At 48.4% G+C, this 57,671-nt stretch carries 54 protein-coding genes and 2 pseudogenes (2 of these 56 cut by a window edge); 34 read left to right on the forward strand and 22 right to left on the reverse strand.

Annotated features, from left to right (window positions below; translation table 11 throughout):
- From IO95_RS08835 to IO95_RS08855, 5 genes are all read left to right on the forward strand, one after another.
- On the forward strand, nucleotides 1-490 hold the 3' portion of the coding sequence (locus IO95_RS08835) for a LuxR family transcriptional regulator (protein ID WP_051791159.1). The gene continues 272 nt to the left of window position 1, outside the view; only the last 490 of its 762 coding nucleotides appear in the window; its start codon lies off the left edge, out of view; the stop codon is at nucleotides 488-490.
- Nucleotides 491-988: 498 nt separating this feature from the next.
- Nucleotides 989-1,588 (forward strand): DNA-3-methyladenine glycosylase I, encoded by a 600-nt coding sequence (locus IO95_RS08840; RefSeq protein ID WP_023492868.1) that lies wholly within the window; start codon nucleotides 989-991, stop codon nucleotides 1,586-1,588.
- Nucleotides 1,557-1,988 carry an N-acetyltransferase gene (locus IO95_RS08845; protein WP_037384854.1) on the forward strand — a complete coding sequence of 144 codons (432 nt, stop codon included), beginning with the start codon at nucleotides 1,557-1,559 and terminating at the stop codon, nucleotides 1,986-1,988. Before IO95_RS08840 ends, IO95_RS08845 begins: the two co-directional genes overlap by 32 nt.
- 490 nt (nucleotides 1,989-2,478) lie before the next feature.
- Nucleotides 2,479-3,462 carry a glyoxylate/hydroxypyruvate reductase GhrB gene (ghrB, locus tag IO95_RS08850; RefSeq protein WP_023489186.1) on the forward strand — a complete coding sequence of 328 codons (984 nt, stop codon included), beginning with the start codon at nucleotides 2,479-2,481 and terminating at the stop codon, nucleotides 3,460-3,462.
- Nucleotides 3,463-3,662: 200 nt separating this feature from the next.
- Entirely contained in the window at nucleotides 3,663-4,916 is a 1,254-nt protein-coding gene (locus tag IO95_RS08855) for a valine--pyruvate transaminase (protein ID WP_023489187.1), read from the forward strand.
- A 75-nt stretch (nucleotides 4,917-4,991) separates the two neighbouring features.
- On the opposite strand, the gene IO95_RS08860 is transcribed toward IO95_RS08855, so the two are convergent.
- The 3 genes from IO95_RS08860 to ibpA form a co-directional block, all read right to left on the reverse strand.
- Nucleotides 4,992-6,650: a putative transporter gene (locus tag IO95_RS08860; protein ID WP_023489188.1), complete on the reverse strand. Its 1,659-nt coding sequence runs from the start codon at nucleotides 6,648-6,650 to the stop codon at nucleotides 4,992-4,994.
- A 186-nt stretch (nucleotides 6,651-6,836) separates the two neighbouring features.
- Nucleotides 6,837-7,265 carry a small heat shock chaperone IbpB gene (gene ibpB, locus IO95_RS08865; protein ID WP_023489189.1) on the reverse strand — a complete coding sequence of 143 codons (429 nt, stop codon included), beginning with the start codon at nucleotides 7,263-7,265 and terminating at the stop codon, nucleotides 6,837-6,839.
- Between the two features lie 92 nt (nucleotides 7,266-7,357).
- A complete protein-coding gene (gene ibpA, locus IO95_RS08870; protein WP_023489190.1) occupies nucleotides 7,358-7,771 on the reverse strand; it encodes a small heat shock chaperone IbpA in 414 nt (137 codons plus the stop codon).
- 338 nt (nucleotides 7,772-8,109) lie between these two features.
- Here ibpA and IO95_RS08875 point away from each other — a divergent pair, with 338 nt between their 5' ends.
- The 3 genes from IO95_RS08875 to IO95_RS08885 are packed head-to-tail and all read left to right on the forward strand — an operon-like array spanning nucleotide 8,110 to nucleotide 10,396.
- Nucleotides 8,110-8,469 carry a YceK/YidQ family lipoprotein gene (locus IO95_RS08875; protein WP_023489191.1) on the forward strand — a complete coding sequence of 120 codons (360 nt, stop codon included), beginning with the start codon at nucleotides 8,110-8,112 and terminating at the stop codon, nucleotides 8,467-8,469.
- 33 nt (nucleotides 8,470-8,502) lie between these two features.
- Nucleotides 8,503-9,468 carry a threonine/serine dehydratase gene (locus IO95_RS08880; RefSeq protein ID WP_023489192.1) on the forward strand — a complete coding sequence of 322 codons (966 nt, stop codon included), beginning with the start codon at nucleotides 8,503-8,505 and terminating at the stop codon, nucleotides 9,466-9,468.
- Nucleotides 9,455-10,396: an ornithine cyclodeaminase family protein gene (locus IO95_RS08885; RefSeq protein WP_023489193.1), complete on the forward strand. Its 942-nt coding sequence runs from the start codon at nucleotides 9,455-9,457 to the stop codon at nucleotides 10,394-10,396. Before IO95_RS08880 ends, IO95_RS08885 begins: the two co-directional genes overlap by 14 nt.
- On the opposite strand, the gene yidA is transcribed toward IO95_RS08885, so the two are convergent.
- From yidA to dnaA, 5 genes are all read right to left on the reverse strand, one after another.
- The gene (yidA, locus tag IO95_RS08890; RefSeq protein WP_023489194.1) at nucleotides 10,391-11,200 is read right to left on the reverse strand and encodes a sugar-phosphatase; all 810 of its coding nucleotides are present in this window, start codon (nucleotides 11,198-11,200) and stop codon (nucleotides 10,391-10,393) included. The genes IO95_RS08885 and yidA overlap by 6 nt on opposite strands.
- A 159-nt stretch (nucleotides 11,201-11,359) precedes the next feature.
- Complete coding sequence (gene gyrB / locus IO95_RS08895; RefSeq protein ID WP_023489195.1) at nucleotides 11,360-13,774, reverse strand: DNA topoisomerase (ATP-hydrolyzing) subunit B; 2,415 nt, start codon at nucleotides 13,772-13,774, stop codon at nucleotides 11,360-11,362.
- Nucleotides 13,775-13,792: 18 nt separating this feature from the next.
- The gene (recF, locus tag IO95_RS08900; RefSeq protein ID WP_023489196.1) at nucleotides 13,793-14,878 is read right to left on the reverse strand and encodes a DNA replication/repair protein RecF; all 1,086 of its coding nucleotides are present in this window, start codon (nucleotides 14,876-14,878) and stop codon (nucleotides 13,793-13,795) included.
- A 156-nt stretch (nucleotides 14,879-15,034) separates the two neighbouring features.
- Nucleotides 15,035-16,135: a DNA polymerase III subunit beta gene (gene dnaN / locus IO95_RS08905; protein WP_023489197.1), complete on the reverse strand. Its 1,101-nt coding sequence runs from the start codon at nucleotides 16,133-16,135 to the stop codon at nucleotides 15,035-15,037.
- A gap of 5 nt (nucleotides 16,136-16,140) precedes the next feature.
- Nucleotides 16,141-17,535, reverse strand: coding sequence for a chromosomal replication initiator protein DnaA (gene dnaA / locus IO95_RS08910; protein WP_023489198.1), 1,395 nt, complete (start codon nucleotides 17,533-17,535; stop codon nucleotides 16,141-16,143).
- An 852-nt stretch (nucleotides 17,536-18,387) separates the two neighbouring features.
- Between dnaA and rpmH the strand changes: the two genes are divergently transcribed.
- The 9 genes from rpmH to IO95_RS08955 all read left to right on the forward strand — a co-directional run bounded on the left by rpmH (nucleotide 18,388) and on the right by IO95_RS08955 (nucleotide 25,033).
- Nucleotides 18,388-18,528 carry a 50S ribosomal protein L34 gene (gene rpmH, locus IO95_RS08915; protein ID WP_004093983.1) on the forward strand — a complete coding sequence of 47 codons (141 nt, stop codon included), beginning with the start codon at nucleotides 18,388-18,390 and terminating at the stop codon, nucleotides 18,526-18,528.
- An 18-nt stretch (nucleotides 18,529-18,546) separates the two neighbouring features.
- Nucleotides 18,547-18,906, forward strand: coding sequence for a ribonuclease P protein component (gene rnpA / locus IO95_RS08920; RefSeq protein WP_072011659.1), 360 nt, complete (start codon nucleotides 18,547-18,549; stop codon nucleotides 18,904-18,906).
- On the forward strand, nucleotides 18,870-19,127 hold the full coding sequence (yidD, locus tag IO95_RS24005; protein ID WP_023492504.1) for a membrane protein insertion efficiency factor YidD: 258 nt from the start codon (nucleotides 18,870-18,872) through the stop codon (nucleotides 19,125-19,127). Before rnpA ends, yidD begins: the two co-directional genes overlap by 37 nt.
- Nucleotides 19,128-19,129: 2 nt before the next feature.
- Nucleotides 19,130-20,767: a membrane protein insertase YidC gene (gene yidC / locus IO95_RS08925; protein WP_023492505.1), complete on the forward strand. Its 1,638-nt coding sequence runs from the start codon at nucleotides 19,130-19,132 to the stop codon at nucleotides 20,765-20,767.
- A gap of 139 nt (nucleotides 20,768-20,906) precedes the next feature.
- Nucleotides 20,907-22,271: a tRNA uridine-5-carboxymethylaminomethyl(34) synthesis GTPase MnmE gene (gene mnmE / locus IO95_RS08930; RefSeq protein WP_023492506.1), complete on the forward strand. Its 1,365-nt coding sequence runs from the start codon at nucleotides 20,907-20,909 to the stop codon at nucleotides 22,269-22,271.
- 406 nt (nucleotides 22,272-22,677) lie between these two features.
- On the forward strand, nucleotides 22,678-23,676 hold the full coding sequence (locus tag IO95_RS08935) for a type IV toxin-antitoxin system AbiEi family antitoxin (RefSeq protein ID WP_023492507.1): 999 nt from the start codon (nucleotides 22,678-22,680) through the stop codon (nucleotides 23,674-23,676).
- 135 nt (nucleotides 23,677-23,811) lie between these two features.
- Nucleotides 23,812-24,252 carry a hypothetical protein gene (locus tag IO95_RS24010; protein ID WP_235186755.1) on the forward strand — a complete coding sequence of 147 codons (441 nt, stop codon included), beginning with the start codon at nucleotides 23,812-23,814 and terminating at the stop codon, nucleotides 24,250-24,252.
- Nucleotides 24,253-24,467: 215 nt separating this feature from the next.
- Nucleotides 24,468-24,719 carry an antitoxin ParD gene (locus tag IO95_RS08950; protein ID WP_023491419.1) on the forward strand — a complete coding sequence of 84 codons (252 nt, stop codon included), beginning with the start codon at nucleotides 24,468-24,470 and terminating at the stop codon, nucleotides 24,717-24,719.
- Nucleotides 24,716-25,033 (forward strand): type II toxin-antitoxin system RelE/ParE family toxin, encoded by a 318-nt coding sequence (locus tag IO95_RS08955; RefSeq protein WP_023491418.1) that lies wholly within the window; start codon nucleotides 24,716-24,718, stop codon nucleotides 25,031-25,033. Before IO95_RS08950 ends, IO95_RS08955 begins: the two co-directional genes overlap by 4 nt.
- 513 nt (nucleotides 25,034-25,546) lie before the next feature.
- Here IO95_RS08955 and IO95_RS08960 read toward each other — a convergent pair.
- A complete protein-coding gene (locus IO95_RS08960) occupies nucleotides 25,547-26,095 on the reverse strand; it encodes a GNAT family N-acetyltransferase (RefSeq protein ID WP_023491416.1) in 549 nt (182 codons plus the stop codon).
- Nucleotides 26,096-26,169: 74 nt separating this feature from the next.
- Here IO95_RS08960 and IO95_RS26050 point away from each other — a divergent pair, with 74 nt between their 5' ends.
- From IO95_RS26050 to IO95_RS08970, 3 genes are all read left to right on the forward strand, one after another.
- The gene (locus tag IO95_RS26050) at nucleotides 26,170-26,382 is read left to right on the forward strand and encodes a hypothetical protein (protein ID WP_235186756.1); all 213 of its coding nucleotides are present in this window, start codon (nucleotides 26,170-26,172) and stop codon (nucleotides 26,380-26,382) included.
- 272 nt (nucleotides 26,383-26,654) lie between these two features.
- Nucleotides 26,655-27,689 (forward strand): virulence RhuM family protein, encoded by a 1,035-nt coding sequence (locus IO95_RS08965; RefSeq protein ID WP_023489080.1) that lies wholly within the window; start codon nucleotides 26,655-26,657, stop codon nucleotides 27,687-27,689.
- A 460-nt stretch (nucleotides 27,690-28,149) separates the two neighbouring features.
- Nucleotides 28,150-29,202, forward strand: a complete 1,053-nt coding sequence (locus tag IO95_RS08970) for a hypothetical protein (protein ID WP_037384997.1) — start codon at nucleotides 28,150-28,152, stop codon at nucleotides 29,200-29,202.
- Between the two features lie 79 nt (nucleotides 29,203-29,281).
- Here the strand turns inward: IO95_RS08970 and IO95_RS08975 are convergent, their stop codons facing one another.
- Complete coding sequence (locus IO95_RS08975; RefSeq protein ID WP_023489082.1) at nucleotides 29,282-30,619, reverse strand: NCS2 family permease; 1,338 nt, start codon at nucleotides 30,617-30,619, stop codon at nucleotides 29,282-29,284.
- Between the two features lie 273 nt (nucleotides 30,620-30,892).
- Here IO95_RS08975 and yieH point away from each other — a divergent pair, with 273 nt between their 5' ends.
- The gene (gene yieH / locus IO95_RS08980; RefSeq protein WP_023489083.1) at nucleotides 30,893-31,558 is read left to right on the forward strand and encodes a 6-phosphogluconate phosphatase; all 666 of its coding nucleotides are present in this window, start codon (nucleotides 30,893-30,895) and stop codon (nucleotides 31,556-31,558) included.
- Here the strand turns inward: yieH and IO95_RS08985 are convergent.
- Complete coding sequence (locus tag IO95_RS08985) at nucleotides 31,548-32,450, reverse strand: LysR substrate-binding domain-containing protein (protein ID WP_023489084.1); 903 nt, start codon at nucleotides 32,448-32,450, stop codon at nucleotides 31,548-31,550. The genes yieH and IO95_RS08985 overlap by 11 nt on opposite strands.
- A gap of 347 nt (nucleotides 32,451-32,797) precedes the next feature.
- Here IO95_RS08985 and IO95_RS08990 point away from each other — a divergent pair, with 347 nt between their 5' ends.
- Genes IO95_RS08990 through IO95_RS09005 form a run of 4 tightly spaced genes read left to right on the forward strand, consistent with a single transcriptional unit; the run spans nucleotide 32,798 to nucleotide 37,190 of the window.
- Nucleotides 32,798-34,159 carry an MFS transporter gene (locus tag IO95_RS08990; protein ID WP_023491296.1) on the forward strand — a complete coding sequence of 454 codons (1,362 nt, stop codon included), beginning with the start codon at nucleotides 32,798-32,800 and terminating at the stop codon, nucleotides 34,157-34,159.
- 28 nt (nucleotides 34,160-34,187) lie between these two features.
- Nucleotides 34,188-34,691 (forward strand): formaldehyde-activating enzyme, encoded by a 504-nt coding sequence (gene fae, locus IO95_RS08995; RefSeq protein ID WP_023491297.1) that lies wholly within the window; start codon nucleotides 34,188-34,190, stop codon nucleotides 34,689-34,691.
- A gap of 10 nt (nucleotides 34,692-34,701) precedes the next feature.
- The gene (locus tag IO95_RS09000; protein WP_023491298.1) at nucleotides 34,702-35,748 is read left to right on the forward strand and encodes an aldo/keto reductase; all 1,047 of its coding nucleotides are present in this window, start codon (nucleotides 34,702-34,704) and stop codon (nucleotides 35,746-35,748) included.
- Nucleotides 35,745-37,190, forward strand: coding sequence for an NAD-dependent succinate-semialdehyde dehydrogenase (locus IO95_RS09005; protein WP_023491300.1), 1,446 nt, complete (start codon nucleotides 35,745-35,747; stop codon nucleotides 37,188-37,190). The genes IO95_RS09000 and IO95_RS09005 overlap by 4 nt, the downstream gene beginning before the upstream one ends.
- An 80-nt stretch (nucleotides 37,191-37,270) precedes the next feature.
- On the opposite strand, the gene phoU is transcribed toward IO95_RS09005, so the two are convergent.
- From phoU to pstS, 5 genes are all read right to left on the reverse strand, one after another.
- Nucleotides 37,271-38,002: a phosphate signaling complex protein PhoU gene (gene phoU / locus IO95_RS09010; RefSeq protein WP_023491302.1), complete on the reverse strand. Its 732-nt coding sequence runs from the start codon at nucleotides 38,000-38,002 to the stop codon at nucleotides 37,271-37,273.
- 12 nt (nucleotides 38,003-38,014) lie between these two features.
- The gene (pstB, locus tag IO95_RS09015) at nucleotides 38,015-38,785 is read right to left on the reverse strand and encodes a phosphate ABC transporter ATP-binding protein PstB (RefSeq protein ID WP_369794340.1); all 771 of its coding nucleotides are present in this window, start codon (nucleotides 38,783-38,785) and stop codon (nucleotides 38,015-38,017) included.
- 53 nt (nucleotides 38,786-38,838) lie between these two features.
- Entirely contained in the window at nucleotides 38,839-39,714 is an 876-nt protein-coding gene (gene pstA / locus IO95_RS09020; protein ID WP_037385002.1) for a phosphate ABC transporter permease PstA, read from the reverse strand.
- Between the two features lie 7 nt (nucleotides 39,715-39,721).
- Nucleotides 39,722-40,678, reverse strand: coding sequence for a phosphate ABC transporter permease PstC (gene pstC / locus IO95_RS09025; protein WP_023490510.1), 957 nt, complete (start codon nucleotides 40,676-40,678; stop codon nucleotides 39,722-39,724).
- 88 nt (nucleotides 40,679-40,766) lie between these two features.
- The gene (gene pstS, locus IO95_RS09030) at nucleotides 40,767-41,807 is read right to left on the reverse strand and encodes a phosphate ABC transporter substrate-binding protein PstS (RefSeq protein WP_023490509.1); all 1,041 of its coding nucleotides are present in this window, start codon (nucleotides 41,805-41,807) and stop codon (nucleotides 40,767-40,769) included.
- A 303-nt stretch (nucleotides 41,808-42,110) separates the two neighbouring features.
- Here pstS and IO95_RS09035 point away from each other — a divergent pair.
- Nucleotides 42,111-43,208, forward strand: a pseudogene (locus IO95_RS09035) (ISAs1 family transposase).
- A gap of 188 nt (nucleotides 43,209-43,396) precedes the next feature.
- On the opposite strand, the gene dld reads toward IO95_RS09035, so the two are convergent.
- The 3 genes and pseudogenes from dld to IO95_RS09045 form a co-directional block, all read right to left on the reverse strand.
- Nucleotides 43,397-45,091 (reverse strand): D-lactate dehydrogenase, encoded by a 1,695-nt coding sequence (gene dld, locus IO95_RS09040; protein WP_037384866.1) that lies wholly within the window; start codon nucleotides 45,089-45,091, stop codon nucleotides 43,397-43,399.
- A gap of 200 nt (nucleotides 45,092-45,291) precedes the next feature.
- Nucleotides 45,292-45,465, reverse strand: a complete 174-nt coding sequence (locus tag IO95_RS25565) for a hypothetical protein (RefSeq protein WP_160165614.1) — start codon at nucleotides 45,463-45,465, stop codon at nucleotides 45,292-45,294.
- A gap of 332 nt (nucleotides 45,466-45,797) precedes the next feature.
- A pseudogene (locus IO95_RS09045) lies at nucleotides 45,798-46,628 on the reverse strand (IS982 family transposase).
- 133 nt (nucleotides 46,629-46,761) lie between these two features.
- On the opposite strand from IO95_RS09045, the gene IO95_RS09050 reads away from it, so the two are divergent.
- From IO95_RS09050 to IO95_RS09085, 8 genes are all read left to right on the forward strand, one after another.
- Entirely contained in the window at nucleotides 46,762-47,523 is a 762-nt protein-coding gene (locus IO95_RS09050) for an IS5 family transposase (RefSeq protein WP_037384869.1), read from the forward strand.
- A 240-nt stretch (nucleotides 47,524-47,763) separates the two neighbouring features.
- The gene (locus IO95_RS09055; RefSeq protein ID WP_023491148.1) at nucleotides 47,764-48,366 is read left to right on the forward strand and encodes a CDP-alcohol phosphatidyltransferase family protein; all 603 of its coding nucleotides are present in this window, start codon (nucleotides 47,764-47,766) and stop codon (nucleotides 48,364-48,366) included.
- A complete protein-coding gene (locus IO95_RS09060) occupies nucleotides 48,366-49,280 on the forward strand; it encodes a phosphatidate cytidylyltransferase (RefSeq protein WP_023491147.1) in 915 nt (304 codons plus the stop codon). Before IO95_RS09055 ends, IO95_RS09060 begins: the two co-directional genes overlap by 1 nt.
- Nucleotides 49,281-49,284: 4 nt before the next feature.
- The gene (locus IO95_RS09065) at nucleotides 49,285-49,926 is read left to right on the forward strand and encodes a 1-acyl-sn-glycerol-3-phosphate acyltransferase (protein WP_023491146.1); all 642 of its coding nucleotides are present in this window, start codon (nucleotides 49,285-49,287) and stop codon (nucleotides 49,924-49,926) included.
- Nucleotides 49,919-51,673 (forward strand): bifunctional alpha/beta hydrolase/class I SAM-dependent methyltransferase, encoded by a 1,755-nt coding sequence (locus IO95_RS09070; protein WP_037384872.1) that lies wholly within the window; start codon nucleotides 49,919-49,921, stop codon nucleotides 51,671-51,673. The genes IO95_RS09065 and IO95_RS09070 overlap by 8 nt, the downstream gene beginning before the upstream one ends.
- 2 nt (nucleotides 51,674-51,675) lie before the next feature.
- Nucleotides 51,676-52,971, forward strand: a complete 1,296-nt coding sequence (locus tag IO95_RS09075) for a phosphatase PAP2/dual specificity phosphatase family protein (RefSeq protein WP_023491144.1) — start codon at nucleotides 51,676-51,678, stop codon at nucleotides 52,969-52,971.
- Nucleotides 52,947-53,354 (forward strand): hypothetical protein, encoded by a 408-nt coding sequence (locus IO95_RS09080; protein WP_037384875.1) that lies wholly within the window; start codon nucleotides 52,947-52,949, stop codon nucleotides 53,352-53,354. Before IO95_RS09075 ends, IO95_RS09080 begins: the two co-directional genes overlap by 25 nt.
- A gap of 210 nt (nucleotides 53,355-53,564) precedes the next feature.
- The gene (locus IO95_RS09085; RefSeq protein ID WP_037384878.1) at nucleotides 53,565-54,902 is read left to right on the forward strand and encodes an FKBP-type peptidyl-prolyl cis-trans isomerase N-terminal domain-containing protein; all 1,338 of its coding nucleotides are present in this window, start codon (nucleotides 53,565-53,567) and stop codon (nucleotides 54,900-54,902) included.
- Between the two features lie 99 nt (nucleotides 54,903-55,001).
- On the opposite strand, the gene IO95_RS09090 is transcribed toward IO95_RS09085, so the two are convergent.
- From IO95_RS09090 to glmU, 3 genes are all read right to left on the reverse strand, one after another.
- The gene (locus IO95_RS09090; protein ID WP_023492580.1) at nucleotides 55,002-55,304 is read right to left on the reverse strand and encodes a monooxygenase; all 303 of its coding nucleotides are present in this window, start codon (nucleotides 55,302-55,304) and stop codon (nucleotides 55,002-55,004) included.
- A 152-nt stretch (nucleotides 55,305-55,456) separates the two neighbouring features.
- Nucleotides 55,457-57,286 (reverse strand): glutamine--fructose-6-phosphate transaminase (isomerizing), encoded by a 1,830-nt coding sequence (gene glmS / locus IO95_RS09095; RefSeq protein WP_023492579.1) that lies wholly within the window; start codon nucleotides 57,284-57,286, stop codon nucleotides 55,457-55,459.
- Nucleotides 57,287-57,538: 252 nt separating this feature from the next.
- Nucleotides 57,539-57,671: the 3' end of a bifunctional UDP-N-acetylglucosamine diphosphorylase/glucosamine-1-phosphate N-acetyltransferase GlmU gene (gene glmU / locus IO95_RS09100; protein WP_037384881.1), read on the reverse strand. Its footprint extends 1,238 nt past the window's final position; the window shows 133 of its 1,371 coding nt (coding positions 1,239-1,371); its start codon lies beyond the right edge, outside the window — the gene reads right to left on this strand; the stop codon is at nucleotides 57,539-57,541.

A 57,671-nucleotide genomic window follows, 5' to 3' on the forward strand; every position in this document is an offset into this window, starting at 1 on the left:
GGATAAAAACATCATGATTAACTCGGGAATTAAACTGCCAAAAATATTTAATATGGCGAAAAGTTATGATGTTACTCATGGTTATACCTTCGTGTTGCATGACCATCTTCATCATCTGGCGGTTTTATCTATTATCATAGATAGCCATTGTGATAATAGTGTTGAACCGCTGATTAGAGATAAGCAAGATAGTTTACAGCTATTGTTGATGAAAACGCATGAAAAACTCATTAACACTTCTCAAGAACTGAATAATGCTAACTACTTTGAGAAAATAAACCAGAGAAATTTCTTTTCCCCTCGCGAGAATGAAATTATTTATTGGGCAAGCATGGGGAAATCCTATCAGGAAATTGCACTTATCTTAGGAATTAAACTCACCACAGTAAAATTTCATATTGGAAATGCAGTTAAAAAGTTAGGCGTTAACAATGCCAAGCATGCCATAAGGCTCAGTGTTGAATTGCAGCTAATCAGGTCGGTTCGCTAATGTAGCCAAACTTTCAGATAAAATTGCTCAAAAACCATTTGACTAAAAAAAATAAAAAGGAAGAGGGTAAAATGCATAAAAATATACTCTCACCCCTTCTTTGATTGGGTGAGAGAAACTGTTGACAGGCACTCTATGATTTACAATAATGTTTAAGAATTTTCCCTGGTGTTGGCCAATTTGGCACCTGATCCTTTAATCGGGATCAGTTTTTTTTGCTTAAAATTCTTGTTATTGTTGTTACGCACTAACGATAAAGTTTTTTGTTACTGAATGATAGTTATACTAAAGTACAGTCACCCACTATACTTTTTCGGTAACAGGCCCGCATCAGGCACCGTACCAGCGTTTGTGGCACCCTATGCCGACTTCAAACTACCAGGTAGTCCTTATCTATGGTGCCTTCCCGCTAAGCCAATCATCAGAAATGGTGCACTAACGCTATATACTCGGGTCACTGCGTCAGTAAAAAACGAAATAAGAATAAGGAGTATCGGCATGGATAATCAACGTTGCGGTTGGGTTACCGCTGACCCATTATATCTTGAGTACCACGATAAAGAATGGGGCACCCCAACCACGGATGCACGCGAACTGTTCGAAATGTTGTGTCTGGAAGGGCAACAGGCTGGCCTCTCTTGGATCACGGTGCTGAAAAAACGTGAAAACTACCGCCGTGCTTTCCACAATTTTGACCCAACACGTATCGCTGCCATGAACGAACAAGATGTGGCGTTATTGCTGCAAGACAGCGGGATTATCCGCCATCGCGGCAAGATTGAAGCCATCATTGCCAATGCCAAAGCTTATCAAGCCATGGAACTAGCGGGGGAAAATTTTTCTACCTTTATCTGGCAATTTGTCGGAGGTAAACCGCAACTGAACCACTGGCAAGCCCTAAACGAAGTGCCCGCTCAAACAGAGATTTCTGTTGCCATGTCCAAGGCATTGAAAAAGCGCGGCTTCAAATTTATCGGTTCAACCATCTGCTATGCCTTTATGCAGGCCTGCGGCTTGGTAAACGACCATGTTACTGGTTGTTTTTGCCACCCGGAGAATACCAAAGATGATACGCACCGCAACGTCCGCCGACCTTGACGTGCTGATGGTGCTCTGGCTAGAAAGCACCACCCGTGCTCATCCCTTTGTGCCATCTGACTATTGGCAGCAAAGTGCTCAACTGGTACGGGATAACTATTTGCCCCGGGCTAAAACTTGGGTGTATCTGCATAACCAGCAAATTGTCGCTTTTATCAGCATATTGGATGAGCGCTTTATTGGCGCTCTGTTTGTTGACCATCACTTTCATGGCAAAGGGGTGGGGGCAGCATTAATGGCCTGCGTACAACATCATTATCGTTGGCTTAGCCTGGAAGTGTATGAGGATAACCAACGAGCTTGCGCCTTCTACTACAAACAAGGGTTCCGCGAAATGCAGCGTCTGTTTAACCAAGAAACTCAAGCCCATACGCTGATCATGAATTGGCCTGCTACTTAATTTCAATAAACTGGCATGGGTCGGTCCGTAGATTGATCGATTAGGATAGGATGAACTTGAATGAACTGAGCTGGCAGAGGTTGATCACTCCCGTAAAACAACCCGCTATTCTTCCCGTTTTGTGATTGATATCATATTTTTCTCTTCTGTCACTTTTTAATGGGATCGGTTCCATTTATGGTGGCGATACTGATAACAGTGGCAATATTTCCAGCTTAATCTCAAAAACTCACAGGCAATCTGTAAGTTACAACAGTGTTTAATCATTTTCCCTGGTGTTGGCCAATTTGGCACCTGATCCTTTAATCGGGATCAGTTTTTTTGCTCCTAAGCAATGATAGTAAAAGCTAAACTGAATGATGTTATCAGTCGCCACTCCGCTCCCCCTATATATTCATCGCCATTCAAGTCGCAACGGTACCCGGGTACCCTGGTTCACACTAATTAATTGATTTATTATAGCTATATCGTTCTCTCGTTGGAGTTTTTAATGAAGCCTTCAGTCATATTGTATCGGAGTATTCCTGCCGACCTGCATCAGCGGCTGGACAAGCACTTCACGGTACATGCTTTCGATGATTTACCCCCAGATAATACCCCTGCGTTTGAGACTGCATTACAACAAGCTGAAGGGATTATCGGTTCTGGCGGCAAAATTGATGAAGCCTTTCTGCAACGGGCACCTAAACTACGTGCTGCTTCAACGATTACAGTAGGTTACGATAACTTTGACCTCGAAGCGCTTAATGCCCACCAAGTATTATTGATGCATACCCCGAGCGTATTAACAGAAACCGTGGCCGATACCATCATGGCCTTGATGTTGGCCACGGCACGTCGCGTGGTTGAAGTCGCCGAGCGAGTGAAAGCGGGTGAGTGGCAAAATAACATTGGGCCCGAGTGGTATGGTGTTGATGTTCATCATAAAACTATTGGCATCCTCGGTATGGGGCGCATCGGGCTGGCATTGGCACAACGGGCACACTTAGGCTTTAACATGCCAGTGTTATATAACGCCCGCCGCACCCATCAACAGGCCGAACAAAATTTCAACGCCCGCCGTTGCGATCTTGATACTCTGCTGGCTGAGTCAGATTTTCTCTGCATCACACTCCCGTTAACTAGCGAAACCTTCCATATGATCGGCCATGAACAGTTGGCGAAAATGAAGAAAAGCAGCATTTTGATCAATGCAGGGCGAGGGCCGGTGGTTGATGAGCAAGCGCTTATCGAGGCCTTGCAGAACGGTACTATTCACGCTGCCGGGTTGGATGTTTTTGAGCAAGAACCGTTATCGGTGAATTCACCACTACTGCAATTGCCCAATGTGGTTGCTGTGCCCCATATCGGTTCTGCCACTCATGAAACCCGCTATGGCATGGCTGAATGTGCTGTGGATAACCTGATTGCCGCACTCACAGGCCAGGTAACAAAAAATTGCGTTAATCCCCATTTACTGATTAACCCCTATTAACGACTTGACCTCTATTCACTACAAAGGTGATAGATACCCGTGTTACTCTTTTAGCTGTAAAAATTAATTAGCGTTTTATGCTATAAAAAGTACATATCATGATACTTCACGTCGCCAGATAAAATATCTGCTTAATTGCACCTGCTTTTATCTGGCGGTATGGTGGAGCCCTACTGACCAATAACAATTCTGCGGCACCTATGACTTTTTCTCTTTTCGGCGATAAATTTACCCGTTATGCCGGTATCACCCGCTTAATGGACGACCTGAATGATGGTCTGCGCACCCCAGGCGCCATCATGCTCGGCGGTGGAAACCCTGCAAAAATTCCAGAAATGGAAAGTTACTTCAAGCAACTGTGCCAAGATATGCTCGAAAATGGCAAATTGACTGAAGCACTATGTAACTACGATGGCCCACAAGGCAAAGACCTCTTACTGTCAGCACTGGCTAATCTGCTACAGAAAGAGTTTGATTGGCCCATCGGGCCACAAAATATTGCGCTAACAAACGGCAGTCAAAGCGCATTTTTCTACTTATTCAATTTGTTCGCAGGCCGCTACGCAGAAGGGAAACGCCGCCGCGTGTTATTCCCACTGGCTCCCGAGTACATCGGTTATGCTGATGCCGGGTTGGATGAAGGGGTATTTGTCTCCGCCAAACCCAATATAGAGTTCCTGCCAGACGGCCAATTTAAATATCACATCGATTTTGAGCATTTAACGATCGGTGACGATATTGGCATGATCTGCGTTTCACGCCCGACCAACCCGACAGGTAATGTGATCACCGACGAGGAACTGAACAAACTCGATCTATTGGCACAGCAGCACGATATACCTTTGGTGATTGATAACGCTTATGGCGTACCTTTCCCGGGCATTATTTTCAGCGACGCAACGCCATTATGGAACCCCAATATCATTCTGTGCATGAGCCTGTCTAAACTCGGCCTGCCAGGTTCACGTTGTGGCATCGTTATAGCCAATGAACGGGTAATTACCGCCCTGACCAATATGAATGGCATTATCAGCCTGTCGCCAGGAAGCATCGGCCCAGCGCTGGCGGCAGAAATGATTGAGCGTGGTGATCTGTTACGTCTGTCTAATGAAGTGATCGGCCCGTTCTACAAACAGCGTGTTGAACAGACCATTGGCATTATTCGCCGTTATCTGTCACCAGAACGTTGCCTGATCCACAAACCGGAAGGGGCTATTTTTCTCTGGTTATGGTTTAAGGATCTGCCCATCACCACAGAATTACTCTACCAACGCCTGAAGAAACGTGGGGTCCTGATGGTGCCAGGCCACTATTTCTTCCCAGGACTGGAACAGGAATGGCCACATACCCACCAATGTATGCGTATGAACTATATCCCTGACCCAGCAAGCATTGAACAGGGTGTGATGATCTTGGCAGAAGAGGTTGAACGAGCACATCAAGAAGCGGGTTAAAGAACCAAGGGGCTCTGAAGAGCCCCTGAATCTACCACCTTGAAAAACATCACTACATGATCTTGAAAAACACCATTACATGGCCCAAAACAGCACGGCCAACAATTGCGGAGACATAATACGCAGGAACATTGCCAACGGATAAACCGTGGCATAAGAGAGTGCCGCTGCACCACTGGTGGGATGCAGGCCATTGGCAAAGGCCAGGGCAGGTGGATCAGTCATCGACCCTGCCAACATGCCAGATAGTGTCAGGTAGTTCATTTTGCCCATCACCCGGGCTAATATACCCACGGTGATTAAGGGAATGGCAGTGATCAACGCACCATAGCCAATCCAGGCTAACCCTTCACCATGGATCAGGGTGTTAATAAAGTTACCGCCCGACTTCAACCCCACCACCGCCAGGAACAATACAATACCCAACTCACGCAACGCCAGGTTAGCACTGGGGGGCATAAACCAGTAAAGTTTGCCGATACTGCCAATACGCCCCAGGATCAAAGCCACCACCAGTGGCCCGCCAGCCAACCCCAACCGCAACGCCGCCGGGAAGCCAGGAATAAACAACGGAATAGAACCCAGCAGCACCCCTAACCCGATGCCAATAAACACTGGCAACATTTGTACCTGTTGCAACTTCTGCTTGGCGTTACCAACAATCGCCGCCACGACCTCGATAGATTCTGGCCGCCCTACCAGGTTGAGAATATCCCCGAACTGCAGCGTGACATTACTGCCTGCCACCAGCTCAACACCAGCACGGTTAAGGCGCGAAATCACCACGTCATATTTCTGCTTAAAATTCAGATCGCGAACTTTTTTACCCAAGACCTTTTCGTTGGTCACCACGGCACGAACCACCTGCAGAGCAGTACCCTTGGTAGAAAGTGACACATCCACTTCCTCACCGATCACCAAGCGCGCGTTCTCCAACTCTTCACGCTTACCCACCAGGTGAAGAAAATCCCCTAACTCCAACATTTCTTGCGGTGATGGCACCATCAACAGGTCGCCCCGCTTCAGGCGCGAGCAGATGATGTCATCGCTGTTAAGTAATGGCACATTTTTGATGGCCAGACCTTGCAGGTTAGGGTTACGTACCGCCACATTCATGGTCTGCAGCAGTTCGCGATTGTTGCCCATGCTGTTTTCAAACTCTTTCGCTTCTTGTTCAATATTGATACGAAAGAACAGCCGGATAAGCCACATCACCAGTAGAATGCCACAGATACCAAATGGATAGGCCATGGCATACCCCATCCCCATACGATCAACCAGTGCTGGATCCGACCCTAAATCGGTCAGTATCTGTTGCCCGGCACCCAGTGCTGGCGTATTGGTCACCGCACCCGAGAACACCCCAAGAATAATCGGTAATGGTACCGCAAACAGTTTGTGGACTGCCGCTGCGACCACCCCGCCCATAAGCACCAGCAAAATGGCAAAGCCATTTAACCGGAGACCAGAGACGCGCAGGGAAGAGAAGAAACCAGGCCCAACCTGGATACCGATGGTGTAAACAAACAGGATCAGCCCAAACTCCTGAATAAAGTGCAACATATCGCCGTTGAGGTCTATCTGATAAGTCTGTGCAAAGTGCCCGACAATGATACCGCCAAACAAGACGCCACCTATCCCTAAACCCACGCCATACACTTTCCAGTTGCCAATCCATAACCCGAGAATAGCCACTAACGCCAGCATACTGACGGTCAGGGCGATATCACTCATACGTCACATCCTTAACAAAAGTTTAATAACCAATATGTGGTAAAAATCACAATTTAAAACGCAACCTAACTAGGTTAGAGGGATTCTGGCATAAACTTTGAGGGGGTAATGTGGGGTATTCCACATTAATGTGACAGGGGAGGCCATTCAGACCTCCCCACCATGATTTTCTTTTTATTCAGCCAGTTACTTGACTTCTAGCTCTGGAGTGCTACTGATGCTGATCCGTTGTGGCTGTAAGGCTTCCGATACATGGCGCACCAGCTCAATATGCAGCAGGCCATTTTCAAATTTGGCCTCGGAAACCTGCATGTGTTCCGCCAAGGTAAAAGTCAAAGTGAATTCTTTGCACTCCCATCCTTGATGCAGATATTCCACCTGTTTTTCTGGTGGCGTGGGTTTACCGCGTATCGATAAACGTGGACCTTCCACTTCAATATCCAACTCACTCTGTTTGAACCCGGCCAACGCCAGAGAAATGCGGTAGTGGTTATCGTCACTCTTCTCTATGTTGTAGGGGGGAAACCCTTGGGGTTCCTGCCCACCCATTGAGCTGGCCAGCTTGTCAAAACCGATCCATTGACGCAAAAGTGGGGATAAATCGTAGTTACGCATGGTATTAACTCCTTCCAAGAAGCGAGATAGGTATTAATTTGCCCCCGAACTATCAGCAGGCAAGGTGGTGTTTCACCCACAGTGAAACGGAATTATTTAATTTCGATCCGACGCGGTTTTAATGTTTCCGGCACGATGCGCTGCAGATCGATATACAGCAAACCGTTTTCCAGCTTAGCCCCTTTAATTTGAATATGTTCGGCCAACTGAAATTTACGTTCAAAATTACGCTCGGCAATACCTTGGTATAAATAGGTTTTTTCAACGGCCTGATTATGGCGAGCACCACGCACAATCAGCAGATTGTCCTGGGTGATAATCTCCAGTTCCGGCTCGGCAAACCCGGCCACCGCGATGGCGATACGATAATTATTCTCATCAACCAGCTCAACGTTATACGGCGGATAGCCACCATTACCTTGATTTTGCCCGGTTTGCAGAGCATTAAACAGGCGATCAAAACCAATAGCAGAACGGTATAGTGGGGAAAGATCAAAATTGCTCATAAAACTGCCTCCTAAAACACTTCAGCGAGGTGGGTAATAACGTCTTCCATTATGGACAGACTCAAATGTGGACAAGCTCAACGCCAGAGTCCCTTTTCAGCGAACTCTTAAATTGGCGTTACCAAGAAAATGGGGCTGGGTTCACTTATTTCAACTCACCGGGTTAAAAAAATCGTCAAACATAAAGACGATAATTTGCCCATCACATACAATAAAGTGAGATAACCGCCACAGAGCTAAATTTTATATCTTTCAATCTATTCGTGAGCTGGTAAAAATTGATTTAACTTAATCATAAATCAGCAAATTTCGGCAGAAATCCACCTCAGGATGAGTCAATGAAATCAGTAAAGAGACTAACCACCAGCGGCCTGTGCTTACTCATCAGTGGCTGCTCCAGCGTGATGAGCCACACCGGTGGCGATCAGGGTTACTATCCTGGCACCCGTGCCAGCATAGATACGATGAAAAAAGAGGACACCAGTTGGGCCATGATGCCCCTGTTAGCCATCGATCTACCCTTCTCGGCAGTGATGGATACCATTTTGCTACCTTATGATTACCTCCGTTCGGATGATGATAAAACCACCCTGTCCCCCAAAGCACGTATCGAACGTGACGAGGCAAAAAATCTGTCTGAGAGCGGTAATCTAGGGCAGGGGATGCCAACGCCACCCCCCCCGAAGACCCAGAAATAGTTCCATGCCATTTAAAATCCTAAAGAGAACAGTATGAGCCTATTTGATGACATTGTTTCCGCCCATCAACAATTGCGCCCACAAGTCCGCGTCACCCCGTTGGAACACAGCGTGCTGCTTTCACAGCAATTAGGCTGCGAGCTCTATCTCAAGTGCGATCATTTACAACATACCGGCTCATTTAAGTTTCGTGGCGCCAGCAACAAACTACGGTTACTGAGTGAACAACAACGTCAACAAGGCGTGATTACCGCATCAACCGGTAACCATGGTCAAGCCGTTGCACTCGCGGGTAAATTAATGGGCGTCAATGTCACCGTCTATGCACCTGAAAGTGCCGCTACCATCAAGCTCGATACCATCCGTGCCTTAGGTGGCAAGGTGGAATTGGTCCCGGGTGACCCATTGAATGCCGAGTTGGCTGCGGAAAAGGCCGCACGCCAACAGCATAAAACCTATATTTCCCCTTATAACGATGCCGACGTAATTGCAGGCCAAGGCACCTGTGGGATGGAAATCATCGAACAGCAGCCAGAACTGGATGCGGTATTTGTTGCGGTGGGTGGCGGCGGCTATATTGCGGGAATGGGTACCGTTCTAAAAAAATTGTCGCCAAAAACACAACTTATTGCCTGCTGGCCAGAAAATGCCACCAGCATGTACAGCGCACTGGAGGCGGGGCATATCTACCCAGTGGAAGAACAAGAGACTCTCTCTGACGGTACTGCGGGGGGAGTGGAACCGGGTGCTATCACCTTCCCCCTGTGCCAACAGGTCATTGACCGTAAAGTATTGGTCAGCGAAGAGGAAATCAAACAGGCAATGCGCCTGGTTGCCAGTAGCGACCGTTGGATTATCGAAGGTGCTGCCGGCGTGGCCTTAGCCGCAGCCTGCAAATTGGCACCCGAGTTGCTAGGCAAAAAAGTGGCCGTGGTGTTATGTGGTAAAAATATTGTGCTGGAAAAATATTTGCAGGCAGTCAGCCATGAAAGTCATTAATAAAACACAAATTCTTGCTGCTTTTGATGCCGACAGCATCACCCAACTGCTAAAAACCGGTTTTATCGCCTACTCTGCGCGCCAGGTACAGATGCCACCAGTGCAACACTTTCGGTTTGAAGCTGCGGCAGGTGACTGTTGTATTAAATCCGCATGGCTGGAAAGGGAAGAATACTTTGTGGTGAAAGTGTCTTCTGGGTTTTACCACAATCCACAACAAGGGCTGCCTAGCAACCAAGGCTTAATGATGGCCTTTTCTGCGCAAACTGGCAAACCACAGGTGCTACTGTTGGATGAAGGCTGGCTGACAGCATTACGTACTGCCCTGGCTGGGCGCATCGCTGCGGAATTATGCGCACCGCAAAACGTGCAGGCCATTGGTATCGTGGGCACAGGAATGCAGGCATGGCTACAATTGCAACACCTTAAAACGGTCACCGACTGTCGCCAAGTGTGGCTTTGGGGTCGCAGCCCACATCACCTTGCTGACTATTGTCAACGGGCTGAAGCGGAAGGTTTTCAGGTAAATACCACCCAAAATGCCGCTGAACTGGCGGCACATTGCAATCTGATTGTGACCACCACGCCAAGCCGTGAACCCCTGCTGCAAGCAGAGGATATCCGCCCAGGAACACATATCACCGCCGTAGGGTCAGACGCTGAGGGAAAACAGGAGTTAGCAACGGCGTTGGTCGCCAAAGCTGACACCATCCTGGTGGATGCACTCAGTCAATGCAGTCAGTATGGTGAAATTGCTCGTGCCTATCAGCAAAATTTACTGGCGTCAGTAGCTGTGGTTGAGTTCGGAGAAATACTGGCTCGTGGCGAGCGGGTTAGAAAGAATGAACAACAGATCACCTTGGCCGACCTCACCGGGTTAGCCATTCAGGATGCTCAGATTGTGAAAGGAATTCTGGCAAAACTATAATACGAACTTCTCAATAGCGCGTGCCACGCCGTCTTCGGTGTTGGTACTCGTTACAAACTGGGCAATCTCTTTCAGTTCCGCGATCGCATTGCCCATCGCTACGCCAACACCAGCATATTCAATCATCGCAATATCGTTACCCTGATCCCCCAGCGCCATCACGTTTTGCTGTTTGATACCCAGATGATCCGCCAGCATTTTCACCCCAGCGCCTTTATCAACCCGCTGGTGCAAGATTTCCAGGTAAAAGGGGGCGCTTTTCATAATGGTGTAACGCTCGCCGGCTTCCGCTGGCAAATGAGCGATGGCATGCTCTAACAATTCAGGCTCATCAATCATCATCACTTTCGGGAAACGTAGGGTACGATCCATCTCCTCTACGCTACGGTATTTCAACGGAATACCGGTAATTCCCGCTTCACGAATGGTATATTTGCCAATGTTTTTATTCGGGGTATACAGGGTATCGAAATCAAATGCGTGATAATGCACCCCAAGCTGCCGCGCTAACTGCTCAAAATAGAGATAATCGTCAAAACTGAGGGTTTCTTGCAGAATGCAGGTTCCATCGGCGGCTTTAAGCACCAATGCACCGTTATAGGTAATACAGAAATCATCAGCGCCTTGCATATCCAACTGACATAGATAATCCTGCACCCCCACATAGGGCCGCCCTGTAGCCAGCACCACCTTCACCCCTTGAGCGCGCGCCGCACTAATCGCTTGCTTCACCGCTGGCGTGATCTGGTGTTGAGGGTTGAGTAACGTGCCATCCATATCAATTGCTATCAGTTCAATCGCCATACGAATTTCTCTTGGTAAGTTTCCTTGGTAGGTATCAGGTTGGTGCAAGGTGTTGGTAGACGATAACCTAGCCTGGCTAGAATTCAGCGAGACTAAAACGCAGCGATAAAAAATCCGCGCGGGAGCACCGGCGCGGATTTTCTGTTGCTGATTAACGCATTAAATATCGATGTTCGCCGCTTTCAGGGCGTTCTCTTCGATAAAGGCACGGCGTGGTTCAACTGCATCGCCCATCAGGGTGGTGAACAGTTGATCTGCGGCAATAGCATCTTTCACCGTCACTCGCAGCATACGGCGTTGTTCTGGGTCCATGGTGGTTTCCCACAATTGGTCTGGGTTCATTTCACCCAAGCCCTTATAACGCTGCACCGACAGACCACGGCGAGATTCTTTCACCAGCCATTCCAACGCTTGCTCGAAACCATTTACCGGCTGACGACGTTCGCCACGTTCAATAAATGCATCCTCTTCCAGCAAACCACGCAGTTTTTCACCCAATGTACAGATCTTGCGATATTCACCACCGTGGATGAAATCGAAGTCCAGAGGATAATCAGTATCGACGCCGTGAGTACGAACGCGCAGCACTGGCTCCAACATCTGACGTTCTGGGTTGTCAACCATGACAAAATCATAGCTGCTGCCATGCTGTTCGTTATCGTTGAGCAATTTCACCAGTGACTCGATCCAGGTTTTCACTTTAGCTTGGTCACTCAGATCATCTTCGCTCAAGGTAGGTTGATAGATTAGGTTGTTGAGTAAGGCACGCGGATAACGACGCTCCATTCGGCCAATCAGCTTTTGTACGCTGTAATGCTCAGCCACCAGTTTCTCCAACGGTTCCCCGGCCAATGGCGGTGCGACCTCATTGGTATGCAAGGTTGCCCCATCAAGCGCAATGGAAATCAGGTACTGGTCCATGGCCTCGTCGTCTTTAATATACTGTTCCTGCTTGCCTTTCTTCACCTTGTATAGCGGCGGTTGTGCAATAAACACATGACCACGCTCGATGATTTCCGGCATCTGGCGATAAAAGAAAGTCAGTAACAATGTACGGATATGCGAACCATCGACGTCAGCATCGGTCATGATGATGATGCTGTGATAACGAAGTTTATCTGGGTTGTATTCGTCGCGGCCAATGCCACAGCCCAGCGCAGTGATCAAGGTAGCCACTTCCTGCGAAGAGAGCATCTTGTCAAAACGCGCTTTCTCAACGTTAAGGATTTTACCTTTCAGTGGCAAAATCGCCTGGTTTTTGCGGTTACGCCCCTGTTTTGCCGAGCCCCCCGCAGAGTCCCCTTCCACCAGGTACAGTTCAGACAACGCCGGATCGCGCTCTTGGCAGTCCGCCAATTTGCCTGGCAAGCCAGCCAAATCCAGTGCACCTTTACGGCGTGTCATTTCACGCGCTTTACGTGCTGCTTCACGCGCTCGGGCCGCATCAATGATTTTACCAACAACGATTTTGGCGTCTGATGGGTTTTCCATCAGGTAATCCACCAGCTTCTCGTTCATCAGTGACTCAACTGCCGTTTTCACTTCCGAAGAGACCAGTTTATCTTTGGTCTGTGAAGAGAACTTCGGATCCGGCACTTTCACCGAAACGACGGCAATCAAACCTTCACGGGCATCATCACCGGTGGCACTGATCTTGGATTTTTTACTGTAGCCTTCTTTATCCATATAGCTGTTAAGGGTACGCGTCATCGCGGCACGAAAACCGACCAGGTGAGTCCCCCCATCACGCTGTGGGATGTTGTTGGTAAAACAGTAGATATTTTCCTGGAAACCATCGTTCCACTGTAGTGCCACTTCCACACCGATTTCATCTTTTACCGTTGAGAAGTAGAACACCGTTGGATGGATTGGCGTTTTGTTCTTGTTCAGATACTCAACGAACGCCTTGATCCCGCCCTCATAGTGGAAGTGGTCTTCTTTGTCGTTACGTTTATCTTTCAGACGAATAGAAACACCCGAGTTAAGGAACGACAGTTCCCGCAGGCGCTTGGCCAGAATATCGTATTCAAATTCGATGTTATTGGTAAAAGTCTGGTAACTCGGCCAAAAACGTACTGTGGTGCCGGTTTGGGTGGTCTCACCCACCACTTTCAGTGGCCCTTGTGGCTCACCGTGTTTATAGGTTTGCTCGTGCACTTTGCCTTCACGGCGGATCACCAGCTCAAGTTTCTCTGACAAGGCGTTAACGACGGAAACCCCCACGCCATGCAAGCCACCGGAAACTTTATAGGAGTTATCGTCAAACTTACCGCCGGCATGAAGAACAGTCATGATGACCTGTGCCGCAGAAACCCCTTCTTCTTCGTGAATACCGGTGGGAATACCGCGGCCATCATCCTGCACCGACACCGAGTTGTCAGCATGGATGGTCACCTGAATGTCATTACAGTGGCCAGCGAGGGCTTCGTCGATAGCGTTATCCACAACCTCAAACACCATGTGGTGCAGACCGGTGCCGTCATCAGTATCGCCGATATACATGCCTGGACGCTTACGCACAGCATCCAGCCCTTTTAATACCTTGATACTTGAAGAGTCATAAGAATTCGACATCAACGTTTCTCGCTTATTTTAATCCTGTGGTTGAACTTCTATTTTACCCTGTTCCACACGGAACATCCTGCCCTTTTCACCGATCATGTCAGTAACTTGTTCAGCACTTACCGCGCTGACAAAAACCTGAGCCTGAGTGGCTTTCAGACGTTCAGCCAGCAACCGGCGACGGCCAGTGTCCAGCTCGGAGGCAAAATCATCAATCAGATACAGGCAACGCCGCCCGCTCTGCCGGGTGAGAAACTCACCCTGCGCCAAGCGCAATGCACACATCAGCAATTTAAGCTGACCGCGTGATAATAAATCTTCTACCGGTGTGCCTTCGGCACGAATACGGAAATCTGCTTTATGTGGCCCAACCGAGGTATAGGTTAATGCCCTGTCGCGCTCAAACTGCCGCTCCAACAGCTCTCCATAGTCACTCTCTTTATCCCAACCGCGCTGAAAAGAGAAATTTAACGCAAATTCAGGCAAAAATTGTGCACAGGTCGCAGTAATATCGGCGGCAATGGCCTCACTGTATGCCGCCCGCCACTCGCTGATGCGTTCAGCCAGTGGAACCAACTGCTGATCCCAGGCGCGCAATTGCGCATAACGACTGACTTGGCGCAAGCCAGCATTACGTTGCTTCAGTAACCGTTTCAGGTTGCTCCAGGCGGTGAAAAAACCGGGTACATCATGGAAGCATCCCCAATCCACAAACGCGCGCCGATATTTTGGCCCGCCATTGAGCAGAGTAAAACCTTCGGGAGTAATCAACTGCATGGGCAATAGTTGGGCGAGTTCCGCCACTTTATGACCATCGCTGCCATCAATACGTACTTTGCTGTCACCTTGCCGGCTTCGGCTTAGTCCTACTGATAACTCACGTTCCGCCCCTTCAATCCGGCCATGCAGTACAAATTCCGGCTGATCATGACGGATCACTCGGCCAGCCTGCAAGCTGCGAAAAGCACGCCCATGACCAAGGGTATAAACCGCCTCTAATACGCTGGTTTTACCACTGCCATTGGCCCCAACCAGGAAGTTAAACCCAGGTGCGGGAGCCAGATCCGCCGCTTCAATATTGCGGAAATCTTTAATCAGTAAACGCGTTAACGCCATGCGGCAGTTATCTTAATCATCGAACAACCCTGGGCGTTATCGTCGCAAGCCATTTGCGTGCCGTAAAACCCCCAGCAACCGATGCGTACACAGAGTACGTCAGGATTGCGAGTACGGCCCAATCACAAAGGAGCAAGTAAGATAGCCCGATAATTTCTACAAACGCATTGGCATAACAACATAGGCCGCCGCCTGACTGGCCGCGTCCTCAATCTGCACGCTGGAGACCGAATCAGTCAGCAGTAGACGCACATCCTCGCACTTGAGCGAGTTTAATACATCCAGCACGTAGCTGACGTTAAACCCAATTTCCATCTCGCTGCCATCATAGCTGACATCAAGGATCTCTTCTGCCTCTTCCTGCTCCGGATTATTGGCAGTGATCTTGAGTTGATTTTGACTGACGTACAGGCGGACACCGCGAAACTTCTCATTCGACAAAATGGCCGCACGGGCAAAGGCCTGCTTAAGCAAGTCACACCCGGCTTCTAAGGTCTTGTCAGGGTTCTTCGGCAATACACGACGATAATCAGGGAAACGGCCATCAACCAACTTGGAGGTAAAGATAAAATCCCCCACATGGGCGCGAATATTATTGCTGCCGATCTGTACACGGAGTGGCGTATCACCAGCATCCAGCAGACGCACCAGCTCCATCACCCCTTTACGTGGCACAATCACCGAATGTGTCGGTAAGGATTGACCAATCGGCATGGCGCATACCGCCAGACGGTGACCATCAGTCGCCACAGTGCGGAGCTCTTCCCCTTCGGTCTCAAACAACATGCCGTTGAGGTAATAGCGCACATCCTGATGCGCCATCGAGAACTGGGTCGCATCGATCAGGCGCTTTAAGGTCGCCTGCGGTAGCGTGAACTCCACTTCACTCTGCCAATCATCCAGATTCGGAAAGTCTACCGCCGGTAGCGTGGATAATGAAAAACGACTACGGCCAGAACGCACCAACATGCGCTCACTTTCAAGCGTGACGGTAATCTCGGCACCTTCCGGTAAACCCCGGCAGATATCAAAAAATTTACGTGCAGGGACGGTGGTCGCCCCCACTTCATAGGGCTGGGAGAGAGAGACGCGTGCCACCATCTCCATTTCCAGATCGGTTCCCGTCAACAATAGAGAACCTTCCGTTACCTGCAATAACAGGTTACCCAGAATTGGCAACGTTGGGCGGCCACCCAGTGGGCTACTCACCTGTTGCAGCGGTTTTAGCAGATGCTCACGTTCAACGATAAATTTCATATGCGCTATGACGACAATGTTCTGATTAAATTGGAAAAATCTTCTTTGATGTCGTGACTTTCTTCACGCAGCTGCTCAATTTTCCGGCAGGCGTGCAACACCGTGGTATGGTCGCGGCCACCAAACGCATCGCCGATTTCTGGCAAGCTGTGGTTGGTGAGTTCCTTTGACAATGCCATCGCCATCTGGCGCGGGCGAGCAACGGAACGGGAACGCCGCTTCGACAGCAGATCCGCTACTTTTATTTTATAATACTCTGCCACCGTCTTTTGAATATTATCGATAGTGACCAGCTTTTCCTGCAACGCCAGTAGATCGCGCAACGCTTCACGCACGAAATCAATGGTAATGGCGCGGCCAGTAAAATTAGCATTGGCAATCACCCGGTTCAACGCCCCTTCCAGTTCACGCACGTTGGAACGTAGACGTTTAGCGATAAAGAACGCCACTTCACCCGGCAAACGAATATTGTTTTCATCTGCCTTTTTCATCAGGATCGCCACGCGGGTTTCCAGCTCTGGTGGTTCAATTGCCACCGTCAGGCCCCAACCAAAGCGAGACTTCAAACGATCTTCCACCCCGTTAATCTCTTTAGGATAACGGTCAGAAGTGAGGATGATCTGTTGGTTGCCTTCCAACAACGCGTTAAAAGTATGGAAAAACTCTTCCTGCGAACGCTCTTTATTGGCAAAAAACTGAATGTCATCGATCAGCAACGCATCCACCGAACGGTAGTAGCGCTTGAATTCTTCAATCGCGTTATTCTGCAACGCCTTAACCATATCCTGCACAAAACGTTCCGAGTGCATATAAACCACTTTGGCATTGGCTTTACGCGCCATGATGCCATTGCCCACCGCATGCAACAGGTGAGTTTTACCCAAGCCGGTTCCACCATACAGGAAGAGTGGGTTATAAGCCCCACCAGGGTTATCTGCCACTTGCCGAGCCGCAGCGCGCGCCAGTTGGTTCGACTTACCTTCAACGAAGTTATCGAAAGTATGTTTGGGGTTAACATTGGAACGGTAAGAAAGCTCGGGTGGCGGTGCGGCATTATCCCAACTGTGACGAGAAGGTGCCGCAGTACGGGCCACTGGGGCTGCCGGTGCATTGTTGACGCTGGCCGTAGCCGCCTGACTTATCGTTCGTGTCAGAGGTTTACTGCCCACCTCAAAACGCAATAGTGGCACATCAGTCCCACAAAAATCATTAAGCAGCCCATTGATATTGTTTAAGTACTTATCGCGCACCCAATCCAGCACAAAACGATTGGGCGCATACAGCGCCAGAGTATTGTCACTCAGTTCCGCCTGTAATGGGCGTATCCACATACTAAATTCTGTGGCTGGTAACTCATCCTGCAATCGGGCAAGGCACTGCTGCCAAAGCGAAAGTGACACGGCGGACTCCACTCGAACAAGATCAAAAATAAAAAGAAAAGGATCAGGTTACTTTTTTATCACTCATGATGATGCCCACAGGCCTTCATCGGCTGAAAACCGCTAGAAGCATGTGGAACACCTTGGTAGCATAACCTGATGATCCCTGTTTAGGATCGGGATCCGAATGACGGATCATAGCGCAATCCGAGCAAGAGATCCTCTCCTTCATCACAGATTAGATCCATTTTATCCACAGCCAAGAGCGTGTGGTGATATTTTAACCAACAGAAAGCAACCGCTGCAATCACGGTAGTCGATCGCCTTCTTTTTCACACCATAAGCCCGTTGTACTGGGTTATCCACCAGGATCCTGGCGAAAAATGCCGAGGATCGCACGGAGATCCTTGTGATTTACCCTTGAGTCCGTATAATCTTCGCCCACGTGTGATACTTGGTTCTGATTGGTCGGGTTATTTACCAGACAGGATCCTGCGGTGATTATGGGCCAAGACCGTGCTTTACTTGGCTAACAACCAAGTAGACTACCCCCATCAATTTCAAATGACAGGCAGCAAAACTGCGGCCTGAAAGATGAAAGGGGCGCGATGTGAATTGACTCAGGGCTGTACAATTATTACAATCCCGCCTCTTTATATTGCGATTGAGGCGTCGGTCATCTTCACGCCGAGTAGTCAAACGCATTTGACTTATACTCTACATAATTCGAGTGGGATGTAGGCAGCAAGGTCGAGAGTCGCCAGAAGCATAGAAAATGATGCGACTGAGGCTAGTGGACACAAGCCAACACCCCGGTCACTTGAAGTATGATGACTATATTAGTAATTCATTTAAGTTTAGGTAGAAATCGCTATGAAACGCACTTTCCAACCGTCCGTACTGAAGCGTAACCGTAGCCACGGTTTCCGTGCTCGTATGGCCACTAAAAATGGTCGTCAAGTTCTGGCCCGCCGTCGTGCAAAAGGCCGTACTCGTCTGACTGTTTCTAAGTAATAAAAGCTAACCCCCTGAGTGGTTAAGCTCGCTTTTCCCAGGGAGTTACGTTTGTTAACTCCCACTCATTTCACTTTCGTCTTCCAGCAGCCACAAAGAGCTGGCACGCCGCAAATCACCATCCTCGGCCGCCAAAACCTGCTGGGGCATCCCCGCATCGGTCTTACTGTCGCCAAAAAACACGTCAAGCGTGCGCATGAACGTAACCGGATCAAACGCCTGACACGCGAAAGTTTCCGTTTACGCCAGCACCAATTACCAGCGATGGATTTTGTCGTGGTTGCCAAAAAGGGGATAGCTGAGTTGGATAACCGTGCACTGACGGAAGTTTTGGAAAAATTATGGCGTCGCCATTGTCGCTTGGCTCCCGCATCTTGATTGGGGTGGTACGGGGTTATCAACTCGTATTGAGCCCACTGCTTGGGCCACGCTGTCGCTTCCAGCCGACATGTTCTCATTACGCAATTGAGGCATTAAGCAGGTTTGGGATGTTAAAAGGCAGTTGGTTGACATTGAAACGCGTATTAAAATGCCATCCTTTGAACCCAGGTGGCGATGATCCCGTACCACCGAAAACCAACGATAACAGAGAACACTAACGATGGATTCGCAACGCAATCTTCTTCTCATCGCTTTTCTGTTCGTGTCTTTTCTGATTTGGGATGCTTGGCAAAAGGATAACAGTCCGCAGCCAGCACCCCAGACCACGCAACAGACAACGAACCCTACAAGCGGTGATACCGCAAGCCAGGCTGTGCCAGCCAGTGGCCAAGGTAAATTGATTACCGTTAATACAGATGTGCTGTCGTTGACCATCAATACTCGTGGTGGTGACATTGAGCAGGCTAAACTGCTGGCCTACCCAGAGTCCCTGGGGTCAGTGACGCCATTCGAATTGCTGGAAACTACGCCAGGATTTGTTTATCAGGCGCAAAGTGGCCTGACCGGCAGAGACGGGCCAGATAATCCTGCCAACGGTGAGCGTCCTCTCTTCACAGCCGCACAAGATACTTTCACCTTAGCTGATGGTCAGGATGAGCTGCGGATCCCACTGACCTTTACCGGTAAAGACGGCTCGTTGTTCACCAAAACCTTTGTGCTCAAGCGTAACCATTATGCCATTGGTGTGGATTACTCCATTGTTAACAAAAGTGCGTCTCCACTTGAATTGACGCTATTTGGTCAACTGAAGCAAACCACACAGTTGCCGCAACACCGCGATACTGGCAGCAGTAATTTTGCACTGCACACCTTCCGTGGCGCGGCTTACTCTTCCAGTGACAACAAATACCAAAAGTATGCGTTTGATAAAGAAGAGAACCTGAATATCACCACCCAGGGTGGTTGGGTTGCCATGTTGCAGCAATATTTTGCTACAGCCTGGATACCTCAGACGGAAGGTCAAAATACCTTCTATACCGCCAAACCAGGCGATAATCTGTCTACCATCGGCTTCAAAGCAACGCCGGTTGTGGTAGCGCCAGGTGCTGAGAAACAACTGAATGCCACCTTATGGGTAGGCCCGGAACTGCAAGATAAAATGGCCACGCTGGCACCCCATCTGGATTTGACGGTGGATTACGGCTGGTTGTGGTTTTTGTCTCAACCACTGTTCAAATTGCTGAAGTTCATCAACGGATTTATCGGCAACTGGGGTTTCTCAATCATCATCATCACCTTTATCGTACGTGGCATCATGTACCCGCTAACCAAAGCGCAGTACACATCGATGGCCAAAATGCGCATGCTGCAGCCAAAACTGCAGGCAATGCGTGAGCGTATTGGTGATGACAAGCAGCGTATGAGCCAAGAGATGATGGCGCTGTACAAAGCGGAAAAAGTAAACCCTCTGGGGGGTTGCTTGCCGCTGCTCATCCAGATGCCAATCTTCCTGGCGCTGTACTACATGCTGATGAGCTCGGTTGAACTGCGCCATGCGCCGTTTATCTTGTGGATTCATGACTTATCAGCACAGGATCCGTACTACATCCTGCCGTTGCTGATGGGTGTGACGATGTTCTTCATCCAGAAGATGTCGCCTACTACTGTGACTGACCCAATGCAGCAGAAAATCATGACCTTTATGCCGGTGATCTTCACAGTGTTCTTCCTGTGGTTCCCGTCTGGTCTGGTGCTGTACTATACCGTCAGTAACTTGGTGACCATCATCCAGCAGCAGTTGATTTATCGCGGGCTGGAAAAACGTGGCCTGCATAGCCGCGATAACAAAAAGGCATAATACAGCTTTATCCCTGAGTTCATCCAAGCTGTAGCCAGTAACACCGCTGCAGCTTTATTGACGAAGGGCATAACAAGCCAATGTAAGGCGGTCATCTAGGCCGCCTTTTTACATGCATATTATTGAGAGATAACCGGCAATGAACAACTCTGATACCATCACGGCCATTGCCACACCACCTGGGCGTGGCGGTGTAGGCATTCTGCGCATCTCAGGCCATGACGCCAAAGAGGTGGCTCTGGCGCTGCTTGGCAAACTGCCCAAACCACGTCATGCCGATTATCTGCCATTCCGCGATGCCGATGGCAGTACCCTGGATCAGGGTATTGCGCTGTGGTTCCCGGCCCCCAATTCCTTTACCGGTGAAGATGTCCTGGAACTTCAGGGGCACGGTGGGCCGGTTATTCTCGATTTGTTGCTAAAACGTGTGCTGGCGTTACCCCGTGTACGCATTGCCCGCCCGGGTGAATTCTCAGAGCGCGCGTTCCTCAATGACAAACTGGATCTGGCCCAGGCCGAGGCCATTGCCGACTTGATCGATGCCAGCTCAGAGCAAGCGGCACGCTCGGCGATGAACTCGTTACAAGGGGCGTTTTCTAGCCGTATCCACCAACTGGTGGAAGCACTCACTCACCTGCGTATCTACGTAGAAGCGGCAATCGACTTTCCTGATGAGGAAATTGACTTTCTTTCAGATGGCAAAATCGAAGCGCAGCTTAATCGTGTTATCGCCGACCTGGATAACGTGCGGGCAGAAGCACGCCAGGGCAGCTTATTGCGTGAAGGGATGAAAGTCGTGATTGCCGGGCGGCCCAATGCCGGGAAATCCAGCCTGTTGAATGCGTTAGCAGGGCGTGAAGCCGCCATTGTGACCGATATTGCCGGTACCACCCGTGATGTACTGCGTGAACATATTCATATCGACGGTATGCCACTACATATTATCGATACTGCAGGCCTGCGGGATGCCATGGACGAAGTGGAGCGTATTGGTATCGAACGTGCGTGGAATGAGATCGAGCAAGCAGACCGCGTGCTGTTTATGGTGGATGGCACCACCACCAGCGCGACCGAGCCTAGCGAGATTTGGCCTGAGTTTATGGCACGCCTGCCAACCCGCTTGCCGATCACCGTGGTGCGCAACAAAGCGGATATTACGGGTGAAGAACTGGGCATGAGTGAAGTGAATGGTCACTCACTTATACGTCTTTCCGCCCGTACCGGTGAAGGGCTCGAGCTGTTACGTAACCACCTCAAGCAGAGCATGGGCTTTACCAACAATACCGAAGGTGGCTTCCTGGCCCGCCGCCGCCATTTGCAGGCATTGGAACAAGCAGACGAACATCTCGCTCAGGGGAAAGAACAGTTAGTGAGTGCTTACGCGGGGGAGTTACTTGCCGAAGAACTGCGCCTGGCACAACGAGCATTAAGCGAAATCACCGGTGAATTTACCTCTGATGACCTGCTCGGGCGTATCTTTTCCAGCTTTTGCATTGGTAAGTGATTACTTATCCATACTGCTCCATAAATGTTCACTAACCCGCATTAACTGCCTGTTAATGCGGGTTTTTACTGCCTACTCACTTCCTAAATGGCCCCAACAACGGGAAAAGCGTTCGCCAAACGCTGGCAAAGTAAGCATGCCGGAATGGGCCTAATTTACGGGCTGATTACAGATTCTCAATGCTTATCAGAAAACATAGGGTTTAGAACATCTGCAACTACACCCCATCAGTGCATACCAGGGGATTCAGCAGTTGAGCGGCAGATGAAGTAGAAAACACCGTACGAATGGTTGATCGAGTAACATCCCTGACTTGTGTTTTTTTTAAACTTGCGTTGCTTCCCTCCCCGATTGTTCATAATATTATCTTGTTCATGATTCATGAACAAGATAAAGGTCTGAACAAATGAAAGAAGAACAGCTTCTGTCTGATGCTGTAGAAAACCTGCCAAAAGGCTTCCTATTGCAGTATGAAATTGGCAACAAACATGACATACATGACGGCTGGGGCAGGCTGATAGGGCTAGGAGGAGAGATGGCGAATTTTTCCCTGGAAGTAAAGCATATCCATCGCAAAGAGTCGCTGATCGCTATCCGTAAAATGTCCCCTCTCTTATCTGAGGGTTTTCCTATATTACTGGTGTGCAACCGGCTGACGTCCGCACTGGTGGAATATTGCGTGGATAACCAGATTAATTTTATCGATACCGCCGGGAATGCCCGTATCCAGGTTCCGGGGTTATATCTGTTTATTGATGGTCGATATGAAAAGAAACCTGTAGCTGTCAGTAGTCATTTTGCTGAAGGAGTAATGAAGCTGCTTTTTGTGCTGTTATCCTGCCCGGAAAGCCTCAACGATACTTACCGCAGCTTGGCGCAGAAAGCGGGTATCTCTTTGGGAATGGTCAGCAAAGCTTTCAATTTCCTTGAGGCGCGTCGCTATTTCCGCAAATCACAGCAGGGGCGCCGCTTAATGAATGAAGGCGAATTACAGGTTTTGTGGCTAAAAGACTATGCCACCGCCCTGCGCCCGAAGCTGGATTTTCTTTCCCTACCTACGCCTGCTTCATGGGATAAGATAACACTTGCGGCCGATGAATACTGGAGCGGCGAGATTGCAGCCGCAGAACTGAGCGGTGGATACCTGCTACCAGAAAACGGCGTGATTTTTACGCCTCACCCATTGTTACAAAGACGAAAGGAACTAGGACTAAAACCTGTTCCTGGTGGGAAACTGCAACTGATTTCCTGTTTCTGGGGGAACTTTACCCTGAACCATCAAGCAGAAGCGATGTTGTGTGTGGCCGAACTACTGGCAAGCGGCGATGATAGAAACCGGGAAGCAGCAAGGATAATCAATGACAAATATCTTCACCTTAGTGAATCCGATCTTTTCAGCTACTGAAGCCCTGTTCACCCAGATAAAGCGAATTTGCGCAGCTCAGGAGATCCCGTTTTTTATTGCGGGAGCGACGGCGCGTGAAATTCTGCTCCATCATGTTCACGGCAGGAGCATTGGCCGCTGAAACGTGAAATCATTATGTCAGTGGATGGATTTAGTGAGGCATTTTCTCATACTGTAACCGTGCAACTGACGAATGGAGAAAAGCTGCCGTTTTGCTCCCTGCCGGGGTTAGCGCTGTTAAAACTTTTTGCCTGGCGCGATCGCGGGCATGGTAGTGCTAAAGACGCAACCGATCTCTATAAAATTATTCGTGAATATAGCGCTATAGAAGATGAGCGTATCTATTCCTCCGCCGTTGAAGGTGAAAACTTGGACTGGAATCCGGTACGTATGGGAGCTGTTCTGCTGGGCAAAGATATCGCGGCGATTAGTGAGCACTCATCTTTGGCAGAGTTGATAAGTCTCGATAGAGAACGTCTGACTGACGCTATCGCGCGACAATCTGATGTGGACGATATGGCTGAGATTGAGCTGATCATGAATGACTTCTGGAACAGTATAATAAGCCATGGCTAAAACTGGCTGTTAGTACGCATTACTGTCCACCCCCTAAAACATCCATACACATCCACCATTTTTATGTCCATTGTTCGTGGGTAAGATCAAACAGACTGATCTAACATACTGAGCTGATTTTATTGATGCGCAGATTGTGGAAGGACGTAAGGTGATTAGCCACAAACCCACATATGTGCTAATGTGGGTTTGTGTATTTTAAAGGAGATGATCCTATGAGCCGCCTGACAATAGACATAACAGACCAACAGCACCAAAGCCTGAAGGCGCTGGCAGCCCTACAAGGTAAAACCATCAAGCAATACGCTCTCGAACGTTTGTTCCCCGGCGATACAGATGCTGATCAGGCATGGAAGGAACTGAAAAACCTGCTAGGAAACCGCATCAACGACGGGCTAGCGGGGAAGGTGTCCACCAAAGACATCGGCGAAATTCTTGATGAAGAACTTGACGGGGATCATACTTGAAAACCTACCTCCTCACGGTAGAGGCGGAAGCAGATCTACGCGGCATCATCCGCTACACACGTAAGCAGTGGGGTACCACGCAGGTACGCAACTATATCGCTAGGCTGGAACATGGCATTGCCAACCTAGCAGCCGGGCGCGGCGCTTTCAAAGATATGAGTGAACTCTTTCCTGAGTTACGGATGGCACATTGTGAACATCACTATGTCTTCTGCCTGCCACGCGGCAGTGCGCCCGCATTGGTCGTAGCGATTTTTCATGAACGCATGGACCTCATGACTCGACAGGCAGAGAGGTTCAGCAAAGAAAGTTAACGATTGCTAGCCCGATGAATAGGTATGATTCACCGGAGTTCTGATCACTATCCCGATAAAAAACAGTTTTTCTCCTAATGCTGCCGAAAAATAAATTGGGGATTAAGGTTGGGTGTCACTCGCCTTTAAACTCAAAGGGATTACATAATAACGGCTGCCGCATTTCCGCTAGAAGCCGAAGGTCAATCTCCATGATTCTGCCTTTCGGAAAGTGTCAGAATGAGCAAAAATATCTGCTAAAGGAATTAACAATGTCTCATTCATCATCAAGAGCAAAAGTTTTGGATACAACAAGCCCCTTGGCACACCGAGCTTCCCACGCACGAAGTTGTGCTAACCATGTGGCGAACAAGTTGGGGATTACCCGCCGTCAGCTTTTGATAAAAGTCGAGAAGGATTCCGGGGCAAGTTTGGTATCACCACTCACTGAACAAGAACTGATGAAAGCGTTCCACTATATGGAGAACCTTTAGTTTTAGGCCACTATGAACGAAAAGCGGCCATCATATCCTGTTAACTTGAGTGATAGGCATTCCACTCATCACGAGTAATCTCCCACAACTGTGAGTCCAGAAGCCCGCTGACAAACTGTCTCTTTTCCGTTTTGATTAGTCGCATGCCGCTACTGGCTGAAATGTGCAGAGAACGTGTATTCTCAGTCGCTTTCGGAGCACGCAATACTGGCCTGTTCAACGTATTAAACCAGTAATCTGTCGCCGCCATACTGGCTTCGCGCATTAATCCCTGCCCCTGATACTCAGGTGCCAACCAGAAACCACGATTATTATTTTCCGCATCGTCTAGGCAGATAACGCCGATTAAATTGTCAGGATTATCCTGATGCCGTATGGTCCAAACCCAGGCGAGTCCTTTTGCCATAGCTGGCAGCGCGACGTTATTAACGTAATGGGCTGCACCATCGTCAGGATAGGGCCAGGGAACCGATGACACCATATAGCGGACAATTTCCCAGCGTGGATAGAGCTCCTGAATCTGAGGTGCATCTTCGGCAACTAATGGCTTTAACAGCAAACGTTCTGTTTTTAACGTGGGTATCTGCATGTGCTCTTTCCCTTACTGATTAACGTGTCCTTTGCTACTTTTTACTCGTTCAATAGTTACTGTAATTCATTGGGATGTACATAAAACATTCAGGTAATCGGGTAGTTAACCAGATAGTTAGCGTCATATCAAAGGCCAAAACCGCTAGTGAAATCAGCGGTCATGCCATTGCAGACCATTTTGCCGACGTCGGGAAAATGGTCGAGCTAGGTTCAGGCAGCCAACGAGAAATCGACGATGTGATGCTTACTCGTTACGCCTGCTATCTGGTCGCACACAACAGATGACCCGCGAGCAGCAAATATCTATCGAGCATGTAACCAATAACGATGCTGTACGCCAAACACTATTAAGCCGAGGTATACGACCAGAACATTTACCACCTTCAGAAGATGTGAAAAAGGTCGAACGACAATTAGCATCCGCGGACAAAAAGTCACTGAAAAACCCGGACACACTCAGTGATGGGGATACAAACAATGAATAACTTGAACTAGCTCATACTCTTCGAGATAGTAGCAATCAGGTGCCGCGAACACCCCAACTAAGAGGTGATTCAATGACAGATAACACCCCACAAGCTCCGCATGGCGAATTTGTCCTGTTTACAATTGCTGACGGCCAAACACGCGTCGAGTGCCGATTTGAATCTGATACATTGTGGCTTTCTCAGGCTGCAATGGCTGAGCTTTATGATAAAGATGTTCGCACAATTAATGAACATCTAATCAATATCTACAACGAGGGTGAGCTTGTACAAAACGCAACTATCCGGAAATTCCGGATAGTTCGATTGGAAGGAACTCGTCAAGTTTCTCGCGAAATCGATCACTACAATCTCGATGCAATTTTGGCTGTTGGCTACAGGGTTCGTTCTCAACGAGGTACGCAGTTCCGCCAATGGGCAACGCAAGTCCTGAAAGAATACCTAATAAAGGGATTCGCTATGGATGACGAGCGCCTGAAAAATCCCCCCGTTGGTCATTCTGCGGTACCAGATTACTTTGATGAAATGCTGGAACGCATTCGCGATATCCGAGCGAGTGAGCGTCGTGTTTATCTGCGAGTCAAAGAAATCTTTACTATGGCTGCCGATTACGAGCCATCCAACCAAGAGACCAACCGCTTCTTCCAGATCATCCAGAACAAGTTGCATTATGCCTGTACGCATATGACGGCCGCTGAGCTTATCGCGAGCCGTGTGGATGCCAATAAGCCGGACATAGGCTTAACCAGCTATAAAGGCGATGAAGTGCGTAAGACCGATGTCACCATCGCGAAAAACTATCTGCGTGAAGACGAAATCAAAGAGCTTAATCGCATCGTCAACATGTGGCTCGACTTTGCCGAGGACCAAGCACTACGCCGCAAACAAGTGTTCTTGCAAGATTGGGCCGATAAGCTGGATCAGTTTTTAAATTTTAATGATCGGGACGTATTAAGCGGAGCGGGAAAAATCTCCAAAAAGGATGCTGATGACAAGGCGAAATTGGAGTTTGACCGCTTTGCAGAACAACGTCGCCGTTTAAAAGAAGCCGAAGGCGCACTTGCCAATATCGCGGCCCTCAAGGCAATCGTTAAAAAAGACAAATAACACTGCCTAGGTTGAACAAGCCATGGAACCGACATCAATATCGGTTCCATCGTTCTCGGTTTTGACATTTATCCTGCCAATACCTTCAATCTTACCAACCAATTATGCCGCTATGGGTGTTCGCACCCGATCACATTTTTACTCATTCGCTTGGTTATTATTACAATGATATGTTTTTATAAAACAATAAATTAACCAAGCTGTCGATATTTTGCACTGTTTTTTGGGCAAATTTTACAAAACAAATTTACTATTGGTATGGCACAATCTTGACGTAGGAGTTATCGATATCCGTCATTATTCAAGCCGCAAGTGAGTGTCGGTTGCATAACTCGACCCTTTAGGGGATCTCGCTCGATGGCTGACAACCTCAGCCTGAATAAAGGGGAGTATCAACCCAATGTGCCGATTTTTAATCACTATTAGAATTAATGTTCTTAATAAACAAAGCAATAATATTATGCATGCTGTTATTTTTACTCTATTGCTATTTTTTATCACCAGTCCATTACTTGCCAGCGAAATGCGCTATCCCCCCGGGGAAGAACCGCTGAACCTGCCAGCCAATAGCTCACTGATGATGCCATTGCCGCGATCTGTCCATAGCCTGGAGGACAAAAAAGCAGAAACGATGCCATTGTATCTGTCACTGATACACGAAGATAAACGCAATGTCTGGGTTCCTTTTCAATTGGCCGCTACCTCTGCACAAAAAGGCCAAACAGAACTGGCGGAACACTATTTGCAACTCAGTGCCAAACGGGGATTGTGGTATTACTATAATCTGCTGGAAAACAACGCATTCAATAGCCTTCAGCAAAGTGAGACTTATCGTTCCATCCTCGCTGAGGCCAAAACACGCTATCAGCTATATGCTTCGCCGTTTGAGGGTAAAGCACAGTATTCTGTCCCGAATGGCTCACCTCCTGCCACCGGTTGGCCAACCGTTATCTACCTGCACCCTTATGGCAGAGCCGCTAATATCACCCCTAAAGATCGATTGCTTTTTGCTGAAGCAGGTGTTGCCTATATTGAGTTAAACGGTACTCAAATGCTTGCCGAGAATAGCTTCCGCTGGTCTATCGATAGCGAAGAGAGCACCCATAGCGCGATTCAACGTACCCTGCAGGAGCTCACCCCTAAACTGAAGCTTAACCCTCATCAGGTCTACCTTACCGCTCGCGGCCAAGGCGCGCTGCACGCGGGTAATCTGATGGCAAAATACCCGCAATTTTACGCCGGCGCTTTACTGATTACACCACAAGGGAAAATCCCGCCAGCATCATATTCATTAGCAGAGAATAAACGCATTATGATCGCCTATTATGGCCATCAAAACTTTAATGGCAAAGCTCTGGCTCTGCATTTTACCAACCTGTTCAGTAATCAGAATCTGACCAAGACGGCAAGTTTTAACCTGAGAGAAGATACACAAGGAAACTGGCCGCTACACTTCCAGCAACCATTGCGTTGGGTGATGGGCAAAAGCGCCGATGCATCACCGGGAGCCTGATAGAAAAACGGGGATACTTACTGCTGCAATGATTGACGACTTGAACCAGCGGTGCTCAAGCACCGCTTATTCTTTTTGATCAATGCCCATCAACAAACACGATTTTGAGCACAAACAACAGCGCCACGACAATCACACAAGGGCTGATTTCACGCCAACGACCAGTACCCAGCTTCATCACACAATAAGAGATAAAGCCCAGCGCAATCCCTTCAGTAATCGAGAAGCTAAAAGGCATCATAGCGGCGGTAACAAAGGCAGGAACCGCTTCAGTCATATCTTCCCATTTTACGCGTGCCAAGCTGGAGGTCATCAGAACCCCAACATAGATCAAAGCACCCGCAGCAGCATAAGCCGGCACCATCGAAGCTAATGGCGACAGGAAAATCACCAACAGGAACAACAGCCCGACTATCACGGCGGTCAGACCGGTGCGACCACCGATAGCGACACCAGAAGAACTTTCAATATAAGCCGTGACTGAAGAAGTACCAATAAATGCCCCTGCTACGGAGCTGATACTATCAACATACAGCGCCTGCTTCATACGTGGGAATTTACCGTTTTCATCGGTTAGCCCCGCCTTGTCGGTCACCCCAATCAGGGTACCGGATGAGTCAAACAGGTTAACCAGCATAAAGGCAAAAATCACCCCAGCCAAGCCAAGATCCAGTGCCCCGGTAATATTCACCTGACCGACAACGGTAGTGATATCTGGCGGCATAGAGAATATGCCAGCATACTGTACATCACCCAATAGCCAACCGATCAAGGTGGTGACCACGATGGAAACCAGCACCGCGGCATGAATATTACGCGAGGCCAGAACGGCGATGATAAAAAACCCCAGCGCACCCAGCAGAACACTGTGAGAAGTCAGGTTCCCTACCGCCACCAGCGTATCAGGATTAGCGACCACGATACCGGCATTTTTCAACCCCATCATGGCAATGAACAAGCCAATACCACTGGTGATCCCCACGCGCAGGCTAAGTGGGATATTGGCTACCATCCAGTAACGGATACGGAATACCGTCAGTAAAAAGAAACCGACAGCCCCCCAAAAAATAGCGCCCATCGCAACCTGCCATGAAATGCCCATCGCACCCACCACCACAAACGCGAAGAAAGCATTCAAGCCCATTGCTGGTGCCAAAGCTACCGGCAAGTTAGCCAATAGACCCATAAAAATGCTGCCAAAAGCAGCGATCAGGCAGGTAGTGACAAATACCGCTCGAGTATCCATACCCGCCGCCCCCAAGATCTGCGGGTTGACGAACACGATATAGACCATGGTTAAAAAAGTGGTGATTCCGGCAATCGTTTCCGTGCGTACCGTGGTTCCATGCTGCTTGAGTTTAAAAACGCGCTCAAGCAAGCCTTGATTAGCATCAAGGCTGATGTCTTGTTTGCTCATTATCAGTATTCCGAACAGGGGGATGAAGTGTCGGTTGCTATCCTATAACAAAAAATAGGGTTTTTGATCTCACCCATCGCTTTTTTTCGCCATCTGTACGGCTAAAAAATTCAACAGATTGTATTTATTCATATTCATCAGCCATAACCGTTAGCGGTAAATGACACTGGGCGGCAACCGCTAAAACATTCCCCTTCAGCTTGCATGATGACGGAGATAAATAATCCAGTTAAAGTGACAGCCATCATCAGTTAGCCGAAGGCAGATATTCCAATGAGTCAGGTTGAATGTGTTTTATTTGATTGTGATGGCACGCTAGTAGACAGTGAAGTGTTGTGCAGTAAGGCTTATGTGCATATGTTTGCCCATTATGATATTGAGGTTTCGCTAGAAGAAATATTTAAAAAATACAAAGGGGTAAAACTCAACGAAATCATCGAAAAAATCAGTGCCGAACAGGGCGTGACTCTGCCGCAAACACAATTAGAACCGATCTATCGCCAAGAGGTTGCACGCCTGTTCGATGCCGAGCTGCAACCCATTGCCGGTGCGCAAGCATTATTGGCACAAATGAAAGCCCCTATATGTACTGTATCCAACGGGCCCGTCAGCAAAATGCAACATTCGCTGGGGCTGACCCAGATGCTTTCCTATTTCGATGACCGATTATTCAGCGGTTACGATATCCAACGCTGGAAACCCGATCCGGCCATCGTTTTCCATGCTGCCCAGCAAATGCAGGTGGCGGTTGAGCGCTGCATTCTGGTGGACGATTCTGCCGCGGGTGCACAGGCGGGTATTGCTGCAGGGATCCCGGTGTTCTACTTCTGTGCCGATCCACACAATAAACCCATCGACCATCCTCTGGTGACCATGTTTGACCATCTGTCACAGTTACCCCTTCTGTGGCAACAACGTGGTTGGCAACTTACCCATTAACGACCAATGCTCTAGCCGGTTCTGCCCGGCTAATTTCCGACCATAGCCAATCGCGAAAATAACCCACCCGTGGTAATTCCCGCTTACCAGGAGGGATCTCCAACCAATAGCCATGGGTACTCTTAACTGCCAATGGTGAAAACAACATCAGCAAGCCACCATGCAGTTCATTATGGATCATCATTTTATCCAATACGGCATAGCCAGCCCCGGTGATACAGGCGTTGATGACCTGATCCTGTGTACTAAACTCCAATCCCCCACGATCTTGTACTTCACTGCGACCCGCTGCATCCAACCAGCGTTGCCAAGTGTCCATCCGGCTATCACCATCAAGAATATGTAATTGCGGCTGACTATTGAGCGGCGGAAACACGCCATTGATCATCAATAATGGGCTTCCCACCAGCACTAACTGTTCATGGCATAACCATTCCCCATTAATGCTGTCGGTCAATCGACCAAAGCGCACTGCACAATCAAAATCACAATATTTTTGTCGAGCCTCACTGATTAACGCAATTTGTAACTGGGTGTTGTGTTGACGCAACTCGACTAGCCGTGGAGCCAACCAACGGGTAGCAAAAGTAGGCGCGACTTGTAACCTTAAGTGCTGCAATGGATTGTGTAATCGCACATGACATATCCCTTCTTCCAGAATATCCAGCGCTTGCCGCACTACGGGCAATAACAACATGGCATCCTGCGTGAGTGACAAACCGTAATGACTACGTACAAACAGTAACTTACCGAGAAACTCTTCAAACTGTTTCATTTGTCGGCTGGCTGCACTCTGAGTAATGAATAGTGCTTCAGCCGCCTTACTGAAACTTAATGTCCGACAAGTTTCCTCAAAAACACGCAACATGCTGAGTGATGGGAGCTTTCTCACAATCCATTTACCTCGCCAACAGACATCGCTTTGTTAATTACATGTTATTAATTTGATGCATGTTTTTATCCCTTGCAGCGTTTATTTCCATAAAACCAGAGGTGAGTCACATGCATTCTCTGCTGAGGGGTATGACTAAAACGCACTCGCCTATCGCTTCCTTTATGCTCACATTAGCAACCAAATAAAAACAAAAAAATAACATCAAGGCATTTCACATTGCCAATTGATGACTCGCTCCTCTCATCTTTGGCACTCATAAAGGTCAATGCATGGGAGTAGGAAAAATCAATTAGCAATACCGACCAACGGTATACCCGTACCGTTCCCAACAGGAGGACAGGTAAATGCAAACTTTAACCCAACAATCCATCCGTATGGATGATGTGCCGTTAAATCGGTTCCATATCAAAATCGCCGGGCTAACCTTTGGTGCACATTTTACGGATGGCTATGTACTCGGTGTTATCGGCTTCGCCTTGGCACAAATCAAACCACAAATGGGCCTCACCCCTTTTTGGGAGGGGTTGCTTGGTAGTTCTGCACTGATTGGGCTATTTATCGGCAGTTTGGTCCTCGGCTGGATCTCTGATTATATTGGCCGCCAGAAAATCTTCAGTTTCAGCTTTGTGGTTATCACGCTGGCCTCTGCCCTGCAGTTCTTCGCCACCACACCGGAACAACTGTTTCTGTTACGAGTGATGGTAGGCATTGGGTTAGGAGGGGATTTTTCAGTAGGACACACCATGCTGGCCGAGTTCGCCCCCCGTAAGCATCGAGGTGTATTACTCGGTTCATTCAGTGTGATCTGGACCTTTGGCTATGTTGCCGCGGGCTTTGCTGGCCATTTTCTAACGGCATTAGGGCCCGATGCCTGGCGCTGGTTGCTCTCCTCTTCTGCCATACCCGCCCTGCTAATTCTGTTAATGCGTATCGGTACACCGGAGTCACCGCGCTGGTTGATGGGGAAAGGACAACGGGAACAAGCCATGGCGATAGTACATAAATACTTCGGCCCCCATGTCCTGTTGATTGATGAAGCCCCCGTGATATCAAAACAACGCTTTTTGTCACTATTTGGGCCTAAATACCGTCGCCGTACCGCGTTCAACAGCCTGTTCTTTGTTTGTCTGGTGATCCCTTACTTTGCCATCTATACCTTCTTGCCCTCTATTTTGCAGGTGATGGGGCTAGACAATAACTTCTCCACTGACCTGCTGCTTAACGGCTTGTTGATCGTCGGAGCCTTGCTGGGAATTGTTCTGACGGTGATTTGCTCACGCCGTGGTTTCCTGATTGGTTCGTTTATCTTCCTCGCAGCCTGCCTGGTGATGCTAAGTATTCTTCCTGGTAGCCAAACAACCTGGCTGATCGCCATTTTTGCCGCCTTTACATTAGTCATGTCAGCAGTCAGTAATCTGGTAGGCGTTTTCCCCGCTGAAAGCTTCCCTACCGAAGTCCGCTCCATGGGCGTGGGGTTTTCAACCTCCATGAGTCGATTAGGCTCCGCCATTGGCACAGGCCTGTTGCCTCTGTCTATCGTGCATTTCGGCATGCCGACGACTACCGCCATTCTGGCCTTTATCTTGATGATTGGCGCCGTTGTTTCCATTGCCTGGGCACCAGAAACCAAGGGACTGACCCTGGTGGATGCCGCCCAGGGCTCGCAACCTCAAACAGAGAACACGTTAGCCACAGTGGCTAAATAACATTATGTTAAAAACAGGAGATCTTTAAGTGGAAATGTATATCGGAGAAGGGTTTGCAGGTAACGGCGTAAATGCCTCGCATATCAATATCATGATCGGACCGCGTAATGGTGTCGTCGGCCAGGCTTTCTCTTCCAGCTTGGCATCCCCCAGCCAGGGTCACTGCCCATTTATGGTGGTAATTAAACCTAACGTACCGGCTAAACCCATGACGCTGTATGTCAATAAAGCGGAAATTAGCGGTGAATTACACGGCAATTCAACTTGGGGAGCCTCACAAGCCGCTATCGCTAAGGCGGTGACTGAAGCACTACTGTCAGGAACCCTACCCGCAGAGGCTGAAGATGAATGGTGTATTGTCACCGCTAACTGGGTCAACCCCAGTTGCAACAATATTGACGAGGTCTATCACAACAACTACCTCGCCTGTACCCAAGCTATTCAGGCGGCAATGGAAAAACTGCCGACCCGCCACCAATTGACTGAAGCCCTGCCACAGTTGGGCAATCCGTTCTACACCCCAAAAGCCTGAGGAGGGAAGCATGCAGTACATTAATCTGGGTCAATGTGGTTTGAAAGTTTCTCGTTTGTGCTTGGGTACCATGAATATGGGCAGTAAACAGTGGAAACCGTGGATTTTCGATGAGGCACAAAGTGAACCGCTGATCCGCCATGCTTTGGAAAACGGGATTAACTTTATTGATCTAGCGGATTTTTACTCCAGTGGTGCGGGTGAAGAAGTGGTGGGCCGGGTGATCAAGCGCATTGCCAATCGTGATGAACTGGTGCTGACCACCAAAGTAGGCTACCCGATTGGCGCGGGGTTCAACAACCAGGGACATTCACGTAAACATATCATGGCCAGTATCGATGCCAGTTTGCAGCGTTTGGGCACCGATTACGTCGATATCTATATGTTGCATTACTTCGATGTGAATACCCCCATTGAAGAAACCTGGGCAGCGATGAATGATATCGTCCATTCTGGCAAGGCTCGCTATGTTGGGGTATCGACCATGTATACCTGGCAGTTAGCCAAAATCCTATGGTATTGCGAGCGTAATGGCTATACCAAACCCATTAATATGCAACTGCAACTCAACTGTGCTTACCGTGAGGAAGAGCGTGAAATGATACCGTTTTGCCGTGATCAGGGGTTGGGTATTTCAGTCTTCAGCCCATTGGCTCGCGGGCTATTAAGTTGCGATTTCAACTCTGTGCGCAACAAGACCGATTTTTTTACCCAAGAAATGTATGCTGATGCGACTTCGCTTAACATAGCGCAGTCGGTTAGCCGGGTGGCTGAGCAACGAGGTATACCACCAGCACAGGTCGCTCAAGCCTGGGTACTTAACCACCCAGGTGTAGATTGTATGTTAGTTGGTGCCGACTCGATACAACAGATCAACAGTGCCATTGCCGCACTAGATACCCAGCTCAATGACGAAGAACAGCATGAGCTGGAGCGTAATTACACCCCTTGCGATGTCATTAATGACTACACCGCGGGCAAGCGTATTCTGCGTGACAGCCGCCCAGCACGCGGTTTTTTTGCAGTGGATAACCTAGAAACAAGGAATATTGCATGACAGCTTATGCCTCCTTACTGCGTACCGGTTGGTATTGCAATGGCCAGTGGCAAACGACCCCACAAACGTATCCCGTCGATAATCCCGCCAGTGGTGAAAAAATTGCTGATGTTGCCCTGGCTGGCCGTGCAGAAACTGAAGCTGCCATTGCCGCAGCAGCGGCGGCGCTACCGGCCTGGCGTGCTCAAACCGCCAAAGCACGGTCAGAAATTTTGCGACGCTGGTTCCAGTTGATCATGCAGCATCAACAAGCACTGGCTGAGTTGATGGTGACCGAACAAGGTAAAGTCCTCAGCGAAGCCATCGGCGAAGTGGCTTACGCCGCCAGCTTTATTGAATGGTTTTCCGAAGAGGCTAAACGTGCCTATGGCAAAACCATCCCGGCAACCAAAAATGGCAATCAGATCCTCACCTTTAAAGAGCCGGTGGGTGTTATTGCGGCCATTACGCCATGGAACTTTCCATTAGCCATGCTGACACGCAAATTGGGCCCGGCACTGGCGGCTGGTTGTACTGCGGTGATTAAGCCAGCCAATGAAACTCCGCTCAGCGCTTTCGCGTTGATTGTATTAGCCCAACAAGCCGGGGTTCCAGCCGGGGTGATTAATGCGGTTTCCGGCGATACCGTCGCCATTGGTGAAACACTGATGGCGAGCCCGCTAGTGCGTAAAATTTCTTTCACTGGTTCAACGCCGGTGGGTAAGTTATTAATGCGCCAAGCAGCAGATACAGTGAAAAAGCTGTCTCTGGAACTGGGCGGTAATGCACCTTTTATCGTGTTTGATGATGCCGATCTTGATGTAGCCATTGCCGGCGCAATGGCCGCCAAATTCCGCAACAGCGGGCAGACTTGCATATGTGTTAACCGTTTCTACATTCAGGACGGTATTTATGACCGCTTTGTCCAGAAACTGACGGATGCCGCAAAAGCGTTAAAGGTTGCTTCAGGTATGACGCCAGGAGCACAACAAGGGCCGCTAATCCATATCAAAGCAGTAGAAAAAGTGGAGGCACACCTACAGGACGCCCTGAAGTTAGGTGCGAAGCTGATGTGCGGCGGTAAGCGCGCCGACTTAGGGGGATCATTCTTCCAACCTACGGTGTTGGCTAACGCCACAGAGCAGATGCGGTTAGCGCAGGAAGAGACCTTTGGCCCGCTGGCTGCCTGTTTCCGCTTTACCGATGAGGATGAAGTCATCACCCGAGCTAACGCAACCCCCTTTGGGTTAGCGGCTTATCTGTATACCCGTGATTTGGCGCGCGCCTTGCGTGTTACCAAAGCATTGGAAAGCGGCATGGTAGGTATTAATGAAGGGATTATTTCTACTGAGGTCGCCCCTTTTGGTGGGGTGAAAGAGTCAGGCCTGGGGCGCGAAGGGGCGGATATCGGCCTGGATGAATATCAGGAAACCAAATACGTCAATATCGGCCAACTGCTGTAAATTCGATAAACTGTTGTGAATTCGATAAACAAAAGAAAGGCGCTGTTTCCAGCGCCATTAACAGTAATTTTTTAATAAAATTACTCTTTTTTCTCGCCTTTACTTTCTGCCAGTAATTTGTCCAGTGCATCCCCACCGATATGGCGGAAATCCTGGCCCTTGACGAAATAGAAGATAAATTCACAAATGTTCTGGCAACGATCACCGATACGTTCGATAGAACGGGCACAGAATAACGCCGTCAATACACTGGGAATGGTACGCGAATCTTCCATCATGTAGGTCATCAACTGGCGCACGATACCCTCATACTCCTGATCGACCTTCTTGTCTTCACGGTAAATACGGATCGCTTCATCCAGATCCATACGCGCAAAGGCATCCAGCACATCATGCAGCATCTGAACGGTATGGCGCCCCAAAGACTCCAGGCTGACCAACAGCGGTTGATGCTGGTGAGAAAATTTCTCCAGTGCCGTACGGCAGATTTTATCTGCAACGTCACCGATACGTTCCAGTTCAGAAATGGTCTTGATAATCGCCATCACCAAGCGTAAATCGCTGGCGGTTGGCTGGCGCTTGGCAATGATACGCACACAGGCTTCATCAATGGCTACTTCCATCATATTGACCTTGGCATCACCCTCGATCACCCGTTTAGCCAGCTCACCATCCTGGTTATGCATCGCCGTGATAGCATCACTCAGTTGCTGTTCAACCAGCCCACCCATCGTCAACACCTGGGTGCGGATATACTCAAGCTCTGCGTTGAACTGGCCAGAAATATGTTTGTTTAAATTCAGATTGTCCATGATGCACCCTTATCAACCATAACGGCCAGTAATGTAATCTTCAGTCTGCTTTTTCTGCGGTGCAGTAAACAAGGTGTCAGTATCACTGAACTCGATCAACTCCCCCAGATACATAAATGCGGTGGAGTCAGAACAACGTGCCGCCTGCTGCATATTATGGGTCACAATAACCACGGTATACTCAGACTTCAGTTCACTGATTAACTCTTCAATTTTACCAGTTGAAATAGGGTCAAGTGCCGAACACGGCTCATCCAGCAATAACACTTCTGGCCGAATGGCAATACCACGCGCAATACACAAACGCTGCTGTTGACCACCAGACAAGCTATAACCGCTCTGGTGCAACTTATCCTTGGTTTCATTCCACAGTGCCGCCTTGGTCAGCGCCCACTGAACACGCTCATCCATATCTGCACGGGACAGCTTTTCAAACAGACGTACACCGAAAGCAATATTGTCATAAATCGACATCGGGAACGGTGTTGGCTTTTGAAACACCATGCCCACCTTGGCACGCAGTAAGGCGATATCCTGGTTATCCGTCAGAATATTTTGCCCATCCAATATAATATCGCCTTCGGCATGTTGCTCTGGATATAGCTGATACATCTTGTTGAAAGTACGTAACAACGTTGATTTACCGCAACCCGATGGGCCGATAAAGGCCGTTACCTTATTCTCGGCAATATCCAGGGTGATGTTTTTCAGCGCATGGAATTTGCCATAGTAAAAGTTCAGATCGCGTACCTGAATTTTGCTGCTGGGAGCGTCAGTAACCATACTCATCAAGACTTCTCTCTTTTCACCGCGCCGAACCAACGGCGCTTAAATTTTTATGAATGCTTTTTCTTGGCAAAAATCACACGCGCCAGGATATTCAGTAACAGTACGCACAGGGTGATCAACAATACGCCTGCCCAAGCCAATTGCTGCCATTCGGCAAACGGGCTCATGGCAAACTTGAAGATGGTCACTGGCAGGTTGGCAATCGGCTGCATCAGGTCGGTATTCCAGAACTGATTTGACAGCGAGGTAAACAGCAATGGCGCTGTTTCACCTGCAATACGTGCTATAGCCAGTAATACACCGGTAATGATACCGGAGATAGAAGCTTTCAAGGTAATGGCAGAAATAATACGCCATTTGGGTGTTCCCAGTGCATGAGCGGCCTCACGCAACGTATCGGGCACCAGTCTGAGCATGTTCTCGGTGGTGCGGATCACAATCGGGATCTGCAGCAAAGCCAAGGCAATAATCCCCGCCCATCCAGAGAAGTGCTCCATTTTAGCCACCACCACGGTGTAAACAAACAACCCCACCACGATTGACGGCGCAGACAGCAAAATATCGTTAATAAAGCGGATCACCTCAGCCAACCAGGATTTACGGCCATATTCCGCCAGATAAACGCCTGCCATGATGCCCAACGGTGTACCGAAGACGGTCGCCCACAGAATCAGCAAACCACTACCGGCAATGGCGTTAGCCAAACCGCCGCCGGCCGTATTGGGTGGTGGCGTCATTTCGGTGAATAACGCCAGCGACATACCATCGATGCCCTTGGTAATGGTAGAAAACAGAATCCACACCAACCAGAACAGACCAAAGGCCATCGTCGCCAGTGACAAGAACAGTGCAATGCGGTTTTTCTGGCGGCGCCAAGCCTGCATTTTACGGCGGCTTTCCGCCAGCTCTACAGAATCCAACATGGTCACTTTAACGCCCCTCATTTTTAGCCAAGCGCATAACCATCAGTTTTGACAGCGCAAGGACGATAAAAGTGATAACAAACAGGATCAGCCCCAGTTGCATTAATGCTGAGGTGTGCAGCCCCGACTCCGCTTCAGCGAATTCATTGGCCAATGCTGAGGTAATACTGTTGCCAGGCATAAACAGTGAGAAACTGTCGAGTTGGTAGGTGTTACCGATAATGAAGGTGACTGCCATGGTTTCCCCCAAAGCTCGCCCCAGACCCAGCATAATACCGCCAATCACCCCATTTTTAGTAAACGGTAAGACAATACGCGAAATCACTTCCCAGGTAGTACAACCAATACCGTAGGCGGACTCTTTCATCATTACCGGGGTTTGTTCGAATACATCACGCATAACTGCGGCAATGTAAGGAATAATCATAATAGCCAGGATCACCCCGGCAGCCAGAATACCGATACCGAAAGCCGGGCCAGAAAATAATTCACCAACAATCGGAATACCAGAAAGGACATTGCCCACCGGAGTCTGGAAATATTGGGCGAACAGTGGAGCAAACACGAACAGACCCCACATACCGTAAACAATACTTGGGATCGCCGCTAACAGTTCAATGGCGATACCTAACGGGCGCTTAAGCCAATTAGGGGCGAGTTCCGTCAGGAACAGCGCAATACCAAAACTGACCGGGACCGCAATGATCAAGGCAATCAGAGAGGTGACTAACGTCCCGTAAATAGGGACTAAGGCACCGAACTGCTCAGCGGGTGCATCCCACTCTTTGGTCCACAGAAAAGCGAAACCAAACGCCTGCATACTTGGCCAGGAGGCAATAATCAGCGAAACAATAATGCCGCCCAGCAGCAATAAGGTAATCAGCGCGGCCAGTCTAACCAGCGCGCTGAAGATAATGTCACCGTTTTTACTCGGTGCTTTAATGGTCGGTTTAGGCCCAGCCATAGATTACTCTTCTGTTATAAAGCTTAAAGGGCTCAGCTTACTGAGCCCCGACACATCAGGCAAGGTGTATACCACACCTCTTGTGTTTTTAGAATAATGCTTTACCAGAACTGTCTTTGATATTGGTCTTCCAAGCTGCACGGACTTGCTCAACTACCTCATCTGGCAGTATAGCGTAGTCCAGTTCAAGAGCCTGTTTAGCACCCTGGTTATAGGCCCAATCAAAGAACTTCAGTACTTCTGTACCTTGCTCTGGTTTCTTCTGCTCTTTGTGCATCAGAATAAAGGTAGTGGAAGTAATTGGCCAAGCATTATTACCTTTTTGGTTGGTCAAGTCCTGAGCGAAGGTTTTACTCCAGTCGGCACCTTTGGCTGCAGCGCTAAAGCTCTCTTTGGTTGGGCTCACTGGCTCACCATCAGCAGAGACTAATTTAGTGTAGGCCAGATTATTCTGTTTGGCATAAGCGTATTCTACATAACCGATAGAACCAGGTAAACGTTGGACAAATGCAGCAATACCGTCATTGCCCTTACCACCTAAACCGGTTGGCCACTTAACCGTTGAACCGGTACCCACTTTCTCTTTCCACTGAGGATTAACCTTAGACAGATAGCTGGTGAAGACGAAAGAAGTACCAGAACCGTCTGCACGGCGTACCACGGCAATATTCTGATCTGGCAACTTAACGCCTGGGTTCAGTTTAGTGATCGCTGGGTCATTCCATTTTGTGATATTACCCAAGTAGATATCACCCAGGGTTTGACCATCGAGAGTCAGTTCACCGGATTTGATGCCTGGGATGTTGACAGCCAGTACCACACCGCCAATCACGGTTGGGAACTGAAACAGGCCATCGGCAGCCAGCTTATCGTCAGACAGAGGAGCATCGGAAGCACCAAAGTCAACGGTGTTAGCAATAATTTGCTTCACACCACCAGAGGAACCAATCCCCTGATAGTTAACTTTATTGCCAGTCTCTTTCTGATAAGAATCTGCCCACTTGGCATAAACCGGAGCGGGAAATGTCGCACCTGCACCGGTCAAGCTCGCAGCAGCGAATGCAGATACAGAGACCAAGGAGATAGTCGCTGCGACAATGCTGGCGACAGTGGTACGCATCAGTTTCATGATCCCTCCTAATGGGATATTTAAAAATCGACTTCGGGCTGTTTGAGTCAAATAAAGTATTGCTGATTGAAGGAAAATAGGACAGTTTCATGACAGTAAAATGTATAAAATATTACAGTTATATGACAATGATTGGATTTTTTGTTTTTTGTTTTATTATCAATATATTAAAAAACATCATGCAAAATATCAGCTGAGTAAAACCCTACCGATCCTCCAGGGCGGGATCGCACTTTGTTAATGAAGCTTGAACGGGCAGATCGTCTGTGATCTAATCACGTCTCCATATAGGAGGCACGCTCGATGACGTTGATTGAACACCTTACCCTTGTTGAAGAAACCCGCTCTGACATCAATCGTAAACATGACCTTGTTGACGTCATGTTTCTTGTCATCAGCGCCATCATGAGTGGTGCCGAAGGCTGGCGGGACATAGAGACCTATGGCAATTCAAAGGCCGATTGGCTCCGTCAGTATCGACCTTTTGCCAACGGCATCCCGCGCCGTCACACCATTGCCCGCATTTTGCGCTGCATTGTCATCGATACCCTGCTTGAAGCGTTGCTTTGCTGGGTCAATGAACAGCGCACCCATCAGGGCAAACCCATCATTGCCTTTGACGGCAAGGTGTTGCGCGGTTCCTACCGCGGAAATGCCGCCGAAGCTCTGCAACTGGTCACAGCCTACGATACCGAAAATGGTTTGGTTTTAAGCCAGAAAACAACCCCAAATAAGAAAGGGGAACTCGAAACGGTCAAAGAAATGCTGGAAATTCTTGAGCTTAAAGGCGCCGTTGTGACGCTTGATGCCTTGCATTGTCAGCGTGAGACGCTGGAGAAAATCAGCGAGAAGAAGGCACATGTGGTGGTTCAGGTAAAGAAGAACCAACCGAAGCTGTATCAAGCCGTTCAATCGCAATTTCAGGCACTCTTTGACGCACAGAAAGAGAAGATAATCGTCGAGCACAAAGAGAATGGTCATGGCCGCCAAGAAGAGCGCTATGTCTTTCAATTAAAATCAAAATTACCGCCCGAGCTGGCGGAGAAATGGCCGACAATCCGCAGCATCATCGCCGTTGAGCGTCACCGCAGCGCCAACGGAAAAGGAACGGTAGAGACCGCCTACTATGTCAGCTCGTTATCCCCCAAACACAAGCTGCTCGGGCACTATATTCGTCAACACTGGCGGATCGAGAACAGCCAGCATTACATTCTTGATGTGGTGTTCAATGAAGATGCCTCCAGAATAGCGATGGAGGATGCGGTCGAGAATATGGCGCTATTCCGGCGGTTTGTTCTGAATATCATAAAGTAGAGCAATTGTGGTGCGCCGAGTCAGAGAAACAAGCTAAAAAAGGCAGGTTGGGATGACAATTATCGGGCTCAGTTATTCTTTGGTTAAATAACAAGCAAAGTATGCTCCCGCCCTGACCGATCCTCACTCAAGTTCTGTACACGTCGATATTCAAGCTGCAGTCATGTCGTCTGGCCACCAGGAATATTCCCAGTAGAGCAGTTCATCCTTGAACTGCTTAAAAATCAATTCATTGCTACTTAACCCTTTTCCTGTAATGGAACAGTATCTTGTTTTTATCCCCAATATTTCTGTTTACTGGTTTTACCAATACCAGGGTTAAAACTGTTGGTCGGATCGGCTTCTTGGTAAAATACTTGCAAATCGGCTTTGGCCTGATACATATGCCCGACATTGTGCTCGGCAGGATACTCCGCACCTCTTTGGTCAATGAGCGCCAACATTTCTTCTTTTAATGCCTTGCTGTCTACTCCTTTTTTCACCAGGTAATCATTATGAAAAACGTGACACATAAAGTGGCCGCAATATAGTTTCTTAAGGAGCTTGTTGTCGATCTCTGGTGGCAAGGTTTCAAACCATTCGGAATCGTTGCGACGTAACGCGATATCCAGCGCCAAAATCTCCTGTACCTGATCGGCATGCACCGCCTGGTAGCGCACGGCAGCCCCCGCTGCAGCAAAGCGATGCAAAAATGCTTTTTTGCCTTCTTCTTCGGTGCAAACAAAGAAGTCACCGTCAGCCTGGGTAAAGTAATGCTGTAGATAATTCTGTGCTTCTGCTACCCCTGGGCCTGACATTTTGAGCATAAGATGATGTTCGAAGCGTTCGCGGTACTCTTTTAGGCTTATTGGCAAATGGTTGGGGGATAAACCACTTATTTTCTGCATCATGCGGTCGACAAGATTACGGGGCAGAAATGGCACTTTATTCAGATAGGTATCCATACGCCCTTTCAGGGTAAAGAAACGAGGCATCTGTTCGGTGCCAAACTTATCTATCATCATAAATGTATCTTTGCCATAACGCTCAGCAACATCAAAAATGTCGCGGTGCATATACTCACCCGCTACTGGCAGGTTTTCAAATTTACTGAGTATATGGCGCCGCAATTCGGTGAACACCGCCGTATTGTTGGTGCCGATATAGAACACCTGTTCAATACCCTCTTTGGCGAAAGTATCTAAGCGCACAGCAAATACCGCCAGTTTGCCAGCACAACCAGAGGCGCCATATAAACGGCGTTTGTCTGCATTAAAACGAGAAGGCGTATCTGCATCAACATCACGTACCCGACTAACATATTCATTGTCTGACGCTCTTAGCGTGCCATACTCTATATCTTCTGGTTGGTAATTCTGTTGTTCTAATCGAGTAAGGATTTCTTCCGGCGTATTGCCTAGTTTAATCCCTAACTCATTGACTAACTGCAGTTGACCATCAGCGCCTAACTTGGCGTACAACGCCATTTCAGTATAGGCTGGGCCACGTTTTACTAACGAACCTCCTGAACTGTTACAGATACCACCCACCACCGAAGCACCGATGCATGAAGATCCGATCACAGAATGAGGTTCGCGATCGTAAGGCTTGAGTTTTTTTTCCAACCCGGCAAGTGTACTTCCAGGGAAGCAGACAACCTGCTTACCATGATCCAATAGATGCAGATGGTCGAGCCGCAGCGTATTAATAACCACCACTTCACGATCATAATCATCGCCAAACGGTGTTGAGCCGCCAGTCAGGCCGGTATTTGCTGCCTGCATAATCACAACTGTATCGGCAGCAACACATAATTGTAAAATCTGCCAGAGTTGCAACAAACCGCTGGGAAATACCACTGCCAGAGCTTTGCCCTCGCCGGTGCGGAATCCTCTGCGATAACGAGCGGTACTGTTTTCACTGGTGAGCAGTTGAGAACTACCGACAATATTTTTTAGCTGATTGATAAACTCCTGATTTGTGTATGACATCATGTCACTCCTCTTCCTGTTCATAGAAATTTAAGTGTTTGTTGCATTAATGTAAGCAAGCCAGTCTAAGTTACGTTGTCTGACAACAAACAACAAATGGTAAAAATTATTAATGAGTCGTAGCGTCATGCAAATTACTCAGTGGTGAGGTGTTCGGCGTTGGAGCATTAATTTTGGTTTGATGATAAATATACCCAAAATCATGCGAATTGATTGTAGGCGGTAAGCGATATCATCCCCAGCATAATGCCATCGAAACCATCAAGGTTGTTACCGACAGTAAACAGGGAAATCTCCATACCGATGGCAACATCCAGCGTGGTTTTATACCCGTCGCCAATGAAGCTGCAGCGGTGTTGACTACACTCGTTCACCCGAATCACTTACCCATGTAAGATCATCGGGATTCTCTCGTTTGCCTCCTACCTGCAACTTCATTGAACTTGGATATAGACACATCAATTCCCACACAGAGTGGATTTGGCAGACTCATTATTACCCCATTGCTTATACGAAATGAGGTCGGACAGGACAACTGTTCAGGGTTCAAATGCGTTGCTCAATTGATCAGCTATCAGTCGGGGAACGGGCTTTAAACCCAAGGAGCAAACAAACACATAAACTGTGCCAAAACTAGGGGCTGTTGATCTTTCGTGGTGGATTATTAGGCGGCATGAAGGACTGGTATAATTAACCTGAGATCTGGTTAAGCCGTCATCAGCACCATCATTTCGGGATGGCTCAACTTGATTGATGGCTTATCTTCTTTGAAACAGTACGCGACCAGTCCGCATACCATATTCAGCATAAAACCATGCAAACTCCTGTGTCGTGTATGCTCTATTTGTGAGATGTTTTTTAGTTGGTCATTGATAGTCTCAATGATAAAGCGCTTTGATAACATTGCCTTATCCCACGCGGATTGCGCTTTCGCTTTCATATTGTTACGTACACCCGTGATAAAATTTACACCTTCAGAAGCTAATTCTGCCGCCAAAGCCTGGCTAATATAGCCCTTGTCTCCATACAATTGGCCCGTTAAGCCTTCCGCCAATTCCTTCACAGGGACCCGGTCGTCAACGTTGGCTGTGGTCAGCTTGGCGGCCACCATTTCACCTAAGTAGTTGACAATAATGTGTAATTTGAAACCGTAAAACCAACCCATCGTCCCTTTTCCCCGTTTGGCTACTCCATCGAAGACCTTATTGCGTGGGATACGAATGTTGTGACAAACCTTGATGCTGGTCGAGTCGATAAATTCAATCCCCGTCGGTTGTCCTTTAATCGATGTAAAATAGCTACATAAGGGCACCATGACCGATGACATGACGCCTAAAAAGCGGGTGTAACTGAGGAGTTCCGGAAAATCCTGACGGTGGTACATTCAAATGATCCCCAGATAAAAACTCTTGAAATTCCTGTGGTTTGACATATGAAAAGCAATAAGGATGGTCATTATCTCGCTGGGACTCATGCGGGAAGAACGCCGCCGTTTGCGACTACCGTTCTCCAGGCACTGCTGTTCCCATAATGGGATGAAGACCCTGCAAAAATCATCGACATCACAGAAGAGTTCTACTAGGGGCTGTTGATCTTTCGTGGTGGATTATTAGGCGGCATGAAGGACTGGTATAATTACTTTCGCCAAAAACTAACCACGACAGCCCAACATGCCAAGAACGATATTAACAGATGAATACTGGTCAAAGCTAATCCGCTTAATGCTGAGAACGGGTCGCGTCTATGACAAGCCAGAACATAGAAATACTTTAGAAGGGATTTTGTATCAAATGCGGGTTGGCTGCCCTTGGCGTGATGTTCCAGCCGCTTTTGGACATTGGAGTGCCATCTACCGGCGGTTTAACTTGTGGTCAAAGAAAGGCATTCTTATGCAACTCTTTGTCGAGCTTAGGCAATTGGCTGATTTAGAATGGGAATTTATAGAAGGTAGCATTGTTAAAGCCCATCAACATGCGACAGGCGCTTGCTCTGAGGGCAAAGAGTCTATAGGAAAAAGCCGTGGTGGCAACACGACGAAAATCCATATGGCTGTTGATAGTTGTGGCTTACCGATAGATTTCATTGTCACGGGCGGTGAAGTTCATGACAGTAAAGCTACTCCGGAATTACTTGATAGGTTGCCAGATGCAGAGCATGTTATTGCAGATCGGGGGTATGACAGTGAGAAAATCCGTGAGCAGGTTCGGCAGAAAAGGGGAATACCGACCATACCCCGCAAACGGAACTCAAAGATTGGGAATGGCGATATTGACTGGTGTTTGTACAAATATCGCCACCTTGTAGAGAATGCCTTTGCCAGGTTAAAGCATTACCGCTCAGTAGCCACAAGATACGATAAGTTAGCCCGAAATTACGCAAGTACAGTAGCTTTGGCTTGTTGCCTCATGTGGCTGCCAATGTGGGTTGGCTGAATGATGAACAGCAAAGATCAACAAGCCCTAATTAACTTCATATTTCCCCTGTTTTAAGATAAAAAGAGTATAGATAACCATGTGATAGATAACTATGTGACTGGTGCGTTCAAGTCCGCCTGAAGCAGACTTGAACGCTGTTTTCAGTTGCCCTGATACGGGCACAAGCCTCCTGAATGAGGCGTGTAACTATAGCCAACACCCAAGTAGTATGAAGGGTATCAATACCAGGGAATGATAATGACACTCTATAGGATTAAGCCTGCCTTTCAGGCCTTGTTACGTCCAATAATGTATTGTCTGGAAAAACATCATGTAACAGCCAACCAGGTCACACTGGCCGCGATGGTGCTCTCATTTCTGGTTGGCGGAATACTGATGCTATTTCCGCAACCTGGTCTGTTTTATCTGCTTCCGATTGTGTTATTTATCCGTATGGCGCTCAATGCACTGGATGGCATGTTAGCCCGGGAGTGCAACCAGAAAAGCCGCCTCGGGGCGATACTGAATGAAATAGGTGATGTCCTTTCTGATGTTGCCTTATATCTGCCTTTTATCTTTCTCGCAAACAGTAACGCACCGCTGGTACTGGTGATGTTATTCATCATGGTGTTAACCGAATTTTGTGGAATTCTGGTACAAACCATTAACGGGACACGTAACTATGCTGGGCCACTGGGTAAAAGTGACCGGGCGTTGATGTTTGGTTCCTGGGGTTTGGTGCTGGCTATCTGGCCGCAACTGGTTAGCTGGAACAATCTGGTGTGGGGCATAGCAACGTTATTACTGGTCTGGACGGTCATCAATCGCTGCCGTAGCGCCTTGGTAGAGGAGCCGCAATAATGTTGCTGGAAAAATCCCTGGCCGTTATTTTTGCCCTGTTACTGATCGCTACCCTCATTAATGGGCTGTTGGTCTGGTTGCGCCCAGAGAAAAACTGGCGTGAATTAACGCTGCGCATCCGTACCTGGTGGGTCATTATCATCTTGTTTTCCCTGGCGATGATCAGCCCCCACTGGCTGGCATTGACTTTTTTCGCGCTGGTCAGTTTTATAGCGTTGAAGGAATATTTGACCCTGATTCCCTCCCGATATTCTGACCGGATGCCCATATTGTGGATGTTTATCGCCATTCCCATCAACTATTGGCTGATTGGCGCTAACTGGTATGGCATGTTCATTGTGTTTATTCCGGTCTATGTCTTTTTATTCCTTCCCGCTCGCATGGTGATTTCTGGCGATACGCATAGCTTTCTAAGCAGTGTGTCGCAGTTACACTGGGGCCTGATGACTACGGTCTTTGCCTTCAGTCATGTGGCCTTTTTGCTGGTTCTCCCTGCCAATGGCCAGCAAACAGGGGCCCTTTTGGTGCTATTTCTGGTCGGTCTGACAGAATTTAACGACATTACACAGTATCTGTGGGGCAAATCTCTGGGGCGGATTAAAGTCACGCCGAAAGTCAGCCCAAATAAAACCCTGGCTGGCTTGCTCGGTGGCATCGCCAGCACCACGTTGGCGGCGGTATTGCTTGGCCCGCTACTCACCCCATTAAGCTGGAATATGGCGCTGCTGGCCGGGTTGATTATTGGTGTGACGGGGTTCTGCGGTGATATTGTGATGTCAGCAATCAAACGCGATATCGGTGTAAAAGATAGCGGAACACTGCTCCCTGGCCATGGCGGTATTCTTGACCGCTTGGACTCCCTGATCTTCACCGCCCCGGTTTTCTTCCACTTTATTCGTTACTTCTATTACTGACATTATGGTGAAAAAACTTCTCAAAACACTATTTTCACTCTGTATCGTCTGGCCGGTAATTTGGTTATGGCTTGGGCTACGAGTAAAACACCCACAACGACTGCCCAAACAAGGGCCGGCGATTATCGTGGCAAATCATAACAGCCATATGGATGCGTTTACGCTGTTATCACTGTTCTCAATTCATCAACAACACAATGTCCACCCGGTGGCCGCTGCAGACTATTTTCTGCGTAACCGCTGGTTGGCGTGGTTTACGCTTAATATTCTCAATATTATCCCGGTCTCGCGCCAAGGAGGGGAAACCAATCCACTGGCACTTTGTGAACAAGCATTACGCGACAATAAGATTCTGATCTTGTTTCCTGAAGGTAGCCGTGGTGAACCAGGAAAATTGGCACCACTAAAATCAGGGCTGTGGCATCTTAGCCAAAGTCTGCCGGAGGTACCGATTATCCCCATCTGGCTGAAAGGGACAGAACAGGTTATGGCAAAAGGCAACCGCATTCCTTTGCCGTTGTTTATTGATGTCAATGTAGGTGAGCCACTGTACTCTCACCCGGATAAGAGCCAGTTTAAGGAAGCGCTATTACAGCGTTTATTACAACTCCGGCAGGAGACTCAAGGAAATGAATCCCATGATTAATACCCGTACGCCAGACGAAAAGTGTTTTCTGACCAGCGACCAGACTGAACTGTTTTATCGCCACTGGCCAGCGCAGGAAAACGGCGAAATAAATAAAATCATCGTTTTGTTCCATCGCGGCCATGAGCACTCTGGGCGTATGCAACACATTGTTGATGAATTAGCTATGCCGGATAGCGCATTCTATGCTTGGGATGCACGGGGACATGGGCGTTCGCCAGGTCAACGCGGTTACAGCCCATCGCTGACCCGCTCAGTACAGGATATGGATGAATTTGTTCGCTTTGTTGCTACCGAAAATAATGTGCCCCTGGAGAATATTACCGTGGTAGCACAAAGCGTTGGGGCGGTACTGGCTGCGACCTGGGTACACGACTATGCGCCAGCCATTCGCGGCTTGGTGCTGGCATCACCCGCGTTTAAGGTTAAGTTGTATGTACCGTTTGCACGTAGCGGGCTGGCACTTTTGCACCGTTTGCGCGGGTTGTTTTTCGTCAACTCTTACGTCAAAGGCAAATACCTGACACACGACCCCGAGCGGGTAGCCAGCTTTGATCATGATCCTTTAGTTACCCGGCCAATCGCCGTCAATATATTGCTTGATCTCTACCGTACTGCGGAACGCGTAGTACGCGACGCCGCTGCAATTACCCTACCAGTACAGTTACTGATTTCCGGCAATGACCATGTTGTCCACCGCAAGCCGCAATTGGATTTCTACCAGGGGTTACGCAGCCAATTAAAAGAATTGCACATCCTCCCTGGTTTTTATCATGACACGCTCGGTGAGCGGGATCGCCACATCGCATTCGACAAAATGCGCAGTTTTATCGACACCCTGTACGCCTTGCCACCGCAACGCTTCGATTACAGTAATGAAGACCGCTGGAGCCCAAGTGCTGATACTTGGCGAATGCTCAGTGGCGGCCCGGTTCCCTATTCTCTCGATGATGTGGCTTATCGCGCAATGCGTTATGGCATGAAAATGCTGGGTACCCAGTCAACTGGCGTGAAGTTAGGGTTTGAGACTGGTTTTGATTCCGGTAGCACCCTGGATTATGTCTATCGTAACCAACCACAAGGAAGTAACTGGCTAGGTCGGCAAATCGATAAGAACTACCTCAATAGCATTGGTTGGCAAGGGATCCGTCAGCGTAAACTTCATCTGCAGCAACTTATCCAACAAGCAGTAGCGCAGTTGGCCACACAAGGGACGCCAGTGCGTGTAGTGGATGTTGCCGCCGGGCATGGTCGCTATGTGTTGGATGCGTTGGCGAGTGAACCCCTCGTCAGTCATATTCTCCTGCGTGATTACAGTGAACTGAATGTCGAGAAAGGACAGGAAATGATCGCTTCACGCGGCATGGAAGATAAGGCCCATTTTGAACGTGGTGACGCTTTTAACCGCGATGAACTGGCTGCATTAACGCCACGCCCAACGCTGGGTATCGTTTCTGGGCTTTACGAGCTATTTCCTGAAAATACACTGGTACGTAATTCGTTAGCTGGGTTGGCAGAGGCCATTGAACCCGGGGGGATATTGATCTACACCGGGCAACCGTGGCATCCGCAGTTAAAAACCATCGCCTGGTCCCTCACCAGCCATAAAGATGGTAAGGCGTGGGTAATGCGTGTACGTACCCAAGGGGAAATGGATGCCTTGGTGCAAGAAGCCGGTTTTGATAAATGTGCCCAGTTAATTGATCAGTGGGGGATTTTTACTGTTTCACTGGCGGTGCGTCGCTAAGCATGAGCAGTTCTGTAACTCGCCGTACTATTATTATTCACGGGATAGGCTGGCTGCTGTTGCTGGCCCCCCTTTTTTTCCTCACCTATGGTCAGGTAAACCAGTTTACCGCTGGCAGGGGTGATGTGGGCAGCCTGGTGTTTGACTGGGAGAAGCATATTCCCTTTATTCCGCTGACCATAATTCCCTATTGGAGCCTTGATATATTCTACGGGTTGTCGCTATTTATCTGTACAACACTCAGTGAACAGCGACGCTTGGTCTACCGGTTAGCATTAGCCCCTCTGGTGGCCTGTATCGGTTTTTTACTCTTTCCGCTGAAATTTTCCTTCACCAGACCGCCAATTTCTGGTGCTGCCGGTTGGTTGTTCGAACAATTGGAGCAATTTGATTTACCCTATAATCAATCACCTTCTCTGCATATTATTTTTTGCTGGTTACTCTGGCGCCACTTCAGCCGCCACCTTGGCGGCCACGGGCACCGGATTTTTACCGCATGGTTTCTGCTTATCGCACTCTCCGTTGTGACGACTTGGCAGCACCATTTCATCGACGTTATCACTGGGTTGATCGCGGGTATGGTGATTGACTGGCTGGTACCAGAACAGGGGCAATGGCGTTGGCAGCGCCCAGATAGCCGCCGCTGGAAATTAACCAGACGCTATTTGTTCGGTTCACTCATAGCCATAGCAGCAAGTTTTTATCTGCCGTGGCTGTGGTGGCCAGCCATAGCGTTGATGATTGTCACGCTGGGATATGCCGGGTTTGGCGTCACCGTGTTGCAAAAAAATGAACAAGGAAAACTCACCCCTGCCGCCTACTGGTTACTGATGCCCTGGCGGTTGGGGATGTTTATTTCTCTACGCTATTACACCCGCCGTTTGCCTGCGGTTAGCCCGCTCACGGATGAGGTGTTCCTGGGCTCTTACCCCCGTAACCAGCCATTACAACGGGCAGTGTTGGATGTTACCAGTGAGTTTCCCCGAGCGCGCAACATAACCGGAGTCGCCTATTATTGTGTACCGATGTTGGATTTGGTCAACCCGCAAGCGAGCCAACTCCGTGAGGCGGTTCTCATGCTGGAACAGTTGCAGCGTACACAAGGTAGCGTGCTTATCCATTGTGCATTAGGCTTGTCACGCAGTGCTTTAGTGGCAGCCGCCTGGCTACTCTATAAACAACCGTCACTCACGGTAATGGAAGCCGTCGCCTATATTCGGCAGAAGCGGCCGCAGGTAGTCTTAAACGCTCAACATCTGGAGCTGTTAGAACAATGGCGAATGAACATCAGGAAATAACAGCAACCGAACAACTAACCACCGTGTTGCTTGAACGAACTCTGCTGAGCTGGCGTTTTTTGCTGTTGATGGTGGTACCACCATTACTATGGGTTATTTTTGCTGCATCACCCGGATTGATGCGGGCAGGGGTGTCGTTGCTGAGTGGTGTATGTATTTATGGCTGCTGGCGCCTATGGTTGGATGTCGGTTATTTAACACAGTTCAACGAGGCGCAGAATCAACAAGCCGGGAAAGCGCTGGCATTGATTTGGCAACGGCAACGGTTAACCCAACTGACATTCCCGCAACGTCAACATGGTGCGTTATGCCAACTCAAGCGCACCATGTTAATCACGGCGTTATTGTGGGTTCTCTGGTTGTTCGCTTTGATTCTCTACTGAACGTTGGCTAAGTAGTGAACCCTGTAAGCATTGCTGGGTGAATCTATTAACCATAGGCAACAACAGACAACTACAGGCCTTAAATAATCGGCTGTTGCCTAACGTTTCTCTGTGATAACAAAGATTAATTTTTACCCGGTGCTTTTATAAAAAATTTTCACCCGCTATTCTGTTAATCATTACTCATTTAGACAAGCCAAAGGTATTCCTATGTCTTTTCGTCTCACGACCCAAAAGGTGCTGTTTGCGAGTTCGCTGATTATGTCAGGTTATGTACTCACCGCCAACGCAGAAGATCCGGCAACCACAGTACAAACACCTCCCTCAGTACCATCAGCAACGCTGCCAGCATCGACAGACGGAGCTCCCTCTGCACAAACAACAAACAACACTAAAGCAGCAGAGGCAGAACCCGCAGCCACCCCCACGTCAACAGGCCCAAGCCTAACTGAACAGCCTAAAATGTCGAATGAAAAAGAGACAGATGAAAAAGAGACAAAACAAGAGGTAAAAGAGAACCTGGCGACTTCAACTAATGTGAATGCGGCGACACCAGAAAGTACGACCACGCCAGAAAATATCACTACGCCGAAAAATATAACTTCACCAGAAAATATAACTACGCCACAACAAAAAGAGACAGTGGCTGTTCCAACCGAAACAACAGCAACCGAAACAACGACAGCAGAAACAACAGAAGACACCAAAACACCCGATGTAGCGCCTGCGGCAAAGCCATCACCCGCCTTTCCATCCATAACTGAGCAACCAAAAGAGTTGGATAAAAAAGAGATACAAGCGGGTGAAGCCGCTGCAACTAGCGCGAGTTCGGCAACAGCAGAAAGTACATCCGTGTCTGAGAATATTGCGACAGCAGAAAAAAAAGAGGCCGTGACGACTACGCCAACAGTAGCAAAAGAATTTAAATTAGATAGCGAAGAGCAAAAACGTGCTTATGCCAGTGGTATCGCATTAGGGCACTATATTGAAGCGCAAATTGCTCAACAAAAAGAACTCCATATAACGCTTGATAAAAATATAATGTTAGCGGGTGTCGCTGATGCCTTCAACAATCAGGAAAAAATGAGTGAGAAAGAAGTACGCGACACGTTACTCATTCTTGACGAGCAGATAAACGTCTTAGCAGAAGATAAAAATAATAAAAGAATTGCTGCAGATAAAACCTGGATGGAGCAATTTGCACAGCGTGAAGGGGTCAAGAAAAACAAACAAGGGTTGCTTTACTTGATAATCAATAAAGGGAGCGGTCCAGCACTGCAAAGTACCGATGTTGTTGAGTTAAGTTTTAAAGGTACCTTGATTGATGGCACTGTGGTTGATGGCCCTAAAGTTGATAACTCGTACCAAGTATTTAAAGTAGATAATATACCGCCACTGCTGCGTGATAGCGTGAAACTTATTCGTAAAGGGGGAGAGATTCAGGTCGCGATCCCACCTTCAGCGATAAAAGTTCCGGATGGATCTAAAAAACCTGAGTTTGTGGTTATCTACACTATTTCTGTTATTGATGTAAATAAACCGCAATAGCGATTTATCCCCCAGCAGTTATTCGAACTGCTGGGGTTAGTGATTACCAGATTCTGCGCGATCCCTACGTTTTAATCTTCAAGTTCACGCAACTGTTATTCAAATTGGAGCACGATCGATCTGCGTCAAAGCTTGGTTAATGGCAAATATCTTTCCATTAACCTGGGGAATACCAAAATTGCGAAGCCGCTCGCTATGCATCGCCAGATAGGCCTCAGCACTGGAAATATTGGCGAACAAGTAGATGCCACCCGCTTCTTGGGTGGCCTGGTTTTCAGTCCAGATCTTCCAAATCAACCCCGGTTCTTCGGCAATAGAGTGGGCTAACCCCTCCATCGCTTGCGCCATTTCCTGCCCCCAAGGGCCATGGTAGGGAAAATCAACTTGCAGTATGTAGCTCATAAAAAACTCCTTTTTCATTGCATTATCAGTGAAGAATAATGCGTTCTGATAAACATCACTTGAGCTTAATCATAAAAAAATCCGGTTTGCCTTTGGGGCATAACCGGATTTATTCAGTTCACAACTTTATGGTCATCCTGCAACTAAAATGATTACTCAACAGTAACCGATTTCGCCAGGTTGCGCGGCTGATCCACATCTGTACCTTTAATCAATGCCACATGATAGGACAACAGTTGTAGCGGAACCGTGTAGAAGATTGGCGCGACAATTTCTTCAACATGAGGCAATGGGATAATGGTCATGCCTTCACTACTGACAAAACCGGCATCCTGATCGGCGAACACATAAAGCTGACCGCCACGCGCACGGACCTCTTCAATGTTGGATTTGAGTTTTTCCAGCAATTCATTGTTTGGCGCCACCACAATCACAGGCATATCCGCATCGATCAACGCTAATGGACCGTGCTTCAGTTCACCGGCAGCATAGGCTTCCGCATGAATATAGGAGATCTCTTTCAGCTTAAGCGCACCCTCCATGGCGATCGGGTATTGATCACCACGGCCTAAAAACAGGGCGTGATTTTTGTCAGAGAAACCTTCTGCCAATGCCTCAATTTTTTTGTCCAGCGACAGCATCTGTTCTATACGCGCAGGCAACGCTTGCAAACCATGCACAATCTCATGCTCTACGCTCTCTGGCATCCCCTTCAGATGGCCAATACGCGCCACCAGCATCAACAACACCGCAAGCTGGGTGGTAAAGGCTTTGGTGGATGCCACACCGATTTCAACGCCTGCTTTCGTCATCAGCGCCAGATCGGATTCACGAACCAGAGAAGAACCTGCCACATTACACACCGCCAAAGAACCCAGATATCCCAGTTCTTTAGACAGGCGTAGAGCCGCCAATGTATCAGCGGTTTCACCGGATTGGGACAGGGTAATCAGTAAGCTACCTGGGCGCACCGCAGATTTGCGGTAGCGGAATTCGGAGGCGATCTCTACATCGCAAGAGACACCGGCCAGCGACTCGAACCAATAACGCGCTACCATACCCGAATGATAAGAAGTGCCACAGGCAATAATCTGTACATGCTGTACTTTTGCCAGCAATTCATCACTCTTTGGCCCTAATTCACTCAGATTGATCTGCCCATGGCTAAAACGCCCTTCCAGGGTGTTTTTCAATGCCATTGGCTGCTCAAAAATCTCTTTCTGCATGTAATGACGATATATGCCTTTGTCACCGGCATCGTATTGCACCTGAGATTCAATCTCCGGGCGCTTAATTTCATCACCTTGTTTATCAAAAATAGTGACAGTACGGCGAGTCACAGCCACTACATCTCCCTCTTCCAGGAAGATAAAACGGCGGGTTACCGGTAGCAATGCCAGTTGGTCGGAAGCAATAAAGTTCTCGCCAACACCAAGGCCAATGACCAATGGGCTACCAGAACGGGCAGCAATCAACTCGCTGGGGTCACGGCTATCCATCACCACCATGCCATAAGCACCACGCAACTGTGGGATCACCCGCTGAACCACTTCACATAGTGTCCCACCCAGTTTCTGCTCCCAATGAACCAAGTGAGTAATCACTTCAGTATCGGTTTCAGAGCTGAAATGGTAACCACGCTCAATCAATAATTCACGCAACGGTTCGTGGTTTTCAATAATGCCGTTATGCACTACGGTGATGTAATCTGATACATGAGGATGCGCATTCGCTTCTGATGGTTCACCGTGGGTAGCCCAACGGGTGTGAGCAATACCGGTTCCCCCATGCAGAGGATGTTGGTTTGCTGCTTCCGCCAGTTTTTGTACTTTGCCGACACGACGCAAACGGCTGACATGACCTTCGCTATCCACTACCGCCAAGCCAGCAGAGTCATATCCACGGTATTCCAAACGACGTAAACCTTCTAACAGAATTTCTGCTATATCGCGCTGCGCTACTGCACCTACAATTCCACACATATTTTGTATTCCTGATTAAGTGCCTTTCAGGGCACTTGCGATGCCTTGACCTGATTTTGCCGGTTTTTTACCGTGCGCCCCGAGCCTGTAGATGGTGGGGTTATTATGTTTTGTACTGACCTCTGTAGAAGAGCCCAATACAAAACACACTGGTTAATCGGTACTGATTTATCCACTCAGTCACACTCGCCTGAATGCTAACAATATAAGGTTGGCATTCAGGCGCGAGGTAGCCAGAAAAATAATGGTAAATTACTTTTTCTTCACCGGGCGTTGCCACCCTTGAATATGCACCTGTTTGACACGGCTGAGGACCAGTTCATCATCGGCGATATCACGAGTAACCGTAGTACCTGCAGCAATAGTGGCTCTTTTACCCACACAA

Source organism: Serratia sp. DD3 (assembly GCF_000496755.2).

Excerpts from the sequence above, each read along its gene's own strand:
- pstB (WP_369794340.1), bottom strand. The coding sequence starts at position 38,785 with ATGGTTACTGACGCTCCCAGCAGCAAAATTCAGGTACGCGATCTGAAC.
- IO95_RS09050 (WP_037384869.1), top strand. The coding sequence starts at position 46,762 with ATGCCAAGAACGATATTAACAGATGAATACTGGTCAAAGCTAATCCGC.
- IO95_RS09005 (WP_023491300.1), top strand. The coding sequence starts at position 35,745 with ATGACAGCTTATGCCTCCTTACTGCGTACCGGTTGGTATTGCAATGGC.
- yidD (WP_023492504.1), top strand. The coding sequence starts at position 18,870 with ATGGCGTCGCCATTGTCGCTTGGCTCCCGCATCTTGATTGGGGTGGTA.
- IO95_RS09060 (WP_023491147.1), top strand. The coding sequence starts at position 48,366 with ATGTTGCTGGAAAAATCCCTGGCCGTTATTTTTGCCCTGTTACTGATC.
- mnmE (WP_023492506.1), top strand. The coding sequence starts at position 20,907 with ATGAACAACTCTGATACCATCACGGCCATTGCCACACCACCTGGGCGT.
- ibpB (WP_023489189.1), bottom strand. The coding sequence starts at position 7,265 with ATGCGTAACTACGATTTATCCCCACTTTTGCGTCAATGGATCGGTTTT.
- gyrB (WP_023489195.1), bottom strand. The coding sequence starts at position 13,774 with ATGTCGAATTCTTATGACTCTTCAAGTATCAAGGTATTAAAAGGGCTG.
- IO95_RS08840 (WP_023492868.1), top strand. The coding sequence starts at position 989 with ATGGATAATCAACGTTGCGGTTGGGTTACCGCTGACCCATTATATCTT.
- IO95_RS08880 (WP_023489192.1), top strand. The coding sequence starts at position 8,503 with ATGAGCCTATTTGATGACATTGTTTCCGCCCATCAACAATTGCGCCCA.
- pstA (WP_037385002.1), bottom strand. The coding sequence starts at position 39,714 with ATGTTGGATTCTGTAGAGCTGGCGGAAAGCCGCCGTAAAATGCAGGCT.
- ghrB (WP_023489186.1), top strand. The coding sequence starts at position 2,479 with ATGAAGCCTTCAGTCATATTGTATCGGAGTATTCCTGCCGACCTGCAT.
- rpmH (WP_004093983.1), top strand. The coding sequence starts at position 18,388 with ATGAAACGCACTTTCCAACCGTCCGTACTGAAGCGTAACCGTAGCCAC.
- IO95_RS08965 (WP_023489080.1), top strand. The coding sequence starts at position 26,655 with ATGACAGATAACACCCCACAAGCTCCGCATGGCGAATTTGTCCTGTTT.
- IO95_RS09080 (WP_037384875.1), top strand. The coding sequence starts at position 52,947 with ATGGCGAATGAACATCAGGAAATAACAGCAACCGAACAACTAACCACC.
- IO95_RS24010 (WP_235186755.1), top strand. The coding sequence starts at position 23,812 with ATGTCAGTGGATGGATTTAGTGAGGCATTTTCTCATACTGTAACCGTG.
- IO95_RS08990 (WP_023491296.1), top strand. The coding sequence starts at position 32,798 with ATGCAAACTTTAACCCAACAATCCATCCGTATGGATGATGTGCCGTTA.
- IO95_RS08935 (WP_023492507.1), top strand. The coding sequence starts at position 22,678 with ATGAAAGAAGAACAGCTTCTGTCTGATGCTGTAGAAAACCTGCCAAAA.
- IO95_RS09055 (WP_023491148.1), top strand. The coding sequence starts at position 47,764 with ATGACACTCTATAGGATTAAGCCTGCCTTTCAGGCCTTGTTACGTCCA.
- IO95_RS09070 (WP_037384872.1), top strand. The coding sequence starts at position 49,919 with ATGATTAATACCCGTACGCCAGACGAAAAGTGTTTTCTGACCAGCGAC.
- IO95_RS08875 (WP_023489191.1), top strand. The coding sequence starts at position 8,110 with ATGAAATCAGTAAAGAGACTAACCACCAGCGGCCTGTGCTTACTCATC.
- IO95_RS09000 (WP_023491298.1), top strand. The coding sequence starts at position 34,702 with ATGCAGTACATTAATCTGGGTCAATGTGGTTTGAAAGTTTCTCGTTTG.
- yidA (WP_023489194.1), bottom strand. The coding sequence starts at position 11,200 with ATGGCGATTGAACTGATAGCAATTGATATGGATGGCACGTTACTCAAC.
- pstC (WP_023490510.1), bottom strand. The coding sequence starts at position 40,678 with ATGGCTGGGCCTAAACCGACCATTAAAGCACCGAGTAAAAACGGTGAC.
- IO95_RS08860 (WP_023489188.1), bottom strand. The coding sequence starts at position 6,650 with ATGAGTGATATCGCCCTGACCGTCAGTATGCTGGCGTTAGTGGCTATT.
- glmS (WP_023492579.1), bottom strand. The coding sequence starts at position 57,286 with ATGTGTGGAATTGTAGGTGCAGTAGCGCAGCGCGATATAGCAGAAATT.
- IO95_RS09085 (WP_037384878.1), top strand. The coding sequence starts at position 53,565 with ATGTCTTTTCGTCTCACGACCCAAAAGGTGCTGTTTGCGAGTTCGCTG.
- phoU (WP_023491302.1), bottom strand. The coding sequence starts at position 38,002 with ATGGACAATCTGAATTTAAACAAACATATTTCTGGCCAGTTCAACGCA.
- yidC (WP_023492505.1), top strand. The coding sequence starts at position 19,130 with ATGGATTCGCAACGCAATCTTCTTCTCATCGCTTTTCTGTTCGTGTCT.
- IO95_RS08950 (WP_023491419.1), top strand. The coding sequence starts at position 24,468 with ATGAGCCGCCTGACAATAGACATAACAGACCAACAGCACCAAAGCCTG.
- IO95_RS09075 (WP_023491144.1), top strand. The coding sequence starts at position 51,676 with ATGAGCAGTTCTGTAACTCGCCGTACTATTATTATTCACGGGATAGGC.
- IO95_RS08975 (WP_023489082.1), bottom strand. The coding sequence starts at position 30,619 with ATGAGCAAACAAGACATCAGCCTTGATGCTAATCAAGGCTTGCTTGAG.
- IO95_RS09090 (WP_023492580.1), bottom strand. The coding sequence starts at position 55,304 with ATGAGCTACATACTGCAAGTTGATTTTCCCTACCATGGCCCTTGGGGG.
- IO95_RS08845 (WP_037384854.1), top strand. The coding sequence starts at position 1,557 with ATGATACGCACCGCAACGTCCGCCGACCTTGACGTGCTGATGGTGCTC.
- recF (WP_023489196.1), bottom strand. The coding sequence starts at position 14,878 with ATGGCGTTAACGCGTTTACTGATTAAAGATTTCCGCAATATTGAAGCG.
- IO95_RS26050 (WP_235186756.1), top strand. The coding sequence starts at position 26,170 with ATGTACATAAAACATTCAGGTAATCGGGTAGTTAACCAGATAGTTAGC.
- IO95_RS08970 (WP_037384997.1), top strand. The coding sequence starts at position 28,150 with ATGCATGCTGTTATTTTTACTCTATTGCTATTTTTTATCACCAGTCCA.
- ibpA (WP_023489190.1), bottom strand. The coding sequence starts at position 7,771 with ATGAGCAATTTTGATCTTTCCCCACTATACCGTTCTGCTATTGGTTTT.
- IO95_RS08885 (WP_023489193.1), top strand. The coding sequence starts at position 9,455 with ATGAAAGTCATTAATAAAACACAAATTCTTGCTGCTTTTGATGCCGAC.
- IO95_RS08855 (WP_023489187.1), top strand. The coding sequence starts at position 3,663 with ATGACTTTTTCTCTTTTCGGCGATAAATTTACCCGTTATGCCGGTATC.
- dnaN (WP_023489197.1), bottom strand. The coding sequence starts at position 16,135 with ATGAAATTTATCGTTGAACGTGAGCATCTGCTAAAACCGCTGCAACAG.
- IO95_RS09065 (WP_023491146.1), top strand. The coding sequence starts at position 49,285 with ATGGTGAAAAAACTTCTCAAAACACTATTTTCACTCTGTATCGTCTGG.
- IO95_RS08960 (WP_023491416.1), bottom strand. The coding sequence starts at position 26,095 with ATGCAGATACCCACGTTAAAAACAGAACGTTTGCTGTTAAAGCCATTA.
- dld (WP_037384866.1), bottom strand. The coding sequence starts at position 45,091 with ATGTCATACACAAATCAGGAGTTTATCAATCAGCTAAAAAATATTGTC.
- yieH (WP_023489083.1), top strand. The coding sequence starts at position 30,893 with ATGAGTCAGGTTGAATGTGTTTTATTTGATTGTGATGGCACGCTAGTA.
- pstS (WP_023490509.1), bottom strand. The coding sequence starts at position 41,807 with ATGAAACTGATGCGTACCACTGTCGCCAGCATTGTCGCAGCGACTATC.